The sequence below is a fragment of the Enterobacter sp. 5-4 genome, from assembly GCF_000612205.1.
Lineage (GTDB): Bacteria > Pseudomonadota > Gammaproteobacteria > Enterobacterales > Enterobacteriaceae > Enterobacter > Enterobacter roggenkampii.
On the sequence record NZ_JFHW01000022.1, the window covers coordinates 286,157 to 343,558 of the forward strand.

The following is a 57,402-nucleotide window of genomic DNA, read 5'->3' on the forward strand; positions in this document are numbered from 1 at the left end:
CCGGCAGGCAGTTTCGCAAACGCCGCATTGGTTGGGGCAAACACGGTGAAGGGCCCTTTGCTCTGGAGCGTATCCACCAGCCCGGCCGCTTTGACGGCGGCCACCAGCGTAGTGTGATCTTTCGAGTTCACGGCGTTTTCAACGATATTTTTGCTCGGGAACATCGCCGCTCCGCCCACCATCACGGTGTCTGACGTCATGGCTGCTGATGCGCCTGCACAGAAGAGTATCGCGCTGGATACGAATGCAACACTGAGTAGCTTTTTCATCATTTATCCTCGGATTAAGGAGCAAAGGCGTTGCTCACATACTCATATACGAGGGGCGGGGGGAAACTGGATGCAGGGAAATGAAAATAAATTTGTGGCGGGGAAGTGAATCCCCTCTCCCCGGTGGGGAGAGGGCAAATGACTTAGCGTCTCACCGGTGCCCCGTTCGCCACATAATACGCCGCCGTGCTCTTCGCCAGCGGCTCGCGACCGCGAATGGCATCGGCAATCTTCTCGCCAATCATAATGGTGGTGGCGTTCAGGTTGCCGGTGATGATCTGCGGCATAATCGACGCATCCACCACGCGCAGCCCTTCCAGCCCGTGAACGCGGCCTTCACCGTCAACCACCGCCATCTCGTCATAGCCCATCTTGCAGGTGCCGCACGGGTGGAAGGCGGTTTCCGCGTGGTTGCGCACGAACTCGTCCAGCTGCTCGTCGGTCTGGCAGTCAATACCCGGACTGATTTCACGGCCGCGGTACTTGTCCAGCGCGGGCTGGTGCATGATCTCGCGGGTGATGCGGATCGCGTCGCGAAACTCCTGCCAGTCCTGCTCGTGGGACATATAGTTGAACAGGATCGCCGGATGCTGGTGCGGATCGCGCGACTGGATGCGCACGTGTCCACGGCTCGGGGAGCGCATGGAGCCGACGTGGCACTGGAAGCCGTGTTCTTTCACCGCGTTCGAGCCGTTGTAGTTAATCGCCACCGGCAGGAAGTGGTACTGAATGTTTGGCCACTCAAACTCCTCGCGGCTGCGGATAAACCCGCCCGCTTCGAAGTGGTTGCTCGCGCCCACGCCGGTGCCGCCAAACAGCCACTCCGCGCCAATCTTCGGCTGGTTCCACCACTGCAGGGCAGGGTAGAGGGAGACCGGCTCTTTACATTCGTACTGGAGGTACATCTCCAGGTGATCCTGCAGGTTTTCCCCCACGCCGGGCAGATCGTGTACCAGCGGGATATCGAACTGCTTCAGCAGGTCAGCGTTGCCCACGCCGGAACGCTGGAGGATCTGCGGAGAGGCAATCGCCCCGGCGCTCAGCAGCACTTCTTTTTTTGCCGTCGCTTTGGATGGGATGGTGCTTTCACCCTCCAGCCACTCGACGCCCACCGCGCGTTTGCCCTCAAAGAGGATGCGATCGGTCATGGCGTGGGTGCGGATGGTCAGGTTCGGACGCGGTTTCGCCTGATCCAGATAGCCGCGCGCGGTGCTGGCGCGTCGGCCCTGCGGCGTGACCGTGCGGTCCATCGGGCCGAAGCCCTCCTGCTGATAGCCGTTAAGATCGTCGGTGCGCGGATAGCCCGCCTGTACGCCCGCCTCCACCATCGCCTCGAACAGCGGGTTCACGCCCGGTTTCGAGGTGGTAACGCTCACCGGGCCGTCGCCGCCGTGGTAGTCGTTCGGCCCCACGTCGCGCGTCTCTGCCTTGCGGTAGTAGGGCAGGCAGTTGAGGTAGCTCCAGTGCTCCAGGCCCGGCTCTTTCGCCCAGTGGTCGAGGTCCATCGCGTTACCGCGGATGTAGCACATGCCGTTGATCAATGACGAGCCGCCCAGCCCTTTGCCGCGTCCGCACTCCATGCGGCGGTTGTTCATGAAGGGTTCTGGCTCGGTTTCGTACGCCCAGTTGTAGCGCTTGCCCTGCAGCGGGAACGCCAGCGCGGCGGGCATCTGGGTGCGGAAGTCAAATCGGTAATCCGGTCCGCCTGCTTCAAGCAGCAGGACGGTGGTGTTCGGATCTTCAGTCAGTCGTGTAGCCAGCACGTTGCCGGCTGAGCCGGCCCCGATAATGATGTAGTCAAATTGCAAATAAACCTCCCGGTTAAAATATGGACTGGAATTTACCCATCTCAACCTGGATGGACTTCACCTGGGTGTAGCTCTGCAGCGTCATCACGCCATTCTCGCGGCCAATGCCGGAGTGCTTGTAGCCGCCGACCGGCATCTCTGCGGCGGATTCACCCCAGGTGTTGATCCAGCAGATGCCCGCTTCGAGCTGATGAATGGCGCCGTGGGCGCGGTTCAGGTCGGTCGTGACGATGCCTGCCGCCAGCCCGTAGTCGGTGTCGTTGGCGCGGCGAATCGCTTCCTCAATGGACTCATAGGTGAGGATGGACATCACCGGGCCGAAGATCTCTTCGCGCACGATGGTCATTTCGTCAGTGCAGTCGGTGAACACGGTTGGGGCCACCCACGCGCCGTTATCGAAGCCTTCGCCCTTCAGCACGTCGCCGCCGCACAGCACGCGCGCGCCTTCCTCTTTGCCTTTGGCGATGTAGCGCATCACGCTGTCGCGGTGCGGGAAGCTGACCATCGGACCAAAGTTGGTGCTTTCATCGAACAGATCGCCCGCGCGGATGCGGCCCACGCGCTCGACGATTTTCTGCTCAAACGCTGCTTTAAATTTCGCGGGCACGAACACGCGGGTGCCGTTGGTGCACACCTGGCCGGAGCTGAAGAAGTTGGCCATCATGGCGATGTCCGCCGCGAGATCCAGATCCGCATCGTCGAAAATAATCAGCGGCGATTTGCCGCCCAGCTCCATCGTCACCTCTTTCAGAGACGAGGCCGCCGAGTTGGCCATCACTTTTTTGCCGCTGGCGACGCCGCCGGTGAAAGAGACTTTCGCGATGCCCGGATGCTCGGTCAGGTACTGGCCGGTCTCTGCGCCCACGCCAGGCAGGACGTTAAACACGCCGTCCGGCAGGCCCGCTTCGGTGTAGATCTCGGCAAGCTTCAGGGCGGTAAGCGGCGTCACTTCGCTCGGCTTGAAGATCATCGCGTTGCCCGCCGCCAGCGCCGGGGCCGATTTCCACAGGGCGATCTGGATCGGGTAGTTCCACGCGCCGATGCCCGCCACCACGCCCAGCGGCTCGCGGCGAGTGTAGACGAATGAGGTCTCACGCAGCGGGATCTGGCTGCCTTCCAGCGCCGGGATCAGCCCCGCGTAGTACTCCAGCACGTCCGCACCGGTGACGATATCCACGGTTGAGGTTTCGGAATACGCTTTACCGGTGTCGAGGGTTTCCAGCTTTGCCAGCTCGTCGTTGCGCTCGCGCAGGATGTCGACGGCGCGACGCAGAACGCGGGAGCGCTCCATGGCGGTCATCGCCGCCCAGATTTTTTGCCCGCGTTTTGCGCTTTCCACGGCGCGGTCGACATCTTCACGCCCGGCGGCCTGTACGGTCGCCAGAACGTCACCGTTGGCCGGGTTGATGGTCTCGAAGGTGCGACCGCTGGTGGCCGATGTATAACCACCATTGATATAAAGCTGCTGTTCTGCCATTCGGGACATAAATTCTCCTCGGTTAGTCGGTCGGTAAATGCTGGCTGATAAAGTGGCTGGTGAGCGACTGCGCCAGGGTCTTATCCAGCGGCTTGCCGCTCAGCGCGGCGCGCAGCCACAGCCCGTCGATCAGCGCCGCCAGCCCGTAGCCCGCCTCCTGGGCCTGCTCGCGCGGAAGCTCGCGGCGGAACTCGTACACCAGGTTCGACAGCAGGCGGCGGCTACTCACCTGCTGCAGGCGGTAGAGCATGGGCTGATGCATGCTGCTTGCCCAGAAGGCCAGCCAGGCCTTCATCGCCGCGCTGCTTACCTGGGTCTCATCAAAGTTACCGCCGACAATCGCCTGCAGACGCTGCTCCGCGCTGCCGTTCGGCAGGGCGTGCAGGCGGCTTAATACCGCATCGCGCAGCTGGCCGGTGATGTCGCGCATGGTCGCTTCCAGCAGACCATTTTTGTCTTTGAAATAGTGACTGATGATCCCCGTGGAAACGCCTGCCCGACGGGCGATCTGCGCGATCGTCGCGTCATGCATTCCCACTTCATTTATTGCTTCCAGCGTGGCATCGATAAGCTGCCTGCGCCGGATCGGCTGCATCCCCACTTTGGGCATTATTGCCACTCCATTCATCAGCGTTGGTTAATCATTAAAGCGGTTTTTGATTGGACGTTCAATATAAAATGTGTCTTAATTGTTGCGGATTTGGATTTTAATAGTTACAAAAACAGTGAGGATACTGGATGACAGACCTTTCACAGGACAGAGAAAAAGACAAAATCAACCCGGTCGTTTTTTATACGTCCGCCGGGCTGATTTTGTTGTTTTCCCTGACAACGATCTTCTTTCGCGATTTTTCTGCCGAGTGGATTGGGCGCACCCTGAACTGGGTATCGAAGACCTTCGGCTGGTACTACCTGCTGGCGGCGACGCTCTACATCGTCTTTGTGGTCTGCATTGCCTGCTCGCGCTTCGGCTCCGTGAAGCTCGGGCCAGAGCAGTCCAAGCCCGAGTTCAGCCTGCTGAGCTGGGCCGCGATGCTGTTTGCCGCGGGCATCGGCATTGACCTGATGTTCTTCTCCGTGGCGGAACCGGTCACGCAGTATATGCAGCCGCCGGAAGGGGCAGGGCAGACGATGGAGGCCGCGCGCCAGGCGATGGTCTGGACGCTGTTCCACTACGGCCTGACCGGCTGGTCAATGTACGCCCTGATGGGCATGGCGCTGGGATACTTTAGCTATCGTTATAATTTGCCTCTCACTATTCGCTCCGCGCTGTACCCGATTTTCGGTAAAAAGATTAACGGCCCGATTGGCCACAGCGTGGATATCGCGGCGGTGATCGGCACCATCTTCGGTATTGCGACCACGCTCGGGATTGGCGTGGTGCAGCTCAACTACGGGCTGAGCGTGCTGTTTGATATTCCGGACTCGATGGCGGCGAAAGCGGCGCTGATTGCGCTCTCCGTCATTATTGCCACCATTTCGGTGACGTCGGGCGTCGATAAAGGCATCCGCGTGCTCTCCGAACTGAACGTGGCGCTGGCGCTGGGCCTAATCCTGTTCGTGCTGTTTATGGGCGATACCTCGTTCCTGCTCAATGCGTTAGTGCTCAACGTGGGCGACTACGTGAACCGCTTTATGGGCATGACGCTGAACAGCTTCGCCTTTGACCGCCCGGTGGAGTGGATGAACAGCTGGACCCTGTTCTTCTGGGCGTGGTGGGTCGCATGGTCGCCGTTTGTTGGCCTGTTCCTGGCGCGTATTTCGCGCGGGCGCACCATCCGCCAGTTTGTGATGGGGACGCTGATTATCCCGTTCACCTTTACCCTGCTGTGGCTGTCGGTGTTCGGCAACAGCGCGCTGCATGAGATTATCCACGGCAACGCGACCTTTGCACAGGAAGCGATGGCGCACCCGGAGCGCGGCTTCTACAGCCTGCTGGCGCAGTACCCGGCGTTTACCTTTAGCGCCTCCGTGGCGACCATTACCGGCCTGCTGTTTTACGTCACCTCGGCGGATTCCGGCGCGCTGGTGCTGGGCAACTTCACCTCGAAGCTGAAGGACATCAACAGCGATGCGCCGAACTGGCTGCGCATCTTCTGGTCCGTCGCCATCGGCCTTCTGACGCTCGGCATGCTGATGACCAACGGCATCTCGGCGCTACAGAACACCACGGTGATCATGGGGCTGCCGTTCAGCTTTGTGATCTTCTTTGTGATGGCCGGGCTGTATAAATCGCTCAAGGTGGAAGATTACCGCCGCGTCAGCGCCAGCCGCGATACCGCACCGCGTCCGATGGGGGCCCAGGACAGGCTGAGCTGGAAGAAACGCCTGTCGCGCCTGATGAACTACCCGGGCACGCGCTACACCAAACAGATGATGGAGACGGTCTGCTTCCCGGCAATGGAAGAGGTTGCGCAGGAACTGAAGCTGCGCGGTGCGTACGTGGAGCTGAAAAACCTGCCGCCGGAGGAGGGTGAAACCCTGGGTCACCTGGATCTGCTGGTGCACATGGGCGACGAGCAGAACTTTGTCTACCAGATCTGGCCGCAGCAGTACTCGGTCCCCGGCTTTACCTACCGGGCGCGCAGCGGGAAATCGACCTACTACCGGCTGGAAACCTTCTTGCTTGAAGGAAGCCAGGGGAATGATTTGATGGACTACAGCAAGGAGCAGGTGATTACGGATATTCTGGACCAGTATGAACGGCACCTGAACTTTATCCATCTGCACAGGGAAGCGCCGGGGAATAGCGTGATGTTCCCGGATACGTAAGTTACTTTTTACAAACGCGCAATATAAGGCAAGTGTCTATCGGCACTTGCCTTTTTTATCTCTTGAGTTTGCTGGCAGAACTCATCACGGGAAGGGAAGAAGGAATGTGCCGGAATAATGTTAATTTTCATCAAAAAAAATTGATCTGAGTGTGATTTCTCATGATGTAATTGATTTTTAATAGGTTTTTTATTATTCACACGAGAGGGTGTTAGAGTTTTGTAAAGAAAATTCAGGTTTTGTATTGGGCGTTTTACTAAAACTCAAAGTTTTGTCATGAATAATCTTAAATTAACCCTATTAAGAAAAGGTTTAATTCCTTTTCTTTACTCTACTAACTTATTGATTTGACTTATTGATTGTTTATTGTTTGGTTTTTTGTTCTGTTTTGTTAATTATAATGGATGAATATGCTTGTGTAATAATTTCGTTAAAAATTAGTGTTAGATTTATACATTTTTTTATCAAAAGGGTTTTTATACTTAATAATGTTAAGTTAGTGGTTGAATATTTCTAATAGAGTCGAAGTTGTGATTTTTTATCTTGATAAATCTGTCTCATTGTCACATTTTCTTCATTCAAATACCATCTTCTACAAATCAGGCGAACACTGATTACCCAGTGCGGAGGAGGAGATGTCAAAGAAATGAGAACGATAAGCCCCTAAGGAGTGGTTGTGCCTTTTGTCTCTGACGAACTTCTGTATGGATACACCATTTTCCAGCATCTGGAATACAGGCCAACAACGCGCACGCTAATTAATATCAAAAATGGCCGAATCAAAAGATTTGGTACAACGAAAGCCAGATTGTTTGAGTATTTATTGTCAGGAATGGATGAAGGAATTGTCTACGATAATGACATCATCGTACATGTTTTTGAAGATCATGGGTTGCGGTGCTCCAGATCTTATCTACTGTCCATGATTAAAAAAATTCAAAATGCGTTTAATACCGTCGGCTTTGAGCGGTATCCCTTTGCAAGGGTTGATGGAAAAGCTTATGTAATCGATAGGTCTTGCTTAGAGCGCATATATGTTGTCAAAACTTCATCTTAATCATGTTATGTGAATTAAAAAAAAGGAATGAACGTTGACGACGCTACTGGTGTTCACTCGGAATTTTGCAATGAGGCAGGCCATTCAGGGCTTATCCTCAGCGGACAAAGCGGTATTCTTTTTTGATAACCGCCTTGAGTTTATCGTCTGTGCAACGATCCTGGATAAGCCTTGCATTTTGATTGATGCAATTGATGAAACAACAGATAACATAAGGTGGTTGTATTCTCGGCTCGCGGCCAGAGGATTATCGCGACGAACCTATTTTATTTCACCAGAAGAAAACACAGGCAATAGCTATTTAAAACTCTTCTGGCTGGTTACGACGATCAAAGAGTTGAAGGCGCTTTGCGATCGCGCAGCGAAACTCCCCGCAACGGAAAAACCCTGGGAAGTAGCCGATGTTATTTACGACAGGTTATCGGTAAAGTTATCGCCAGAACATCTGGACTTTCTGATGACGCTATACGATGCGTCGACCGGGAAATATCGTTGCAATGACCGCGATGACATTAATAAAAACTACTATTTAAGAAAGCGACTTGCATTAGGAAGCAGTTCAGAGATGAAACAGCTCATCGTTATTTTATCCACTCAGGCTTATCACCATCCTTGTCTAAAATCAGCCTGACTGGGCAATAAATAATACATTAACTGGTTTAGCGGACTTATTCCGCTGTTCCTGCATTGACATGACGTCAATGCAGATAATGTTCAATCCTAAGGATAAAGCTATGCAAACTAAAGTTACCCGTGTAATTCGTAATGTACTGACGGCCGCTGCCGTGAGTGGAATCACCTTTGCCGCTCAGGCGGCCGATGGAAAAATTAATTTCACCGGCACAATCCTTGATTCGGCCTGTACGATTGAATCCAGTACGGCGAATCAGACCGTTAACCTTGGGAAAATCCCTAAAAGCTCGTTCAGCGCGGCCGGATCTGTTGCTGCTGCAACCCGCTTCAGCATTATGTTGAACAATTGCCCCGCGGCCGTTACCTCTGCATCTATTAAGTTTGATGGTACTGCGGACAGCTCTGACACCAGTATTCTTGCGCTGAACAGCGATCAAACGGCGAAAGGTGTAGGCGTTGCGTTTTATGAAGAGGATGGCATTACCGCGATCCCTCTGGCAACCCAGTCGAAGAGCATCACCCTTGACACCAGCGCAGGCGAAGATGCCGCAAACAGCAATAAGATGACCTTCGTGGCCAAATATAAGGCAACGCAGGCTGCCGTGGTGGCGGGTACGGCAAACGCGACGTCAGATTTTACCATTACCTATCAGTAATATCCCGGGCGTACCTAAGGTGCGCCCCGTTGTCTCTTGCTGAAATATTGGGAACGTATGATGAGTCAACTTATTCGAACGATTGCGTTATCAGGCGTTTGCCTGCTCTCTCTACCGGTTCAGGCCAGCATAACCGTCGGGGGGACACGCTTAATTTATAATGGAAATGAAAGCGAAGCCTCACTCCCGGTGAGTAACAGTCGGGATGCCGTTCCCTATTTAATTCAGTCATGGGTTGAGTTAGGTGAAAACTCGAAGGAGAAGGTTCCTTTTATCGTTACGCCGCCCCTGTTCCGCCTAGACGGAGGCCATGAAAATACGCTGCGGATCATTTATACCGGTGAAAAAACACTGCCTGATAATCGCGAATCTATCTTTTGGCTAAACGTTAAGTCTATTCCCTCAATGACCCGGTCAGATGAAAATCGGCTGCTTATTGCCGTTAAGACGCGTATGAAAATTTTCTATCGCCCTGCGGCGCTGGCGTCTGAAAAATCCGGTGAAGCATGGACGAAATTAAAGTTTGAGACGCGCGGTGAACACCTGGTGATTAATAACCCAACGCCGTTCTACGTTTCTCTTTATTCATTAACGATTGGCAATAAAACGATTGCGCAGCCGCCGATGATTTCACCCTTTAGTTCCGCAACGGTGGCCGGCAGTGGAACGCAGGTGGCCTGGAAAGCCATAAATGATTTTGGTGGCGTAACGACAGAAAAGCGCCAGATGCTGAAATAAAAAATATTAACAATACGCTATGTCACTCGCGCAGGTAAGCAAAGTGAATACTGTTCCTTTTTCTCGATATGGTTTTTTCTCTGGCTCGTGGCCTAACCGCGTAAGTCGACTCTCGACGATAGCGCTTTTTATTTCGGGCGTTTTTCCCGCAGCTGCGGGCGAACTCTATTTTATGGCCGATGCGCTTGAAAAAACACACTCGACTTCTCAGGGCATCGATCTGGGCCGCTTCGAGCGGGGAGAACAGTTACCCGGCACCTACAGGGTGGAAATATGGCTTAATGAAAATTATATCCGAACGGAAAATATCTCTTTTGTATCTGTTAACGGCGTCGGGCTGGCGCCGGAGCTTAACCGGAGCGTGCTGGAATCACTTGGTGTCAGGGTCAAGGCATTTCCTGAATTATCCATGCTGCCTGCCGAGGCAATAATTACCGATCCCGGCGCATTTATACCGGATGCCTCCACCCGGCTGGATTTTGACAGGCAGAGACTGGATATCTCTATCCCTCAATCGGCGCTTAACGCGCGGGCACGCGGCACCGTTGATCCGTCGCGCTGGAACCAGGGCATTTCTGCACTGCTGGTAAATTACAGCATCAACGGCTCGCGCAGCTGGAGCCGGGACGGTGAGGCGCAGGATCAGCTTTACACCAATCTGCAAAGCGGTATTAATGCGGGACCGTGGCGCCTGCGTAACTACAGCACCGTGACGAAGAACAACGGAAAGCAGTCGTTTTCGTCGTTGAATACGACCCTGAGCCGCGACGTCCAGTTTTTGAGAGGGCAGTTTCAGGTCGGGGAAACCAGCACCCCCGGCGACGTGTTTGACAGCGTGATGTTTCGCGGCGCCCAAATTTTTTCCGATGACACCATGTTGCCGGAAAGCATGCGCGGCTTCGCCCCCATCATTCGGGGGATCGCCCGCACCAACGCCACGGTTACCGTGAAGCAAAACGGCTACACGGTTTATCAAACCTACGTGGCGCCTGGCAGCTTTATCATTCGCGATCTTTATCCTACGTCAGCGAGCGGCGATCTGGATATTGTCGTCACCGAAGCCGACGGCAGCGTCCAGCATTTCGTGCAGCCTTTCTCCGCGGTTCCCGTCATGCTGCGGGAAGGCCGCGTGAAGTATGCGCTGAGCACAGGCGAGTTTCGAACGACGAAGCATGGGGCACATACGCCCACATTTGGCCTGGGCACGTTGGCTTATGGCCTCTCCAATAATCTCACGCTGTACGGTGGCATCCTGGGGGCAAGTAACTATGCGTCCGGCGTGCTTGGTTCCGGCCTCAGCTTTGGCGATATAGGCTCACTATCGGCGGACGTTACCCTTGCCGAAAGCCAGCTCGTTGAGGAGAAAAATCGCCGCAGCCGGGGACAGTCCTATCGGGTGCAGTATTCAAAAACGGTGGCCACGACCGATACCACCGTGACGCTCGCAAGCTATCGCTACTCCACGGAAGGCTTTTATACCTTCCAGGAGGTGAATGAATTCAGCAGCCAGCGCTACAACAAGCGAAGCCGACTGCAACTCAACCTCAGCCAGTCGCTGCAAAGCTGGGGAAATTTTTATATTTCGGCATACCAGCAGGACTACTGGGGCAGACAGGGCTATGAGCGCAACGTCAGCACCGGCTTTAACACCAGTATTCGCGATATCAATTACTCGCTCGGCTACACCTACAGCGAAACGCCGGGCAAAGACCGTAGGGACCAGATTGTAGCCTTTAACTTACAGGTGCCGCTGAGCAAATGGCTGCCGCAAAGCTGGGCCAGCTATAGCGTGAATATGCAAAAGAACGGTCCTGAGACGCACCTGGTGGGTCTGAGCGGCACCGCACTCTCTGATAATAACCTGAGCTACCTTGTTCAGCAGGGCTATACGTCGTCTGGCGGAGAATCGAGAAGTTCCCTAAGCGGAACCTATAAAGGCGGCTACGGTACCGTAAGCGCAGGCTACAACTACAGCCGACAGAACAGTCAGCTGAACTTCGGTCTGCAGGGGGGGATTGTCGGCCACGAGCATGGCGTGACGTTCTCTCAGCCGCTGGGGGATACCATTGTGCTGCTAGAAGCGCAGGGCGCATCAGGCGTGAGCGTGCGCAATAACCCTGGCGTTAAAACGGACTGGCGCGGATATGCGGTAGTGCCCTATGCCAGCGCTTATCAGGAAAACCGGATTGCGATAGACATCGGTTCGCTGGGGCCGGACGTGGATGTGGACGAATCCGTAGTCAACGTCGTACCTACGCGCGGTGCCGTAGTGCGAGCGACGTTCAAAGCGAGAACGGGGTTCCGGGCTCTGATAACGTTGCTGTATCAGAACTCGCCGGTGCCCTTTGGGGCCATGGTAAAGCTTAACGGAAGCGATGCGATGAGCATTGTTGGGAGCGACGGAGAGGTCTATATGAGCGGCCTGAACGACGGTGACAGCATAACGGTACAGTGGGGAGCGAAAACCTGTCGCGCCAAAATAAACTTGAACGCCTTACCGGGTAAAATTCAGCGTACCGCTGCGACGTGTCGTTAAATTTCTCATTGCGTTAATACGTATTATTACTTTTACGAGAGAAGGCCTACGCCTTGCCTGAAATGAAGGAACATATCATGTCCACCGTATTTAAAATCGCGACGGCAGCCGTGGGATGCGCTGTCTCTCTGAATGCCTTTGCGCTGTGTTCTGCAAACGACGTAGCGGTCAACTTCGATCACAATATTGTCGTTCAGCGGGATGCGCCGGTTGGAACGGTATTAGCAACGATAATTACCAGTAACCCCATAAAATGTGACCCTGAGGGTCAGCAAATCGGATACGATGGCTCGTGGTTTATTCAGCTCTCCGGGGCGAATACGGATTACGGCGCCTCGCCGCTGGCAAACGTGCGGGCGACAGAGGTTCCTGGCATTGGCATCCGGTGGAAGAACTTTTCCAGCACCACGCAAAGTAGCGAATTTGTCACCAGAATGGACCTCAATAACCCGAACTGGAGGCGAGGGATCCTCCAGGATGGTGTATCAACGTTCACGGATACTTTTGAGCTGATCAAAACCAGCACTACCCCGGAGACGGGCTCAATACCCGCTCTGGCGATAAATATGGAATACAGTACTCCGAGAAGTAATAACATTATGCGCCTGCCGCTTTTTAAATATATATTTTCGCCGATGAATATAAGCACTGCATCCTGTCAGATTGAAGATAAAAATTTGAATATTAATATGGGAATTGCGCTATTACCGAAGTTTAACGGCGTCGGCAGCACCCAGAATCAGGTGACATTTTCCATACCGCTTATCTGTAGTGCACAGACCGCAGTGAATGTGACGTTGGATAATGTCAGCCCGCTTGCCGATCCTGTTAACGGAGTTTTGGGGTTAAACAGCAGTTCGACGGCTACAGGTTTGGGCATTCAGCTAAAATATAACGATTCGCCCGTGCAGTTCGGCAAGCTGATTAAATACGGCACGACGACCTCGGCAGGAGAAATCGTCAATATTCCCTTTAAGGCCGCGTATTATATGACCTCTGCGAATGCTCGATCAGGCTCGGTGAGCGCCACGGCGTCGTTTACTATGACCTATCGTTAACGCATTATTTGAAATACCCTCGCATCCGGCCTGTTCTGCGCGGTTTCCACCGAATGCCTGAAAGATAACAGCCGAATCAAGCAGAATGGGTTATGGGGATCATTTTTTCAGGCATGTTTGGTGTCGGGTTGAGCCTCTGCATTCCCGTCGGCAGGAGAGCCTTACAGCAGAGTGATCGCCTGTTCGCCGTGCTGTCGCCAGTGAAGGGTGAAGGCGGTGGCTTTGGCGTATCCTGCGCGTTGAAGGGTTAATGCCAGGATAAGCGTTTTATCGTCGAGCTGTGTGACGCGAGTGCTGTCAAACCCCATCCAGGACTGTACCTTCGGAAAGAGGGCTTTGAACAGGCTCTCTTTGGCGCTAAACGCCAGCGTCAGGGCGAGGGGGAACGGAAAACCTGAGCAGGAAAGGACGAGCTCTTCCTGGGCATCAATTACGCCGTCTTTTATTTCCTGAGCTTCATTCTCGGAGAGGATCGTTTCGCAATCGATGCCGATAATCGCCGGATGGTCGCATGCCACAACCGCCATCGCCTGCGTGCCGCTGTGGGTGATGCTCCCTGAAACGCCTTCCGGCCAGAGCGGTTCACCGCTGGGGCCGATGCCGGGCACAGTGTGGTCAGGTAAGGCATGCGCGGCGGCGATGCGGCCTGCCAGATGCTCGGCTTTGCGTTTGCGCCCGGCGTTTGCAAGCTCAGCGTGGTGGGGGAGCCAGAGGAGATCGGCGTCGGTGAAGGTGGTTGGGTCGAAGGTGACGTGGTGTACGGTATGGCCGGCGAGAATGAACGTGCGGTGGGTGGTGTGCATGGTTTCCCCTCTATCAATAAATAGTGCGGCCTGATGCCCTCACCCAGCCCTCTCCCACAGGGAGAGGGCGGCGTTGTTGCCTTTATCAGAATCGCGTATTCACGCTCATATACCACGTGCGGCCTGGCTCATTATAGGTATAAGCCCCCGCGCCGTACATATACGCGCCGGTGGTGGCGTTCCCGGTCGTCTGGGCATTACCCGCACGCCACTGACGCTTGTCGAAGACGTTATCCACGCCGCCGGTCAGGCTGACGTTTTTGGTCATGTCCCAGGTCGCGCTCAGACCAACGATGCTGTACGGGCTGACTTCATCTTTCTCAGACCCGGTCACTGGCTGACCTTTGTAGTTGTACTTCTTCGGCTGCTGCTTGCCGTACCAGGTAAAGGTCGACTGGAGCGACACGTCCTGATGAACCTGCCAGCTCAGGGTCGAGTTCAGCGTGTACTCCGGAATGATCGACAGACGGTCGCCGGTCTCCTTGTTCTTGCTCTGCAGCATGTAGGTGATGTTGTTGGTCCAGTTAATGGTGTCGCTGACCGGCACGTTCAGGGAGCCTTCCAGCCCTTCAACCACCGCTTTCGGTACGTTTTCCCACTGGTAGATATCCGTCTGCACTTTACCGGACGAGGTGTGGCCGATCGGCGCGTAGCCCGCTTCGATCTTGTTGCGGTAGTCGTTGCGGAACCAGGTCACGCCCGCCAGCCAGCCGTCGCGCTTCCACTCCAGACCAATCTCTTTGTTGATGCTGGTTTCGGCCTTAAGATCGTCGTTACCCATCATGTAGCAGCCTACGCCGTCGGAGCTGGCGTAGCAGCCCTGACCTTTGCTGTAGAGCAGGTAGTTCGGGTTGGTCTGATACAGGCTTGGCGCTTTATAGGCGCGGGCGATGCCCATTTTCAGCGTGAAGTCATCCCCCAGACCCTGCGACAGGTTCAGGGACGGGCTCCAGTTGTTGCCGACGATGGTGTGGTGGTCGAAGCGCAGGGCAGGGGTCAGCATGGTGCTGTCGGTCAGCTCCATGTTGTTTTCGGCGAACAGGGAGAAAATCTCTGCCGACGTGTACGGGCTCCGATCGTTACTCATGCCCGGAATGGTGCCGCCCTGCAGGGTTTGCGTGAAGGAGGTGGAATCTTTCATGCGCTGCTGGTTCCACTCGGTACCCAGCGTCAGGTTCTGATTAACGAGGAAATCAATCGGCAGGTTGATTTCGCTGTGCAGCATCACGTCGGCCAGATCGGTGTCGGTGAATTTATTACTGTTGAACAGGCCTTCCAGACCGCCCGCCAGCCCTTCGCCAAGACGGGAGTTGCGGGTGTGCTCGTACTGCGCCCAGTTGCTGGTGGTAATGCCGTTATCCCAGCCGCCGTTCCAGGTCACCGCGAAGTTCTGGCGATAGATACGGTTGGTCTCTTTGCCGTAGTTCTTTTTCACCAGACCGCTGGAGCTATTGTCGTTGTTGGTGTTCTGGGTATCACCGGCGTAGAGGTTGTTCTGGCGGCTGTAGCCCGCCTCAAATTCCAGAGACTGCATCGGCGCAAAGTCCCAGCGCACCACGCCGTTGATGTCTTTATTTTCCACCCCTTCACGGCCCGCGGGCAGCGTGTCGGCGTAGGCACCGGTTCGGTCAGACTGATGGCCCTGGTTGATGTCCCACGCGTCGGCCTGGGTTTTGTCCAGGTTACCGAACATGCGGAAGCTGAAGTCACCGCCCAGCGGGCCGCTCAGGCTGAAGTTGGTGCGTTTGGTGGAACCTTCATCCTTGTGCTCAGGCGCATTCAGGTAGGTGTTCCAGGAGCCGTGCCACTGGTCGTCGAATTTTTTGGTGATGATGTTCACCACGCCGCCTGCCGCGCCGTTGCCGTAGCGCGCGGCGGCCGGACCGCGGATCACTTCGATGCGCTCGATCATCTCCGGCGGCACCCAGCCGGTATCGCCGCGCGTATCGCGCTCGCCGCGCCAGCCCAGACGGATAGAGTTACGGCTGGTCACCGGCTTGCCGTCGATCAGGATCAGGGTGTTTTCTGGCCCCATGCCGCGGATATCAATCTGACGGTTATTCCCGCGCTGGCCGCTGGTGGAGTTACCGGTCAGGTTAACGCCCGGCATGGTGCGGATGATTTCCGCCACGTCGCGCGCGGGCGGGTTTTTGCGGATCTCATCGGCGGTGATGGTCGATACCCCAGGCGCCTGCAGATTCTGCTCGGCGGCGGTGATCACCATCGTGTCTTCGTGCTGCGCAGAGGCGGTGTTGTCGTCTGCCAGAGTAGGCAGCGCGACGCCATAAATCCCTAAATTGACCAGCAAGGCCAGAGAGTGAATCTTCTTATTCATTGTACGTCCTGCTTTTGTGGTTGTTTTATGAGCGCTTCCCACAGCGCGGGCACTACGCTATTGCAAATGCAAATAGTTATCAATAATATTATCAATAAAATTTGCTCTGAAACAAAAAAGACTGTTAAACATGAGGTTATAAGGGTGACGGCGTTAACAACGGGAAGTGAAGCGTGGTGGCAGTCGAAAAACGGGCCTGAATGGACGCCGGAAAAGGGAAACTATCGCGTCACGTTCTGGTGGCGTGACCCGGCAGGAACGCAAAGAACGTCACCGATCAAACGCGTCTGGCTCTACGTCACCGGCGTGACCGATCACCATCAAAATGCCCGCCCGCAGTCCCTCGAACGCATTCCCGATACCGACGTCTGGCAGTGGCAGGGCGAGTTCAGCCCCGAGTGGCGCGGAAGCTACTGTTTTATCCCTTCCGTGAATGAAAACGATTTTGCCAGCGTCGTGTTTGAAGGCGAGCAGCCGGAGCGCATGGCGCTGCGCGAAGGGTGGCGCAAGCTGCTGCCGCACGCGGTTTCTGACCCGCTGAACCCGCAAAGCTGGCGCGGCGGGCGCGGTCATGCCGTCTCCGCGCTGGAGATGCCGCAAGCACCGGTTCAGCCGGGGTGGAATCATCCCGATACGCCGTATCAGCCGCCAGTCTGCATTGAGTGGGAAAGCGCGCGCCTGAAAAATCGCCGTCGCATCTGGATTTTCACCACCGGGGGCGACGACTCGGAACGCCCGCTGTCGGTGCTGCTCGACGGGCAGTTCTGGGCCGAAAGCATGCCGGTCTGGCCTGCGCTGGCGTCGCTCACCGCCGGGCGCAAATTACCGCCTGCGGTCTACGTCTTAATCGATGTTATCGACATGGCGCATCGCAACCGCGAGCTGCCGTGCAATCCCGACTTCTGGCTGGCGGTGCAGGAAGAACTTCTCCCCCTTGTTAAAAAACGCGTGCCGTTTAGCGACCGTGCTGACCGTACGGTGGTGGCTGGCCAGAGCTTTGGCGGTCTCGCGTCGCTTTATGCTGGCCTCCACTGGCCGCAGCGTTTTGGCTGCGTGCTTAGCCAGTCCGGCTCCTACTGGTGGCCACACCGCGGCGGCCAGCAGGACGGGCTGTTAATCGAACAACTAAAAACCGGCGAAATATCCCCTCGCGGGCTACGCATCCTTCTTGAGGCCGGGCGCAACGAGCCGCTCATCTTCCGCGCGAATCAGGCGATTTATGCCGAACTGCACACTCACCAACCGGTTATCTGGCGTCAGGTTGACGGCGGACACGATGCGCTTTGCTGGCGCGGTGGGCTGACGCAGGGGCTTATCACCCTTTGGCAGCCGCTTATTCACTAACGGAGTCTGTATGGAATTCAGCAATCCTTTCGATAATCCGCAGGGACAGTTCGCCATTTTGCAAAACGACCAGGGGCAGTACAGCCTGTGGCCACAGCAGTGCGAACTGCCGGCAGGGTGGGGCGTGGTGTGCGAAGCACAGTCTCAGGAGGCGTGCCAGCAGTGGCTGGCGGAACGCTGGCAGACGCTTGAGCCGTCTTATTTCGCGGGGGAGAACGCATGAACCGTCTTCCTCTCGTCGCCGCCCAGCCGGGGATCTGGATGGCGGAACAGCTGTCCACGCTGCCAAACGCCTGGAGCGTGGCGCACTACACCGAGCTGAAAGGCGATATCGATGCGCCGCTGCTGGCAAAAGCCGTTGCCGCGGGCATGATGCAGGCCGATACCCTGCGCATGCGCTTTGTGGAAGACAACGGTGAGGTGTGGCAGTGGGTGGATGACACCTTCATTCTGCCGGAACCGTCCATCGTTCGCGTTGATTCCCACGCCGCCGCCGTGGCGCTGATGAACGCCGATCTTAACCAGAACCTGCGCGTCGACAGCGGGCAGCTGCTGGCCTTTCATCAACTGATTCAGGTCGGTGAAAACCACTGGTACTGGTATCAGCGCTATCACCATCTGGTGGTGGATGGCTTCAGCTTCCCGGCCATAACCCGCCAGATCGCCGCGATTTATGCCGCGTGGAAAAAGGGCGAACCCACGCCGGAATCCCCGTTTACGCCATTCGCAGAGGTGGTGGACGAGTATCAGCGCTATCGCGACAGCGAGGCGTACCGGGGCGACGGCGCCTTCTGGGCCGGGCAGCGCAAAGTGCTGCCTTCTCCGGTCTCGCTCTCCTCCGCGCCCCTGCCGGGCCGCGCCGCCACGACCGACATTCTGCGTCTGAAAATTACCGCCGACGGCCGCGCCTTCAGCCAGCTTGCACAGGCGGCAGGGCAGGTACAGCGCACCGACCTGGCGCTTGCGCTGGTGGCGCTGTGGCTGGGGCGCCTTACCGGACGGCTGGACTACGCCGCCGGGTTTATCTTTATGCGCCGGATGGGATCCGCGGCGCTCACCGCGACCGGGCCGGTGCTTAACGTCCTGCCGCTGGCGGTCAATATCGATCCCCAGGAGAGCCTGCCCTCGCTGGCGCTGCGCCTGGCGAACCAGCTGAAAAAAATGCGCCGCCACCAGCGCTACGACGCCGAGCAGATCGTGCGCGACAGCGGGAAAGCGGCGGGGGATGAAGCGCTGTTTGGCCCGGTGCTGAACGTTAAAGTGTTCGACTACCAGCTGGATATCGACGGCGTGGAGGCCATCACCCACACGCTGGCGACCGGCCCGGTGAACGATCTGGAGCTGGCGCTGTTCCCGGACGAGCAGGGCGGGCTGAGCATGGAGATCCTCGCCAATAAGCAGCGCTACGATGAGGCGACGCTGACGCGTCACGTGGCGCGGCTGAACGCAATGCTGGTGCAGTTTGCGGCCAACCCGGACCTGCGCTGCGGCGAGGTGGAAACCGTTTCAGAGCAGGAATACGCAAAGCTCGCGCGCATCAACGATACCGGGCTGGCGCTGCCGTCCACCACGCTGGCGGATCTGGTCGCGGAGCAGGCGAGCAGAACGCCGGACGCCCCCGCGCTGGCGGATGCCCATACTGAACTGAACTACCGCCAGATGCGCGAGCAGGTGGTCGCGCTGGCAAACCTGCTGCGCGCGCGCGGCGTGAAGCCGGGCGACAGCGTGGCGGTGGCCCTGCCGCGCTCGGTATTCCTGACGTTAGCGCTGCACGGCATTGTGGAGGCGGGCGCCGCGTGGCTGCCGCTCGACACCGGCTACCCGGACGATCGCCTGCGGATGATGCTCGAGGACGCGAAACCGTCCCTGCTCATTACCACCGACGAACAGCTTCCGCGCTTTAGCGATCTGTCCGTCGAGACGTTTAGTTACAACACACTTTTACCGGCCACCGATGCTGAACCGCTGCGTCTGGCAAAGCCGGAGCAGACGGCGTACATCATCTTTACCTCCGGCTCGACAGGGCGTCCAAAAGGGGTCATGGTCGGCCATACTGCCATCGTTAACCGCCTGAAGTGGATGCAGGACCATTATCCGCTGGGCGCGAACGATGTGGTGGCGCAGAAAACGCCGTGCAGCTTTGACGTGTCGGTGTGGGAGTTCTGGTGGCCGTTTATCGCCGGGGCGAAGCTGGTGATGGCGGAGCCGGACGCGCACCGCGATCCGCAGGCGATGCAGAGCTTCTTCGCGCACTACGGCGTGACCACTACCCACTTCGTGCCGTCGATGCTGGCGGCGTTTGTTGCCTCGCTGACGGCGGAAAACGTCGACTGCTGCAAAACGCTTAAACAGGTGTTCTGCAGCGGCGAAGCGCTGCCGACCGCGCTGTGCCGCGAGTGGGAACAGCTGACGCACGTGCCGCTGCATAACCTCTATGGCCCGACGGAAGCGGCGGTGGACGTCAGCTGGTATCCGGCGTTTGGGCCCGAGCTGGCGGCGGTGGAAGGTAACAGCGTGCCGATCGGTTTCCCGGTGTGGAACACGGGGCTGCGCATTCTGGATGCGATGATGCGCCCGGTACCGTTCGGCGTGGCGGGGGATCTCTACCTCACCGGCATTCAGCTGGCGCAGGGGTATCTGGGACGCCCCGATCTCACCGCCAGCCGCTTTATCGCCGACCCGTTCGCTGCGGGCGAGCGCATGTACCGCACCGGGGACGTTGCCCGCTGGCTGGATAACGGCGCGGTGGAATATCTGGGCCGCAGCGACGACCAGCTGAAAATTCGCGGCCAGCGCATCGAGCTGGGTGAAATCGACCGGGCGATGCTGTCGCTGCCGGACGTGGCCCAGGCCGTGGCGCACGCCTGCGTCTTCAACCAGGCGGCGGCAACGGGCGGCGATGCCCGCCAGCTGGTGGGGTACGTGGTTTCTGAATCCGGCTTACCGCTGGACCGCGACGCGCTGCTGGAATCGCTCAAAACCCAGCTGCCACCGCATATGGTGCCGGTGGTGCTGCTGCAAATCAGCGCGCTGCCGCTGAGCGCCAACGGCAAACTGGATCGCAAGGCGCTGCCGCTGCCGGAACTGACCGGTAAAACCTCCGGTCGCGCGCCGGAAAGCGAAACCGAAATCGCCGTGGCGCAGGCGTTTGCCGCGCTGCTGGGCTGTGAGATCAGCGACATTGAGGCGGATTTCTTTGCCCTCGGCGGCCACTCGCTGCTGGCGATGCGTCTGGCGGCGCAACTCAGCCGCGCGTTCAACCGCAAGGTCACGCCGGGGCAAATTATGGTCGCCTCGACGGTGAGTAAGCTTAGCGCGCTGCTGGACTCGCAAATGAGCGACGAGCAGGCGCAGCGTCTGGGGTTTGAAACCCTTCTGCCGCTGCGTGAGGGCGACGGCCCGACGCTGTTCTGCTTCCATCCGGCGTCCGGCTTTGCCTGGCAGTTTAGCGTCCTGGCGCGCTACCTCAGCCCGCGCTGGTCAATTACCGGCATTCAGTCTCCTCGACCAGAGGGGCCGATGCAGCAGCGTGCGGATCTGGATGGGGTGATTGAGCATCACCTGAATACGTTGCGTAAGCAGCAGCCGCAGGGGCCGTATTATCTGTTCGGCTATTCTCTCGGCGGCACGCTGGCGCAGGGCATTGCTGCGCGTCTGCGCGAGCAGGGTGAAGAGGTGGCCTTCCTCGGCCTGCTGGACACCTGGCCGCCGGAAACCCAGAACTGGGCGGAAAAAGAGGCCAACGGCCTCGACCCGGCGGTGCTGGCGGAAATCGAGCGCGAGCGGCAGGCGTTTATCGCCGCCCAGCAGGGACAGGGCTCCAGCGAGCTGTTTAACGCTATCGAAGGCAACTACGCCGATGCGGTGCGGCTGCTCACCACGGCGCACAGTTCACGCTTTGATGGTAAAGCGACGCTGTTCGTTGCCGAACGCACGCGCATGATGGAGCCGCAGGCCGCCTGGGCACCGTGGGTGGGGGAACTGGAGGTGTACAGCCAGGACTGCGCCCACGTGGATATCATTTCACCGCAGGCGTTTGAGAAAATTGGGCCAGTGTTGATGGAGATTTTGGGGTAACGTCAAAAGCGCCGGGTGGCGGCTACGCCTTACCCGGCCTACGGGAGCCGAGTGTAGGCCGGGTAAGGCGTGCCGTCACCCGGCAATTACCGCCGACCTAACGGCACCACCAGCGGCGTTCCCGCCACCGGATCGTCAATAATCATGCAGCGCATACCGTAGATCCGCGCGATCAGCTCCGGCGTGACAATCTCCTTCGGCGCACCCTGGGCCACAATCTCCCCGTCGCGCAAGGCAATCAGGTGCGTGGCGTAACGGCACGCCTGGTTTAAATCGTGCAGCACCGCCGCCAGAGTATAGCCCTGCGTGCGGTTCAGCTCGCTCAGCAGCTCCAGCAGATCAATCTGATGGCTGATGTCCAGCCAGGTTGTCGGCTCGTCCAGCAGCATGATCGACGTTTCCTGCGCCAGCACCATCGCAATCCACGCCCGCTGACGCTGGCCGCCGGAGAGGGTGTCCACGCTCTGCTGGGCGAGATCGGTGATGCCCGTCGCCTCCATCGCGCGGTTCACCGCCTCGTCGTCCTCTTTACGCCAGCGGGTAAACAGCGGCTGGTGCGGGTAGCGCCCGCGCGAGACCAGCTCCTGCACCGTGATGTCCCCCGGCGTGGTGGCGTTTTGCGCCAGCAGCCCGATGCGCCTGGCCACTTCTTTGCTGGCGAAGCGCTGGATCTGCTCCCCGTCCAGTAAGACACTGCCCTCCACCGGCGTCATCAGGCGGCTCAGCGTGCGCAGCAGGGTCGATTTTCCGCAGCCGTTCGGGCCGATAATCGCCGTGAAGTGGCCGTCCGGAATGGCGACGGATAAATCGCGGGCAACGATTTTTTTGCCGTAGCCGAGGGTGAGATGTTCGCCGCGCAAGCGGGTGATTGAATCTGTCATTTCTTGCGTGACTCCTGAACGAGCAAGACGATAAGGTAAATGCCGCCGAGGCTGACGGTCACCACGCCCACCGGAAGCTGGTATGGCATAAACAGCCGCTGGGCGCAGAGATCGGCGGCCAGCAGTAACAGCGCGCCGCACAGCGCCGCCTGAGTTAATCCCCAGCGCGCCGTCCCGCTTAGACGTCGTGCGATATGCGGCGCAACAAGGGCGATAAACGAGATCGGCCCGGCGATGGCGGTAGACGCTGCGGTCAGCAAGACCGCCACCAGCATCAGCATCAGGCGCGAGCGCTCGACGCTCACGCCCAGCGCGCAGGCGCTGTCGTCGCCCATCTCCATCAGCCGCATGCGTCGCACCAGCAGCAGCGCGCCGATAAACATCAGCACAATCAGCGGCGCGGCGGGCCAGGTTTTGCCCCACGTCAGGCCGTTGAGAGAACCTGCGTACCACAGCCCGGCGGAAAGCGCCGTTTCCAGCGAGGCCTGCAGCAGCAGCCAGGTATTGAAGGCCATCAGCATCGCACGGATGCCGATACCGATAATGATCAGCCGGAAGGTGTCGATGCCGTTGCGCCAGGCCAACAGCCAGATAACCAGCGACGTCAGAATGCCGCCCGCCATCGCCGTGAAGGTAATGGCCGTCAGGTGCTGGCCGAACAGCACCATCGCCACCAGCACGCCGCTCCAGGCCCCGGTATTGAGGCCCATCACGTCCGGGCTGCCGAGCGGGTTGCGCATCAGCGACTGGAATATCGCGCCGCTGACGCCAAGCGCCGCGCCGACCAGGATTGCCATCGCCACGCGCGGCAGTCGCCACTCGGTGACCACCATGGTGATGTTACGTGGCGCGTTGCCGGTGAGAGCGTGAAAGACCTGCGCGAAATCAAGCGTTACGGCACCGCTTTGCAGGCTCCAGACCGCCAGCAGCAGACTGGCGACGACCAGCAGGGAGACGCTGGTGACTAAACGCCGGGACGGGGCCCTCATGCGCCACCTCCGCGTTTACGGCGCACCAGGAAAATCAGCACCGGCGCGCCGATAAAGGCGCTGACCACCGAGACGCGCAGTTCACCCGGCACCAGCAGGCGGCCCAGCACGTCGGCAAACAGCAGCAGGGCAGGCGTCGCCAGCAGCGTCACCGGCAGGGACCAGCGGTGATCCGCCCCCACCAGCCAGCGCGCCATGTGCGGCATCATCAGGCCGATAAAGGCGATCGGCCCGACCACGGCGGTCGCGCTGCCGCACAGCACGGTGATGGCCAACAGGCCAATCAGCTGCGTGCGCGCGACGCGGTTGCCGAGCGCGGAGGCGGTGTCGCTGCCGAGGCTCAGGCTGTTCAGCGCCCGGCTTAACGACAGCGCTACGGCGGCGGCAATCATCACCGGGATCGCCACCACTTTCAGCGTTTCAAGAGTGCGGATATCCAGCGAACCGGCCTGCCAGAAGCGCAGCTGGTCGTAAACGTCCGGGTTGAGCAGGGCGATGCCGTTGGACAAGCCTTCCAGCACCGCGGCAAGCGCCACGCCCGCCAGCGTCAGGCGTACCGGGCTCAGCTGTCCGCCGCCCTGGCTGCCGGTAAACGCGACCACCAGCGAGGCGGCCAGCGCGCCGCAGAAGGCCATTACCAGCTGCTCAGACGGAGAGGTGAAGCCGAACAGCGCCGCGCCGAGTACGATGGCAAAGCTGGCGCCGGCGTTCACGCCGAGAATGCCGGGGTCCGCCAGCGGGTTGCGGGTGAGGGTTTGCATCAGGGCACCGGCAAGGCCGAGCGCGCCGCCGGCCAGCAGCCCGGCAAGGGTGCGGGGCAGGCGGGCGTCGAGCACGATAGTGCAGTCAGCGCTTTGGCAGGTGCCAGTAAGCGCATCAACGATGACGGACGCGGGAAGCGGCTTCGCGCCGACCAGCAGGCTGAGTGCAATCGCCAGGATCAACAGCAGCAATAAAACGGGCACGGCAACGGCGCGCACCGAAGATGAGGAAAACGACATAGCAACATCCATGATTTGATAATGATAGTGATTATCGTTATCTATCTTATTTGGCTATGTTAGCATGTGCGCCCATGGAATGGGTAGAATTACACTCAAGGCTTTGTCATGAATCAAAAATCCTGGCTGCTCAACCTCAGCCTGCTTAAAACGCACCCGGCGTATCGCGCCGTGTTTATTGCCCGCTTTATCTCCATTTTATCCCTCGGCCTGCTCGGCGTGGCCGTGCCGGTACAGATCCAGACGATGACCCACTCCAGCTGGCTGGTAGGGCTATCCGTCACCTTAACCGGCGGGGCGATGTTTATCGGCCTGATGGTCGGCGGCGTGCTGGCGGACCGCTACGAGCGTAAAAAGCTGATCCTGCTGGCGCGCGGCACCTGCGGCGTGGGCTTTATCGGGCTGTGTCTGAACGCCATGCTCCCTGAGCCGTCGCTGATGGTCATTTATGCCCTCGGGCTGTGGGACGGCTTCTTCGCCTCGTTAGGCGTGACGGCGCTGCTGGCGGCGACGCCCGCGCTGGTCGGGCGCGAGAACCTGATGCAGGCGGGGGCGATCACCATGCTCACCGTGCGCCTCGGCTCGGTGATTTCGCCGATGGTGGGCGGCCTGCTGCTGGCAACCGGCAACGTGGCGTGGAACTACGGCCTGGCCGCGGCGGGGACGTTTATCACCACGCTGACGCTGCTGCGCCTGCCGCTGCTGCCACCTCCGCCGCAGCCGCGCGAGCATCCGCTGAAGTCCCTGATGGCCGCGATTCGTTTCCTGTTCAGCAACCCGCTGATTGGCGGGATTGCGCTGCTCGGCGGCCTGCTGACGATGGCGAGCGCGGTGCGCGTGCTCTACCCGGCGCTGGCGGGCGAGTGGCAGATGAGCGCCTCGGAAATAGGCATTCTCTACGCCGCCATTCCGCTCGGTGCGGCCTGCGGGGCGCTGGCCAGCGGCAACCTGGCACAGAGCGCGCGGCCGGGGTTGATTATGCTGCTTGCCACGCTGGCCTCGTTTATCGCCATTGGCTTCTTCAGCCTGATGCCGGTCTGGGCGCTGGGGGTGATGTGTCTGGTGATCTTCGGCTGGCTGAGCGCCATCAGCTCGCTGCTGCAGTACACCCTGATCCAGACCCAGACGCCGGAAGGAATGCTCGGGCGCATTAACGGCCTGTGGACCGCGCAAAACGTCACGGGCGATGCCATTGGCGCGGCGATCCTCGGCGGTCTGGGGGCGATAATGACCCCGGCGGCGTCCGCGAGCAGCAGCGGGTTTGTGTTAGCAATGGTTGGTGTGATCTTATTGGTGGCGCTGGTGGAATTGCGCCGGTTCAGGCAGGAGAGTGTGGTGACCTTGTAGGTCGGGTAAGGCGGAGCCGCCACCCGACAAAACGCCCGGTGGCGCTGCGCTTACCGGGCCTACGGGGATCGTGCCTGTTATTTAAACATCGCATTCAAACGCTGCAACACCAGCATCGCGCTGTAATAATCCAGGCGGAACGTCTCGGTTCCCAACGCCCATACGCGCTTGTTTTTTACCGACGGCAGGTGCGCCAGCAGCGGGTTAGCGTAAATCGCCGCCACGTCTTTCTCGTCACCGGCAAACACAAACAGCCCTTCGCCGTTCAGCCCCGTCGCCAGGTTTTCACCGCCCAGCTGGATAATGTCGTGGCGCTTGCCCTGGCTTGTTGAGGTCTGCAACCCGGCAGGCAGGTCCGCCAGCGTAAAGCCCAGCTGGTGCAGCAGCTTGCCCTGCGCCGATTCCGTGGTCCACAGGTTGGCGGAATGCGCGGCGGCGGTGTAGACGATGGCGTTCACCGGCTGCGGCGGCAGCGTCATCTGCTGTTTCACCTGCGCGAGCTGTTTATCAAACGCGGCAATGCGCTCTGCGGCCTGCTTTTCGTGTCCGGTGATCGCGCCCAGCTGGGTCAGCAGCGCCTGCCAGCTCTTGTCGTCGTAGTTGATGATAAGTGTCGGCGCAATGGCGGAAAGCTGATCGTACAGCGCCAGCGCGGAATCCCCGCCGGTAGCGCTGATCAAAATCAGGTCAGGCATTTGCGCGGCCACCGCTTCAGCGCTGGGCTCGCCGATATACAGCCGGGCAACCTTGCGCTGCTTCGCGATATCGCCCCACTGGCGCAGGAAACCCTGTCCATCCGCCACGCGGTTGTTCGGCGTGGTCGCGCCGCTGGCGACGACCGGTGCGTCAATGGCCAACAGGGAGCCGGTTAAGGTCACGCTGGTGGAGACAATGCGCGTCGGTTTGCTCTCAAGCGTGTGAACGCCGCGGCTGTCGGTCACCTGACGGGGCCAGTCGGCGGCAGCGGCTGAGGTAAGTCCTAAAACAAAAAGTGATAATAAAAGCAGGGGATTACGGAAAACGGCAGGGAATTTCACAGCGCGGGATCCTGTTTTTGTTGGAGATAATGCTTCTCATTTTCATGGTTGCCGCAACGGGATGCAAGCTTTTGTCGCACAAGTTATTTGCCCGACGGTTGACAGCGAAGCGATGTGGGATTAGGTTAGCCGACGAAAATATAAATGATAATCATTATTGCTTCTTTTATCATTTTGAGGAGGATGATATGGATACGTCCCTGGCTGAGGAAGTTCAGCACGCCGCAACCACGCTGGAATCAGACCGTTTTTTCTTTATGTCACCTTACCGCAGCTTTACCACGTCAGGCTGCTTTGCCCGCTTCAGTGAACCCGCCGTCGGCGGTGACGATCCGGCGGGTCGCTTCCAGCAAAAATTAGCCCAGGCCTTCCGCACGGCAAAAGCCAGCGGTATTGCTCACCCGGTGATGGTGGGGGCGATCCCGTTCGACACCCGCAAGCCCTCGTCGCTGTTTATTCCGCAACGCTGGGAGACCTTTTCCCGTCCCGCACGTCAGCAGTCCGCACGCTATTTTTCCGGCGCGCAGGCCCTGAAGGTGACACAACGCGCCGAGATCCCGCCGCAGCCCGTCTTCGAAGAGATGGTCGCTCGCGCCGCGTCGCTGACCGCCACGCCGCAGGTGAACAAGGTGGTCCTGTCGCGCCTGATTGATATCGCGACCGACAAACGCCCGGACAGCGGCGCCCTGATGGAGCGCCTGATCGCCCAGAACCCGGCGAGCTTCAACTTCCACGTGCCGCTGGAAGACGGCGGGGTGCTGCTGGGCGCCAGCCCGGAGCTGCTGCTGCGCAAAGAGGGGGCGCACTTTAGCTCGCTGCCGCTGGCGGGCTCCGCGCGCCGTCAGCCTGACGATGTGCTGGATCGCGAGGCGGGCAACAAGCTGCTGGCCTCCGAAAAGGACCGTCACGAGCACGACCTGGTCACCCAGGCGATGAAGGCCATTCTGGCACCGCGCAGCCACCATCTCAGCATGCCTGATTCTCCTCAGTTGATTACCACGCCGACGCTGTGGCATCTGGCGACGCCGGTTGAAGGCGAGGCGCGTGAAAACGAGAACGCCCTGACCCTGGCCTGCCTGCTGCACCCGACTCCGGCGCTGAGCGGCTTCCCGCATCAGGCGGCGAAAGAGCTGATTGCCGAACTGGAGCCGTTCGACCGCGAGCTGTTCGGTGGCATCGTTGGCTGGTGCGACAGCGAAGGCAACGGCGAGTGGGTGGTGACCATCCGCTGCGCGCGTCTTCGCGAAAATACCGTTCGCCTGTTTGCCGGCGCGGGCATTGTGCCTGCCTCCTCCCCGGTGGGCGAGTGGCGCGAGACGGACGTGAAGCTCTCCACCATGCTCAACGTTTTTGGTTTGCACTAAGGAAGACTCATGACCATTCCCTTTACCCGCTGGCCTGAGGATTTTGCCCGCCGCTACCGTGAAAAAGGCTACTGGCAGGATCTGCCGTTGACCCACATCCTGACGGATCGGGCGGACAGCGATGCGGTGGCGATTATCGATGGCGATCGCCGTATTACCTACCGCGCGCTGAATCAGGCCGTAAACAACCTGGCCTCAGCCCTTCAGGCGCGAGGATTGCAGCGCGGCGAGACGGCGCTGGTGCAGCTTGGCAACGTGGCCGAGTTCTACATGACCTTCTTCGCGCTGCTGCAAATCGGCGTCGCGCCGGTGAACGCGCTCTTTAGCCATCAGCGCAGCGAGCTGAACGCCTACGCGGCGCAGATCAAACCCGCCGTGCTGATCGCCGATCGCGACCACGCGCTGTTTGCGGGCGATGACTTCCTCAACGCTTTCGTGGGTGAACACCGTTCGGTACGCGTCGTCCTGCTTCGCGGTGACGGGGGCGAGCATGCGCTGGAGGCGGCGATTACCCGCCCGGCGGACAATTTTATTGCCAACCCGACGCCCGCCGACGAGGTGGCGTTTTTCCAGCTCTCCGGCGGCAGCACCGGCACGCCGAAGCTGATCCCGCGAACGCACAACGACTATGACTACAGCATTCGTCGCAGCAACGAGATCTGCGGCATTACCGCCGAAACGCGTTACCTGAACGCGCTGCCCGCGGCGCATAACTACGCCATGAGCTCGCCGGGGTCGTTAGGCGTTTTTACCGCGGGCGGCTGCGTGGTGCTGGCGAACGATCCGAGCGCCACGCTCTGCTTCCCGCTGATTGAACAGCATCAGATTAACGTCACCTCGCTGGTGCCGCCTGCCGTCAGCCTGTGGCTGCAGGCGATTGCCGACGGCGCGGACAGCGCGCAGCTGAAATCCCTCAAGCTGCTCCAGGTGGGGGGCGCACGCCTCTCCGCCACGCTCGCGGCGCGCATTCCGGCTGAAATTGGCTGCCAGCTTCAGCAGGTCTTCGGCATGGCGGAAGGGCTGGTGAACTACACCGCGCTCGACGATGCCCCGGAATGCATCATCAACACCCAGGGCCGCCCGATGTGCCCGGACGACGAAGTGTGGGTGGCGGACGAGCACGGCAACCCGCTGCCGCGTGGGGAGGTCGGACGCCTGATGACGCGCGGCCCGTACACCTTCCGCGGCTATTTCAACAGCCCGGAACACAACGCCAGCGCCTTCGACGCCGACGGCTTTTACTGCTCCGGGGATCTGATCGCCATTGACGAGCAGGGCTACATCACCGTGCAGGGGCGCGAGAAAGATCAGATCAACCGCGGCGGCGAAAAGATTGCCGCCGAAGAGATCGAAAACCTGCTGCTGCGCCACGAAGCGGTGATCCACGCCGCGCTGGTGAGCATGGAGGACAGCCTGCTGGGCGAGAAGAGCTGCGCGTATCTGGTGGTGAAACAGCCCCTGCGCGCGGTGGAGGTGCGCCGCTTCCTGCGCGAGCAGGGCGTCGCCGAATTCAAGCTGCCGGATCGCGTAGAGAGCGTGGATGCGCTTCCGCTGACGCCGGTCGGCAAAGTCGATAAGAAACAGTTGCGCCTGTGGCTTGCTGAACGCGCCCGGGGCTGAGGAAAAGAGTATGGCCATTCCAAAATTAACCGCTTACGCGCTGCCGACCGCCGCAGAGTTGCCGACCAGCAAGGTGAACTGGGCGTTTGAACCGGAGCGCGCCGCGCTGCTGATCCACGATATGCAGGAGTATTTCCTGAACTTCTGGGGCGAAAACAGCGCGATGATGCAGCAGGTAGTCGCGAACATCGCTAAACTGCGCGCGTACTGCAAAGAACACAATATCCCGGTGTACTACACCGCGCAGCCGAAAGAGCAGAGCGATGAAGACCGCGCCCTCCTGAACGACATGTGGGGGCCGGGCCTCACCCGCTCGCCGGAGCAGCAGCGCATCGTTGCCGAGCTGGCGCCGGACGAAGCGGACACGGTGCTGGTGAAGTGGCGCTACAGCGCGTTTCACCGCTCGCCGCTGGAGCAGATGCTGAAAGAGACCGGCCGCAACCAGCTGCTGATTACCGGCGTTTACGCCCACATCGGCTGCATGACCACCGCTACAGATGCCTTTATGCGCGACATCAAGCCGTTCTTTATTGCCGATGCGCTGGCGGACTTCACCCGCGACGAGCACCTGATGTCGCTGAACTACGTGGCAGGACGCTCGGGCCGCGTGGTGATGACCGACGAGCTGCTGCCGTCCGTTCCGGCCTCGAAGGCCGCGCTGCGCGAGCTGATCCTGCCGCTGCTGGACGAGTCCGACGAGCCGATGGATGACGAAAACCTGATCGACTACGGCCTGGATTCAGTGCGCATGATGGCGCTGGCCGCCCGCTGGCGCAAAGTACACGGCGATATCGATTTCGTGATGCTGGCAAAAAATCCGACCCTCGACGCCTGGTGGGCGCTGCTCTCCCGCGAGGTGAAGTGATGGTGTTTGATTTCACCGGCAAAACCGTCTGGGTCACGGGCGCGGGGAAGGGGATTGGCTACGCGACCGCACTGGCGTTTGCCGAAGCCGGCGCGCAGGTGACCGGGTTCGATCTGGCCTTCCCGCAGGATGATTATCCGTTTGCCACCGAAACGCTGGACGTGGCGGATGCCGGGCAGGTGCATGAGGTGTGCGGGCGCGTGCTGGCTTCGCTCGACCGCCTGGACGTGCTGGTCAACGCGGCGGGCATTCTGCGCATGGGGGCAACTGACCAGCTTTCGCAGGAGGACTGGCAGCAGACCTTCGCGGTCAACGTCGGCGGCGCATTCAATCTGTTCCAGCAGACCATGGGCCAGTTCCGCCGTCAGCAGGGCGGGGCGATTGTTACCGTGGCGTCCGACGCGGCGCACGCGCCGCGCATCGGCATGAGCGCCTACGGCGCATCGAAAGCGGCGCTGAAAAGCCTGGCCCTGACCGTCGGGCTGGAGCTGGCGGGCAGCGGCGTACGCTGCAATCTGGTGTCGCCGGGCTCAACGGATACCGATATGCAGCGCACCCTGTGGAAAAGCGACGATGCGGAGCAGCAGCGCATTCGCGGCTTCGGCGAGCAGTTTAAGCTCGGCATCCCGCTGGGCAAAATTGCCCGACCGCAGGAGATAGCTGCGACCGTGCTGTTCCTTGCCTCCGATGCCGCCAGCCATATCACCCTGCAGGATATCGTGGTGGACGGCGGCTCCACGCTGGGGGCGTAAATGATCTGGAAACGTCATTTATCGCTTGAGGAGCTGAACGCCACCAGCGTGAATACCCTGGTGGCGAACCTGGGCATCGTCTATACCCGCCTCGGGGATGACGCGCTGGAAGCGGAGATGCCGGTGGATGCGCGTACCCATCAGCCGTTTGGCCTGCTGCACGGCGGGGCCTCGGCGGCGCTGGCGGAAACGCTCGGCTCAATGGCCGGATTTCTGATGACCCGCGACGGGCAGAGCGTGGTGGGCACGGAGCTGAACGCCACGCATCATCGGGCCGTTTCCCACGGCAAGGTTCGCGGCGTGTGTCAGCCGCTGCATCTTGGGCGTTCGAGCCAGAGCTGGGAGATTGGGGTCTTCGACGAGCAGGGGCGGCGGTGCTGTACCTGCCGGTTGAGTACGATGGTGTTGGGCTAACTCAGATCAAAGTGATCGGCTTAACACTGTGGTGTAAATCTCTGGTTTGACCACGCATTATTGCGTTTCAAAGTTGTTAAATTTTTCCGGTTGTTCTAGAAACAAAATGTAACATCTCACTGTTTCACGACAACGGACAACAATTATGAACAACTCAGGGAAATACCTTACATGGGCAGGGCTCTCCGTTGTGGGAGCTTTTGCCCTGGGCTATATCGCCCTCAACCGGGGGGAGCAGATCAACGCGCTCTGGATCGTCGTTGCCTCGGTCTGCGTTTACCTGATCGCCTATCGTTTTTATGGCCGCTATATCGCCAAGAACGTCCTGGGCGTTGATGCAACGCGCATGACGCCTGCCGTCCGCCATAACGACGGTCTGGACTATGTGCCGACCGACAAGAAAGTGCTGTTCGGTCACCATTTTGCGGCGATTGCCGGGGCAGGCCCGCTGGTGGGGCCGGTGCTGGCGGCGCAAATGGGTTACCTGCCGGGTATGATCTGGATCCTCGCCGGGGTGGTGCTGGCGGGGGCGGTGCAGGACTTTATGGTGCTGTTCGTCTCTACCCGCCGCGACGGACGTTCGCTGGGTGAGCTGGTGAAAGAGGAGATGGGGGCCACTGCCGGGGTGATTGCGCTGGTGGCGACCTTTATGATCATGGTGATCATCCTCGCGGTGCTGGCGATGATCGTGGTGAAAGCGCTGACCCACAGCCCGTGGGGAACCTATACCGTTGCCTTTACCATTCCGCTGGCGCTGTTCATGGGGATCTACATCCGCTACCTGCGTCCGGGCCGCATTGGTGAAGTGTCGGTGATTGGCCTAGTATTCCTCGTGTTCGCCATTATCTCCGGCGGCTGGGTGGCGGAAAGCCCGACCTGGGCGCCGTTCTTCGACTTTACCGGCGTGCAGCTGACCTGGATGCTGGTGGGCTACGGCTTTGTGGCGGCGGTGCTGCCGGTATGGCTGCTGCTGGCCCCGCGTGACTACCTCTCTACCTTCCTGAAAATCGGCACCATTGTCGGGCTGGCAATCGGTATTCTGATTATGCGCCCAACGCTGACCATGCCGGCGTTAACCAAATTTATCGACGGTACCGGCCCGGTCTGGACCGGCAATCTGTTCCCGTTCCTGTTTATTACCATCGCCTGCGGTGCGGTGTCGGGCTTCCACGCGCTGATCTCCTCCGGGACGACGCCGAAGATGCTGGCGAATGAAAATCAGGCCTGCCTGATTGGCTACGGCGGCATGCTGATGGAGTCCTTCGTGGCGATTATGGCGCTGGTATCCGCCTGTATTATCGACCCGGGCGTGTATTTCGCGATGAACAGCCCGATGGCGGTCCTGGCCCCGGCCGGCACCGTTGACGTGGTAGCGTCTGCCGCGCAGGTGGTGAGCGGCTGGGGCTTTGCCATTACCCCGGAAACGCTGACGCATATCGCTAATGAGGTAGGCGAGCAGTCGATTATCTCCCGCGCAGGCGGGGCACCAACGCTGGCGGTGGGCATGGCCTACATCCTGCACGGCGCGCTGGGCGGGCTGATGGATGTCTCGTTCTGGTATCACTTCGCCATTCTGTTTGAAGCGCTGTTTATCCTGACGGCGGTGGATGCGGGAACCCGTGCGGCGCGCTTTATGCTGCAGGATCTGCTGGGGGTGATCTCCCCGAACCTGAAGCGGACCGATTCGCTCCCGGCTAACCTGCTGGCGACGGCGCTGTGCGTGCTGGCGTGGGGCTATTTCCTGCATCAGGGCGTGGTCGATCCGCTGGGCGGGATTAACACCCTGTGGCCGCTGTTCGGTATCGCCAACCAGATGCTGGCGGGCATGGCGCTGATGCTCTGTGCGGTGGTGCTGTTCAAGATGAAGCGCCAGCGTTACGCGTGGGTGGCGCTGGTGCCGACCGCGTGGCTGCTGGTCTGTACCCTGACGGCGGGCTGGCAGAAGGCCTTCAGCCCGGACAACAAGGTGGGCTTCCTGGCGATCGCCAACAAGTTCCAGGCGATGATCGACAGCGGCAAGATCCCGGCACAGTACACCGAATCGCAGCTGTCGCAGCTGGTGTTTAACAACCGTCTGGACGCCGGGCTGACCATCTTCTTTATGGTGGTGATCGTGGTGCTGGCGTTGTATTCTCTCAGGACCGCGCTGGCGGCATTGAAAGTCGACGCGCCAACGGCGAAAGAGACGCCGTATGAGCCAATGCCTGAAAACCTGGAAGAGATTGTGACCCAGGCCAAAGGGGCGCATTAACCTGTGTGCCGGGTGGCGGCTTCGCCTTACCCGGCCTACATTCCCTGTGAGATCAAAACTATGTTCGACACCCTTTCCAAAGCCGGTAAGTACCTGGGACAGGCCGCCAAAATGATGATTGGCGTGCCGGACTACGACAACTACGTCGAGCATATGCGCGTCAATCATCCAGACCAGACGCCCATGACCTACGAAGAATTTTTCCGTGACCGCCAGGACGCCCGCTACGGCGGCAAGGGCGGGGCGAAGTGCTGTTAACCCTCTTTCGGGAGATAGAGGCTGATCTGCTCCTGCTTACAGCCGTAGATCGCCGCCAGCTTTTCGCGGGTGCGCTTTTGCGGACGGGAGTCCAGCGCTTCCAGCTGTGACACGGCGGACTGGCTGATGCCGAGTTTCTCCGCCACCTCCTGCTGGGATAGCCCGCGCAGGATACGCCACGCGGCCTGCAGGCTGACGTTCTGCCAGGTCATGATGCTGCACACGTCTCCGGGCAATTCCACGTCATCCAGACTATCGTGTTCGACCTCAATATCCTCCAGATCGTCATCGGTTTCGTCGTCGATCTCTGCCATCTGTGAGCACATGCGGAAGTATTCGTGATAAGGAATAACCACATACTGCGTTTTACCGTTATCGTCCTTAATTAGCTGAACAGCCATAGGTGGCTTTCTCCTCATGCAGGTAAGTCGTTGAAGTTCTGCGCTTGACGGCTAAAACATAACAATGGTTATCGGGATCGTCCCGAAGCGTATAGATGATGCGGTAATCGCCAACGCGTAGCCGGAAATGATTTTCTGTCGCCGATATTTTTTTGATATCGGGCCGGGGTGCCGAGCGATCATCCAGTTCGGCAAGCTTTACCTCAATGCGGCGTTGATACCGCTCGTCAATTCTGGAAAAAGCCTTTTTTGCACCATTAGACCAGACAATCTTCATCCGTACCTCCACTGTACGCCCACACAAAATATAAGGAAATAATAAGACTATTAGATAAATTCCGAATTTCTTATGGGGTACTGTAGAGCGGACATAAAACGGAAGTAAGCGGTAAAAAGCGAAACATCGAGGCGGCTCGACAAGGCCTCTGCCGGGCGACAGAGGCTTGCAGAAAAGGTGCGATCAGGCGTTCAACCCGCCGTCGACATCCAGCCCTGTGCCGGAGATCTGCCCGGCGGCCGGGCTGGCAAGGAAGGTGACCGCCGCCGCGATATCTTCCGGCTGGCCGTAGTGGCCGACCGCAATCATCTGGCGCTGGGCTTCCGCCTGTTCGCCGTCTTCCGGGTTCATATCGCTGTTGGTGGGGCCGGGATGCACCAGGTTAACGGTAATGCCGCGCGGGCCCAGATCGCGCGCCAGGCCGCGGGTGAGGGAGTTAAGGGCAGACTTGGTCATCGAGTAAACGGCAATGCCCGGCATCGCCACGCGGTTCGCCAGACAGCTGCCGATGTTGATGATGCGCCCGCCGTCGGACATGTGCACCAGCGCTTCCTGAATGGCGATCACCACGCCGCGAATGTTGACGTTGATCAGCGCGTCGATGTCCGCCAGGGTCATGGACTCCAGCGGGCCGCCGCGCGCGATACCCGCGTTGTTGACCAGAATGTCCAGCCCGCCAAGGGAACGCGCTGCATGGGTGACGGCATCCTGAATCGCCTGCGCGCTGGCGCTGTCGGCCTGAATCGCTTCGCCGTGCCGCCCAAGCGCCTTAATTTCATCGGCGACCGCCTGGGCTTTATCGGCGGATTTTTCATACGTAATAACCACATCGGCACCGGCGCGTGCCAGCGACAGCGCGATAGCCCGACCCAATCCACGGCTGGCGCCGGTAACCAGCGCCTTTTTACCTGTTAAATCGATCTGCATGATGACCTCGTGACGAGAGTGGTGAGAATCATCATTAGGTATAGCCTGTCGGCGCGATTAACGGCTGAAGGATTCCACCTTCTCAAACGCGGCGCGCAGAACGTCGGGCGTTAACGTCACCGGCAGAGAGTGAATTGACTCCACCGGACGCAGGGTGTGGGCTATCACCTTATCCAGCTCGTCACGGTTGTGAATATCGACGTCCAGCGCGCGAAGCGTGGTCGGCAGGTTAAAGCGCCGGTACGCCGCCACCAGCTGCGCCAGCACGTCGTCCTGGCCGAGCAGGGCGCTCTGAACCAGAATGCCGTAGGCCACCTTGGTGCCGTGCAGGTATTTTTCCGTCTGCGGCAGCACGGTTAAGCCGTTGTGCACCGCATGCGCCGCCGCCACGCGGGTATAGCGCTCGCCCAGACCGCCGACCATCCCGCCGCCGGCGATAATCGCGTCCACCACGTCCCGGAACGCCTGCGTCTGTTCGCCGCGCTGCTGGTCGGCCAGCGCTTCCTCACTGTGCTCCAGCAGCACGTCGCGGATCGCCAGCGCGCCGTTAAGGCCAAGCCGCACGGTCAGTGGCAGGTTCTCCGGCTCAGGTGCCAACACCACCGCTTCGTACCATTTCGCCAGCGTATCGCCGATGCCCGCCAGCAGATACTCCGCCGGGGCGTTGAGAACGATCTGCGGCTCCACCAGCACCAGGAAGTTGGCGTCGTCGAAGATCTCAAACTGCAGCGCCTGACCAGCATCGTTGTACCAGACGGAGAGTGGCGTCCACGCCGCGCAGGTGGCGGCAATGGTGGGGATGCCCACGAACGGCACCCCCAGACGACGCGCTACGGCCTTGACGGCATCCTGTACCGCACCGCCGCCGACGCCAATCACCACGCTGGCGTCACTGCCGGATTCGTCCACCAGATGGGTGACGTCGCGCTCGCTGCAGTGGCCTTTAAAAAGCAGGTGTTTCGCTCCCGGCGCGTGAAAGCTCTCCGGCAGGAACGGGCGCGCACCGTCGATAGCGCGCTCGCCGTAAATCCACACCGCGCGGGAAAGCTGCTCCGGGGTAAAGAAGTCATTCAGACGCGCAAGGCTTCCGGAATGGGAGAAGTAGTTCGCCGGGCCAGGCACGACGCGGATATCGGTGTTGCTCATGGTGTTGTCCTTTTTTAGCAAGCGCTAACCCGATGTTATGTCTGGACATCCGGATGGCTAATAATATTTCGCTTTAACTTATGCCTTTTCCGTCGTTGTCAGTCAACCGGAGCTGTGAAAAATTCGATAAATCAGAAGAGTTATGAAGGATTTACGCGGATGGTTTCCAGTCGCCTTGAGATGCGCGGTATCAGCCTGGCCTTTTCCGGCTTTCAGGCGCTGTCGCGCGTGAACTTCACCTTAACCGGCGGATCGGTACATGCGCTGACCGGCGCCAACGGCGCGGGGAAATCGACGCTGATGGCGGTGCTGTGCGGGACGCACGACCACTATGAGGGCGAAATCTCCATCAATAACCAGCCGGTAAGCATCCGCGAGCCGCTCGATGCCAAACGGCTGGGGATCCACCTCGTGCAGCAGGAGGTGGACGTGGCCCTGATCCCGGGATTAAGCATCGCCGAGAACATCATGCTCGACCAGCTGGCGCAGCCGGGGCATCGCTTCAGCTGGCGCGCCGTCCGCCAGCAGGCGAGACAGGCGCTGGCGCAGCTGGATGTTTCTCTGGACGTTCGCCGCTCCATCGACAGCTGCACGCTTGCCGAAAAGCAGCAGATTTTGCTGGCGCGCGCCCTGTCACACCACTGCCGTTTTCTCATTCTTGATGAGCCCACCGCGCCGCTGGACGCGCACGAGAGCGAGCGCCTGTTTGCGGTGGTGAGACGGTTAAAGCAGCAGGGCATCGGCGTGGTGTTTATCTCACACCGCATTCACGAGCTGAAGGCCATCTGCGACACCCTGACGGTACTGCGCGACGGCAAGCTGATTGAGTCCGGCCCGATGGCCGATCTGAGCGGCGAAGCGATCGTCGAGAAGATGCTCGGCCACGTGCTCAGCGATATCTATCCGCCCGCGCGGCCGCCGCACGGCGACGAAACGCTGCTGCGGGTTGAAGGGCTGCACGACGACGCGCTGCTGAAAGATATCTCGCTGCACCTGCGCAAGGGCGAAATTCTCGGCATTGCCGGGCTGGCGGGCGCGGGCAAAACCGAACTCTGTAAGGCGCTGTTTGGCGCCAGCAAAAGCCGCGTCGCGCGCGGCGAGCTGAACCATCAGGACTGGAAACCGCGCGACCCGGCGGACTCGGTGCTGCGCGGCCTGGCGCTGGTGCCGGAAGAGCGGCGCAAAGAGGGCATTTTTATCGACGAGCCGGTGAGCATGAATCTTGCCGTGTGCGCCGATAACAGCTTTTCGCGCTGGAGCCTGTTCGGCCATCGTCAGGCGTGGCGCTGGGCGGAGGAGGTGATCGCCCGCGTCGGCGTGCGCGCCCGCGGACCCGGGCAGGTTTTGCGACGTCTCTCCGGCGGCAATCAGCAGAAGATCGCCATCGGCAAATGGCTGCGCAATGACGCGAGCGTGCTGATCTTCGACGAGCCGACCAAAGGCGTGGACGTGAAGGCCAAAACCGATCTGTTCCAGCTGATTGACGGCCTGGCGCGCGAGGGCAAAGGGGTGATTTACGCCTCGGGCGAATTTGCCGAACTGGTCGGGCTGTGCGACCGCATCTGCGTGCTGTGGGACGGGCGCATCGTGGCGGAGATCGCCGGGGCCGAGGCCCGTGAAGAGACACTACTTTATTATTCAACCGGAGGAACGGCGTCGTGAGTAAGGCCCTTTCAGTAAACGCGACGGCGTCTGGCCGTCAGCAGATTTTCGATTTTCTCTACAAGTGGGGCATGCTGTTAACCGTCGTCGCGCTGGTGGCCGTCTTTGGCCTGGCGTCGGACAGCTTCCTCGATCCGAACAACATCATCAATATTCTGCGTTCGATTGCCATCGTGACGGTGATTGCCATCGGCGTGTCGATCTCGCTGACCATCGGCGGGTTCGATCTCTCCGTGGGGTCTACCGCGTCGCTGGCGAACGCGCTGGTGATTTCGCTTTTCGTCTGGCACGGCTTCGGCACCACCGAGTCGATTCTGATCACCCTAGCGCTCTGCACGCTGGTCGGCCTGTTTAACGCCTTTCTGATCGTTATCCTGCGCATTCCGGACATGCTCGCGACGCTGGCCAGCCTGTTTGTCATTCAGGGCGTGGCGATGACCTACAGCTACGGCGGGTCGATTACCGAGAACATGGTGCTGCCGAGCGGCGACATGGCGGAAGGCACCATCCCTGCGACGTTCAGCCTGCTGGGACAGGTACCGACTATCGTGATCGTCATGCTGGTGGTGACCGTGCTGGCGCAGCTGGGCCTCTCATTGACCACTCACGGACGCCGGATGTACGCCATTGGCGGTAACCCGGAAGCGGCGCGTCTCTCGGGGATTCGCACCACGCGCTACAAGGTGGCGGCCTACGTGATTGCCTCCCTGCTGGCGGGCCTGGGCGGGATTTTGCTGGCCTCGCGCATTGGCTCGTCGCAGGTGAACGCGGGCGGCGGTTATCTGATGGATGCGGTGGCGGCGGCGTGGATCGGCTTCTCGCTGGCCGGGTCCGGCAAGCCGAATGCCCTGGGCACGCTGGTGGGGGCGGTGATTCTCGGCGTGCTGTCGAACGGGCTGGTGATGCTCTCCGTGCCGTATTACGCCATGGACATTATAAAAGGGCTGGTGCTCGCGGTAGCGCTGGCGATTACCTACATACAAAAACGCTGACAACACAACGGGATAAAAAATGAAAAAGATTGCACTCTCTTTGGTGGCATTAGGGTTATTCACCGCTCTGCCTGGCTTCGCGGCCACGCCCGCACCGCTCCCGGCGGCCATTGCCAACCACGACGGCCCCATTCGCATCGCGGTGATCCGTAACCTCGGCTCAGACGACAACACCACGCAGTTTATTGCCGGGGCCATTCAGGAAGGGAAGAAGCTTGGCTTTAAGGTCAGCACCTTTTTAAGCAACGGGGACGACGCCAAATTCCAGGACTTCGTGAACCAGGCCATCAGCCAGAAGTACGACGGGATTATCCTGTCTCAGGGCCGCGATCCGTACTCCACCGCGCTGGTGAAGAAGGCGGTGGACGCCGGGATTAAGGTCGCGGTATTTGATACCGCCGTCAACGGCGAGATCCCAGGCGTGACCGTTACCCAACAGGACGATGCCTCTCTGACGAATCTCTCCTTCGGCCAGCTGGCGAAAGATTTCAACGGCAAGGCCAATATCGTCAAGTTGTGGGTAGCGGGCTTCCCGCCGATGGAACGTCGTCAGGCGGCGTATAAAGAGTTGCAAAAACAGTACCCGGACATCAAAGAGCTGGAGTCTATCGGCGCGGTCTCCTCTGACGTGCAGGGCGACACTGCCAACAAGGTGGGCGCGATCCTCGCGAAATACCCGAAAGGCAAAATCGACGCCATCTGGGGCACCTGGGACGCCTTCAGCCAGGGCGCGTATAAGGCGCTGAAGGAGAACGGCCGTACCGAGATCAAACTCTACAGCATCGACATCTCCAACCAGGATCTGCAGCTGATGCGCGAGCCGGGCAGCCCGTGGAAGGTGAGCGTGGCGGTGGATCCGAAGCTGATTGGGGCGACCAACGTGCGCCTGATCGCCAATAAGATTGCCGGGGAAGCCACGCCTGCGACCTACGATTTTAAGGCGGCCGCTATTCCGCAGACGCTGCTGACCGCCCAGCCGGGCGCGGTGAACGTGGCGTCGCTGGGGAAAATCATTCCGGGCTGGGGACAGACGGAAGATTTCATTGCGCCGTGGTTTGCGACGCTGGAAGCCAGGTCAAAATAATGCCCGGTGGCGCTTCGCTTACCGGGCCTACGGTGTTGTAGGTCGGGTAAGGCGAAGCCGCCACCCGGCGAAAGGAGCTCAAGGTGACTCATTTACCCCCTCCCGAATACAGCCGCAATATGCGGCTGATTGGCCATAGCGATCAGGGCGGTCGCCCGGACGGCGTGCAGCTGATGGTGCACCGCGGTTTCGCTTATATCGGCCATATGGTGTCGCAGGGCTTTTCGATTGTCGACGTGCGCGATCCGAAAAACCCGAAAGCGGCGGGCTACGTGCCCGCGCCGCCCGGCACCTGGAACGTGCATCTGCAGGCGCATGATGACCTGCTGCTGGTCATCAACGCCCGGGATCTGTTTGCCGATGCCCGCTTTGCCGACGAGAAGGTCTACTACACCCGGCAGGTGGGCGAGACCGTCAGCGACGTGCAGGACAAAGGCTGGAGCGCTGGCCTTCGCGTTTTTGATATCTCCACGCCGGACGCGCCGCGCGAAATCGGCTTTCTGCCGCTGAGCGGCATTGGCATTCACCGCATCTGGTACGTCGGGGGCCGCTGGGCGTACGTGTCGGCGCTTATTGACGGCTTTACCGACTACATCTTTCTGACGATCGACCTGGCCGACCCGCGTAAGCCTGAGGTGGCAGGGCGCTGGTGGCTGCCGGGGATGAATCAGGCAGAAGGGGAGAAGCCTAACTGGCCGGAAGGGAAACGCTACGCGCTCCACCACGCGATTATTGCAGGCGATACCGCGTACGGCAGCTGGCGCGACGGCGGCCTGACGCTGCTGGACGTGAAGGATCGTACCCAGCCTAAGCTCATTAGCCACCGTAACTGGAGTCCGCCGTTTGGCGGCGGCACGCACACCGCGCTGCCGCTGCCGGACCGCGATCTGCTGGTGGTGCTGGACGAAGCGGTGCTCGATAACCAGGAAGACGGCGAAAAGCTGATCTGGCTGTTTGATATCCGCGAGCCGTCGAACCCGGTCAGCATCTCTACCTTCCCGCAGCCGGATGAAATCGACTACGTGGCGAAAGGGGCGCATTTTGGCCCGCACAACCTGCACGAGAACCGGCCGGGGAGCTTTGTCAGCTCCACGCTGATTTTTGCCACCTGGCAGAATGCGGGTGTGCGCGCGTATGACATCTCCAATCCGTATCGGCCGGTTGAAACGGGGGCGCTGGTGCCCGCCGCGCCGGCGAAAATGATGGATACCCGCCCGAATCGCCCGCAGGTGATCCAGTCGTGTGACGTGTTTGTGGATGCGCAGGGAATTATCTACAGCACGGACTATAACGGCGGGCTGTCGGTGATTGAGTATTTAGGATGAGTTTTTGCCGGGTGGCGGCTTTGCCTTACCCGGCCTACATTTTGCTCTCGTAGGCCCGGTAAGCGCAGCGCCACCGGGCAAACGTTCTCAACTGTACTGCCGCACCCGCGCCACCAGATCTTCCGCGCTGTCGATACGGTCGGCAATCACAATGAGCGCCTTGCCGAGCGTTATCGCGTGGCGCAGGCATTCGTGGCGCATCGCCTCGTCCTGAATGGTGTCGATATCCGCGACGTGGGAAAGCCCGACGCTGCGGCGAATGAGTTCGGTGCCGCAGAAGCCGATGGCGTCATGCCAGACCTTTTTCAGGAAGGCGGAGGCATAGCCCGGCGCGCTGAGCGCCGCGTCGCGCGTTTTCTCGTGCGCCAGCGCCTGGAAGCGTTCCGCGAAGGTGTTCCATAGCTCCTGAATATCGGTCAGGCGCTGCTCGCGCGCGGCGGCGGCATCGCGAATGCCCAGGTGCCCCGGCAGGCCGCAGAAGTTGAGCAGCAGGTTGCCGATGGCGGTGCCGATATCAAAGCCCATCGGGCCAAAATAGCCGAACTCGGCGTCGATGGCCTTCAGGCTGCCGTCGGCCACAAAAATCGAGCCGCTGTGAATGTCTCCGTGCAGCAGGGCTTCAGCCTGAGAAAAGAAGCGGTGCTTCAGGGAGGCCACGGCAATTTTCAGCTGGGCGTCGTCGCGTAGCGCGGCGACGTCATTTTCCAGCTCGGCAGGGTAGCTGTTGCGTTCGTGGATCTGGTACGGATCGTTGAAGAACAGATCTTCGGTGATCTCGCACATCTCCGGGTTGATGAATTTCGCCACCTGCGCTTTCTTCTCGTGCGGGTGCAGGTAGAAATCGCTGGTGTGGAACAGCGCGTGCGCGAGGTATTCACCCAGCTGACGCGCCGCCTGCGGGTAATAATTATTTTTGATCAGCTCGCCGCGCCAGATGCGATGGCTGGAGAGATCTTCCATCACCATTACCGCCAGTTCCGGGTCAAAGTGGTGGATTTTCACGGTGTGCTGCGGGCTGTGCCGGTAATGCTCGACCAGCGTTTGCGCCTCCAGACGGGCGCGGTCCAGCGTCAGCGGCCAGGACTCGCCGACGCAGCGCACGTAGGGCAGCGCCTGCTTGACGATGATGCGGCTCACGCCCGCGCTGTCGAAAATTTTAAACACCAGATTGAGGTTGCCGTCGCCTACCTCCTGCGCCTCCACCAGCGATGAAGGATCGTCAAGGCCGCCAAACTGCCTGGCATATTCCACGGCGTCCTGAGCGGTAAAGGTACGGTATTGCGACATGGCCTGCTCCTCACGGGTTTGCTAATAAAGACATGTAGACGTCTATACATCTGAATTTCATCCTGACACAATGTGCTACAACAACGCAACAGGGAATTAACGACATGCAGACATTACAGACGACCAGCCTGCGGGTAGCGGATAATCAGCTCTTTATTCTCGACCAGCAGGCCCTTCCGCAGGAGAAACGCTGGCTGGATGCCTCAACGGTAGAGGCGCTGGTGGGACATATTCACGCCCTGCGGGTGCGCGGCGCGCCGCTGATCGGTCTCTCTGCAAGCCTGCTGCTGGCGCTGCTGGCGGAAAACGGCAAAAGCCGCGACGAGCTGGCGGTTGCGCTGGAAACCCTGCGCGCGTCCCGGCCGACGGCGGTGAACCTGATGAACAACCTCGACCGCATGAAGCGGGCGCTGTGGCAGGAAGAGTATGTTCCGGCGCTGGTGGCCGAAGCGCTGCGCCTGATTGACGAAGACAAACGACTTTGCGATGCGATTGCCAGCGCGGGCAGCGCGCTGGTGAAGCCCGGCAGCCGTCTGCTGACCCACTGCAACACCGGTGGGCTGGCAACGGCGGGCGTCGGCACCGCGCTGGGGGTGATTGCTCGCGCGCATCAGGAAGGCAAGGTCAGCAACGTCTGGGTGGATGAAACCCGCCCCCTGCTGCAGGGGGGGAGATTGACCGCCTGGGAGCTGGGCGAGCTGGGCGTGCCGTATCAGCTGATTACCGACGCCATGGCCGCCAGCCTGATGGCGAAAGGGCAGGTAGACGCCGTGTGGGTGGGCGCAGACCGCATTGCGGCCAACGGCGACGTGGCGAACAAAATCGGCACCTACTCCCTGGCGGTGCTGGCAAAATTCCACGGCATTCCGTTCTACGTGGCCGCGCCGCAAACGACCCTCGACCCGGACTGTCCGAACGGCGACGCGATCCCGATTGAGCAGCGCGCCGCCAGCGAGGTGACGGGCGTCGCCGGAAGCTTTGGCGCGGTGCAGTGGGCGCCGGAAAACGCGAAGGTCTACAACCCGGCGTTTGACGTGACCCCAGCCTCGCTGATTAGCGGCTGGGTGCTGGATACGGGCGTGGTCACGCCGGAAGAGGTTGCAGAAGGGAAATTTGCCTGAGTCTGGCTATCCTTTAAGGGGCTCCCTTAAGAGGACAACATCGTGACGCTTGACCCTGAAACAGACTTAAAACTGGAGCGCGTGGTGGACGCACCGCGCGACCTCCTGTGGCTCTGCTGGACCACGCCCGAACACATCAAACACTTCTTCATCCCTGCACCGCATAAGGTGCTCGACTGCGATCTCGATCTGCGCGTGGGCGGGCGGTTCAACACCGTGTTTGAGGTGGACGGTCAGCGGATGGATAACCGGGGCGTGTTCCTTGAAATCGACCCGGGGAAAAAGCTGGTCTTTACCGACGGCTATACCGAAGGCTGGAAACCGGCCGAGAAACCGTTTATGACGGCAATTTTGTTGCTGGAAGACGTCGGGGAGGGCAAAACCCGCTATACGGCGATTGCGCGCCACCCCACGAAGGAGATCCGCGAGCAGCATGAACAGATGGGATTTCACGAAGGGTGGGGGATTGTGCTGGATCAGCTGGTGGGGTATGTGAAAAGGCTTAACGCGTAGTGCGCGCTGGTGCCCTCACCCCGACCCTCTCCCACAGGGAGAGGGAGAAAAGATCAGGCCAGGCGTGGATACGCATCCGCAATTGCGTCACCGGTAAACTGGGCCACCCAGCCTTCCGGGTTATCGAAAATACGAATCGCCGTAAAGTTCGGCTCTGAGCCCATATCAAACCAGTGCGGCGTGCCCGCGGGCACGGAGATCAGGTCGTTTTTCTCGCACAAGACCTGATATACCTCATCGCCGATGTGCAGGCAGAACAAGCCCGCGCCTTCCACGAAAAAGCGCACTTCGTCTTCGCCGTGGGTGTGTTCGTTCAGGAACTTCGCGCGCAGCGCGTCTTTCTGCGGATTGTCGGCGCGCAGGCTGATCACGTCCCAGCTCTGGTAACCCTTCTCTGCCACCAGTTTGTCGATCGCATGTTGATACGCCTCGATCACGGCTTCAGGCGCGGGATCGTGTCCTAAATCGCGATCCGCCGCCCAGCGTTCAAACCGCACGCCTTTCGCGTTGAGCTGTTGGGCAATCTCGGCGGCGTCGGTGCTGTGCCACTGGTGTTGACTGGCGTCTTTGTCGGAATAAATGGTCAATGCGCTCATGAAGGGATCTGCTCCGGGTTAATCTCGTCAAACTGGTGGACCTGATGGTGGTGGCTTGCGCCGTCATCATCGCCGCGAATCAGCTGCAGGGTACGAAAGCCTGCCTGTTCAGCCGCGTCCAGCTCCTGATGAATATCGGAGAGGAAGAGGATCTGCGACGGGGCTATGCCCGTTTGTGCCGCAATGTTCTGATAAGACTGCACCTCGCGCTTGGCGCCGATGTGGGTGTCGAAATAGCCGCTGAACAGATGAGTAATATCACCTTCGTCGCTGTAGCCAAATAACAGTTTCTGCGCGGCGACGGAGCCAGAGGAATAAACATAGAGATCAATCCCTTGCGCTTTCCATTTTTCCAGCGCCGGGAGCACGTCCGGGTAGAGATGGCCGGTAAAGTCGCCGTTAACGTAGCCGTCGTGCCAGATGATCCCCTGCAGCGCTTTAAGCGCCGTGGATTTACGGTCTTCATCCATAAAGGCAAACAGGGCGTCGATAAGTTCGCTGACGCTGGCGTGTGGGTTAGCGATTTCATCACGCAGGTTGTCCAGAATGGATTTCACCGGCTCGGCGTACTGCTGCGCGGTCACGAAGGCCGCCAGTCGCTCACGCGCGTAGGGGAACAAAACATCATGGACAAAACGAATATCGCTGGTGGTCCCTTCAATATCCGTCACAATCGCGCGAATCATACTCTCTCCAGTTGTCGTAAACGCATTTCGCATTCAAATAAGAACTCTAATCCTTCCAGATGACGTCGGGCTTCGGCCACGTCGCGTCCCCAGCAGGTTAAGCCATGACCGCGCAGAAGAAAACCATAATTAAGCGGCCGTTCCTGGGCGTAATGAGCGATGCGTGAGGCGAGGGCGTCGATATCCTGGTCGTTATCAAAGACCGGGATAGCCACCGTATCCAGATGCGTGGTTTGTCCGGTGAGGGATTTTTGCATCTCAAAGCCGCTGATGGTGAGCTCGGCCTCTTTGACCAGACGCGACAGCACCGTGGCGTTAACCGTGTGAACGTGCAGCACGGCGTTGGCTTCCGGGAACAGGCGATAAATCAGCGTGTGCAGACCGGTCTCCGCCGACGGTTTACGACCGGACGGCGCGCGGTTGGTGGCGATCTCCACCTGCAGAAAGTCATCGGTTGTGAGGCTACCTTTGTCTTTGCCGGATTCGCTGAGCCAGCAGAGATGTTCGTCCTGACGCACCGACATGTTACCGCCGGTAGCGGGCGCCCAGCCTTTGGCACCGATCCAGCGGCAGGCGTCGACCAGATGCGTGAGTTGCAGGTTGTCTGTCATTTTCCTTTTACCCTCTCGGCCAGGAATATTCATATGGTATAGACGTCTAAGCGTCTTGATTGCCAAAGACTAACATCGTGTTATAGTGGCAGCAACATAAGTATTACAAGCAGGCACAACACAATGAGCATTAATGCCTTGATTCCGCAAAGTAAACTTCCTAACCTCGGTACCACCATCTTTACGCAGATGAGCGCCCTGGCGCAGCAGCACAACGCCATTAACCTTTCTCAGGGGTTCCCGGATTTCGACGGCCCGGCTTATCTGCAGGCGCGTCTGGCGTATCACGTGGCGCAGGGGGCGAATCAGTATGCGCCGATGACGGGCGTGCAGGCGCTGCGGGAAGCGATTGCCGACAAAACGGCGGAGCTTTATGGCCATAAGCCCGATGCGAACACCGACATCACGGTGACGGCAGGGGCGACCGAAGCGCTGTACGCGGCCATCACCGCGCTGGTGCGCGCGGGGGATGAAGTCATCTGCTTTGATCCGAGCTACGACAGCTATGCGCCTGCGGTTGAACTCTCCGGCGGCGTGGTGAAACGCGTGGCGCTCCAGCCGCCGCATTTCCGCCCTGACTGGCAGGCGTTTGCTGCGCTGCTGAGTGACAAAACCCGTCTGGTGATCCTGAATACGCCGCATAACCCGTCGGCGACGGTGTGGCAAAAAGCCGATTTTGCCGCGCTGTGGCAGGCTATCGCCGAACGGGAAATTTACGTCCTGAGCGATGAAGTCTACGAGCACATCTGCTTTGCTGAGGAAGGGCATGCCAGCGTGCTGGCCCATCCGCAGCTTCGCGAGCGTGCTATCGCCGTCTCTTCGTTTGGTAAGACCTACCATATGACCGGCTGGAAGGTAGGGTACTGCGTGGCCCCGGCGGCCATCAGCGCTGAGCTGCGCAAAGTGCATCAGTACCTGACGTTTGCCGTGAACACGCCGGCTCAGCTGGCGCTGGCGGATATGCTGCGCGCGGAACCCGCGCATTACCGCGAGCTGCCGCACTTCTATCGTGAACGTCGGGATCTGTTTGTGGCGGCGCTGAGCCAAAGCCGCCTGGAAATTTTGCCGTCTGAAGGAACCTATTTCCTGCTCGCCGACTACAGCGCGATTTCCGAACTGGACGACGTCAGCTTTTGCCAGTGGCTGACGAAAGAGGTCGGCGTGGCCGCCATTCCATTGTCGGTGTTCTGCGCCGATCCCTTCCCGCACAAGCTGATCCGCCTGTGCTTTGCGAAGCAGGAATCGACGCTGCTGGCGGCGGCGGAGCGTTTGAACACGCTCTGATTATTTCACCGTCCACGCTTCTGAGTAACGGCGGTCTGCAAACAGCTCCAGCAGACCGTTGATTTGCTTGAGGCGCAGCACCTCATCGCTGTCCATGCCCAGCTCTTTGCCAATTCGCTCATCATTCCAGCCGAGCTGTGCCAGTTCGCGCACGATATCTGACATGGCGTTGATTTGATGCCGACCCCGCGCCCGATTGTGGCGAATCGTGGCGGCCATACGGTCATGTTTATCCTGCCGGTGCTGGCGCAGGCAGGTGACGGGGAGATATCCTCTGAGCTGACGCTTCAACGCCGCCCGATTTTTGCCGATTTCGTGGCGATGAAAGCCATCCACAATTTCGTAGTGATGGGCTTCACTTTCCGTCACAACAATAGGTTGGGTGAATCCATCGAGTTCGAGCGACTTGCTGAGCAGCCGTTTTTCCGGAGGGGCAACGTTATTGGGGTTGTAGTCGTTAGCGATAATCGCGTCCTGTTTGATCCAGAGAACGCAGTCTATCGGTTGCTCGCGAAAAGGGCTGTTTTTATGGATCGCTTCGCGAAAGGCATTGATGGCAGTAATCCGATCCTCCTCGGAAAGTGACTGAAGGTACGTTTCGATCTCGGTAATTATTCTTTGTCGCATAAAATGCCCCACTCCTTGCGCTTCGCCTTCACTCGTTCGCTGTAGCGCTGATAATGTTTAGGTTTATTCGGGCTGAATGACAGCGCCCTGCACCAGTAGTCATTATTAAGTAATACCTTACAAATACGGCGCCATGAGGGGATGTCTTTGGCGCCGATATCGCCGTCCTGCGTCTCGGGGATATCCGGCATGCCTCTCTTCTGATACCAGTGCAGATAGATCGCGATTTTATTGCGGTAATGCTCAGCCGTGTTTTGCGGCATGCTGTTCAGCAGGAGCATGGCGTAGTCGCGCCAGCCGAGGTGATCGGGTTTGAGGATTTTCCGGTGGCCATAAAAGTGGTTGTCCTGCCCGGCGTAGAAGCCGCCGCTGCGCACGCCGCTGACGCGCTCGCACATGGCGGCCCAGCGCTCGGGCTCGAGAACGTGATAGAGCCAGAGTCCCTGGCGCTGTTCCGGGCCGAAGGGCTCGCAGATGCGCATATAGCGCGGCGGGACACCCGCCTGAAACATGAGGTTGTAGAGCGGGTTATAGCTGCTTCCAGATTTTGCAAACCATGTCCAGATGTCTGCGGTTTTCCAGTCGTAAAGAGGATAGACGTACCACGCGTGCCCGCCGGGCGCGGTGGTTGTCCAGGGCTTATCGTCCGCGAAGCGATGCTTGCGGTTGTTGGCGATGGTCAAAAATCGGTTATAGGATTCATCGGCGCGAATGCCCACCAGCATGGCTGCCGGACGGTGCAGGGCAAACCAGTCGGAAAACGAGCGGACAAAGGCTTCAAAGGTCATTCCCGTCTGGTAAAAATCAAAATAATCCGCAGCGGTGATGGCGCCTTCCGGCGGCTGGCGCACCCAGCGCACGTCCGGCGCCCAGCATTGCCATTCAGGCTGATACTGTGAGAGGGAATTTTGCGTGGTTAGCGGAAGCGCCACCCAGTAAAAGTGCTCGATGACGTCCCGGTAGCCTTCGCGCAGCGCATTAACGTGCTCAATGGTGCAGGAGAACTGTGCTTCCCAGTCAATAAAAAGCACGCTGATTTTTCGTTTTTGCGCCCGGGCCATTTGCGCGGTGAGATGCAGCATGACGGTGGAGTCTTTGCCACCGGAGAAGGAGACGCAGATGCGGGAAAAGGTGGCGAACGTCCAGGCGATGCGCTCCTGCGCGGCCTCCAGCACGTTAAGCTGCAGGGGATATTTATACAGTGACATGTTCAATCTCTTCCTGAGTATGACTGTCGGGGGCTTTTATTTACGCTGATAAACCATGAATAGTAAAGATATTAAGGAGAAACCGGAAGAATAAGATCTTCCATTAAAGGATTTGTTGCCCGAATGTAATTAAAAAGTATTCAGGCGATATCGCAAGTTATTCCACTTCGATTTTTTCAATGAATTGCGTAAACACGCTGCTGTTTAACGCCGAGCGATTGTAAAGCATGTAAACATCTACTTGAGGAATCGCAAAAGGCAAGGAAATGCTCTTCAGGTTGAGATGGTCTTTATATCGTTCAAACAATATTGTTGGTACAAAGCCTATTAAATCACTCACGCCAATAATATTCATAATCGAAAGCAGTGAGTCACTGCGGAAACAGACGTTGCGTTCCGGAAGGAGAATGTTTGACTGCAGCTGGAACTCTTTTATGCCATTCTCCTGACTGCGCATCAGCGTGAATTTTTCCTGGCTGAGTTCCTCAATCGTTGCGCTATCGCCGAGGCGGGGGTGATCTTTGCTGCACGCCAACAGCATTGCTAACTTCATAAAGCGGGTACAGACGATAGAGCGACTGTTAACGGGAGCAAAGCTAAACACCAGGTCGGCCTTGCGGTAGGCGAGCAAATCCTCGGCTGACTCAGGAGATAAGAGCACATCATTATGTTCTATGTCGTAATTTTCGTCTGCAAGCAGAGAGCTTAGCAGGCTGCCGAAGCGCCCATGGGCCACAATCTGCGGGCAGTAGATGACAAAGCTCTTTTTGATCTGCGCGTTATTCAGGATATTAATGGTTTGCTCAATGCTATTAAGGTTTTCTTCCAGATGGTGATGCAAATTGATCCCCACCGTCGTCGGGGTAATGCCTTTACCCGAACGAATAAAAAGCGGGTCATTCAGTTGCGCGCGCAGGCGTTGCAGGGACTGGCTCACTGCTGAGGGCGTGATATAGAGTGTTTCCGCTGCCTTGCTAATGCTAAGGTGCTGATAAATGCACTCAAAAATGACTAACAGATTAAGATCGAATTTTTTAAGGTCGTAAAGATTTGCCATAAATCATCCTGAGTGTGTTGTTGTCATCACATTACTGATAACTATAGTTCGAAGTTAATCATTTACAATCCTTGTGATTAACCTACTTAATTTGTTTTAAATACGAGCTTAATATATCACGAGGCTGGATTATTGAAATAGAACTTCAGCCGTTATTAAGATATTTTTATCTTTAAAACTTGCGGCGTTGTTCTCAAATAACCATTATTGGTTATACATTCGCTGTGACTCATTATTGTCACTTTCGTTCTGGCCACCAGGCAGACCACTTATTGCAACTCATTCTCATTATTAAGCCTCTCGTTGAGTCAGGCAGACACGGAGGCTATTCGGTAAAACCTATCACAGCCATAGGGCGGAATGCCGGCGTGACGCATTGCCCAAACTGAAAACCGGTGCTGTAATCAAACCGCTGTTACGGCCTGAAATAAGGTATGTAGAGCGCAACGCAACGCCAGCCCAGGCTGGCACTGAAAGTTCCTGTGGAAAGTTCAGGTATCAGGGCCGCCCACCAGGGCGGCCTTTTTACGTTCAGGCTTTCCGTTAGTTCCGTTCACAAGGTTGTCTTGTTGGCGTTGTAAGGTTTGGCTGATTGATTTGATAAAGCATACGCATTAGCCCCGATGGATAAAGTTGGTTACCTTACATCTCAACGAAAACACGGAGGAAGTACAGATGTCTTTGATTAACACTAAAATTAAACCTTTCAAAAACCAGGCGTTCAAAAACGGTGAGTTCATCGAAGTAACCGAGAAAGATACCGAAGGTCGCTGGAGCGTCTTCTTCTTCTATCCGGCTGACTTCACCTTCGTTTGCCCGACCGAACTGGGCGACGTGGCTGACCATTACGACGAACTGCAGAAGCTGGGCGTAGACGTTTACTCTGTGTCTACCGATACCCACTTCACCCACAAAGCATGGCACAGCAGCTCTGAAACCATCGCCAAAATCAAATACGCGATGATCGGTGACCCGACTGGCGCCCTGACCCGTAACTTCGACAACATGCGTGAAGATGAAGGCCTGGCTGACCGTGCGACCTTCGTTGTTGATCCGCAGGGCATTATCCAGGCTATCGAAGTTACCGCTGAAGGTATCGGCCGTGATGCGTCTGACCTGCTGCGTAAAGTAAAAGCAGCGCAGTATGTTGCTTCTCACCCAGGCGAAGTGTGCCCGGCTAAATGGAAAGAAGGCGAAGCAACGCTGGCGCCATCTTTAGACCTGGTCGGCAAGATCTAAGTCTGTAAAGCCTGGCGGCGCTGCGTTTGCACGGGCCTACAGTATCGTAGGCCGGGTAAACGACGTGCCACCCGGCAATCAATGGGCGCACCCGCGCCCATTTCATTCCAGCACCATGATGCAAGTTGCATTCAGGCCGTCCGTATAAGGCAGCTTGCATGATGACGTTTTAAGAGAGGGAAGAACCATGCTCGACACCACGATGAAAACCCAGCTCAAGGCCTACCTTGAGAAACTGACCAAACCCGTTGAGCTGATTGCCACGCTGGACGACAGCGCGAAATCGGCAGAGATCAAGGAACTGCTGGCAGAGATCGCTGAACTGTCACCAAAAGTGACCTTCAAAGAGGATAACTCGCTTAACGTCCGTAAGCCGTCTTTCCTGATCACTAACCCAGGCTCTGAGCTGGGGCCGCGTTTTGCCGGCTCACCGCTGGGGCACGAGTTTACCTCGCTGGTGCTGGCGCTGCTGTGGACCGGCGGTCATCCGTCGAAAGAGGCGCAGGCGCTGCTGGAGCAGATCCGCGATATCGACGGTGATTTTGAGTTTGAAACCTATTACTCGCTCTCCTGCCACAACTGTCCTGACGTGGTGCAGGCGCTGAACCTGATGTCGGTCCTCAACCCGCGCATCAAACACACGGCAATTGATGGCGGTACCTTCCAGAATGAAATCACCGATCGCAACGTGATGGGCGTTCCGGCGGTGTATCTGAACGGTCAGGAATTCGGCCAGGGCCGTATGACGCTGACGGAAATCGTCGCCAAAGTGGATACCGGTGCCGAAAAACGTGCCGCAGAAGCGCTGAACAAACGCGATGCTTACGACGTGCTGATTGTCGGTTCCGGCCCTGCGGGGGCGGCGGCGGCAGTATACTCCGCACGTAAAGGTATCCGTACCGGCCTGATGGGTGAACGTTTTGGTGGCCAGGTACTGGATACCGTGGACATTGAAAACTATATCTCCGTGCCGAAAACCGAAGGCCAGAAGCTGGCCGGCGCGCTGAAGGCGCACGTCAGCGATTACGACGTGGATGTGATCGACAGCCAGAGCGCCAGCAGGCTGGTACCTGCTGCGGTTGAGGGTGGTTTACACCAGATTGAAACCGCCTCCGGCGCGGTGCTGAAAGCGCGCAGCATCATCATTGCCACCGGTGCGAAATGGCGCAACATGAACGTGCCGGGCGAAGATCAGTATCGCACCAAAGGCGTGACCTATTGCCCGCACTGCGACGGCCCGCTGTTTAAAGGTAAGCGCGTGGCGGTGATCGGCGGCGGAAACTCCGGCGTGGAAGCGGCGATCGACCTGGCGGGGATTGTTGAACACGTAACCCTGCTGGAGTTCGCGCCAGACATGAAGGCCGACCAGGTTCTGCAGGATAAAGTGCGCAGCCTGAAAAACGTCGACATCGTGCTGAACGCGCAGACCACGGAAGTGAAGGGCGACGGCAGCAAGGTCACCGGTCTGGAATACCGCGACCGCGTGAGCGGCGACGTGCACAGCGTGCAGCTTTCAGGGATCTTCGTGCAGATTGGTCTGCTGCCAAATACCACCTGGCTGGAAGGGGCGATTGAGCGCAACCGCATGGGCGAAATCATCATCGATGCCAAGTGTGAAACCAGCGTGAAAGGCGTGTTTGCGGCCGGCGACTGCACCACCGTGCCGTACAAACAGATTATTATCGCCACGGGCGAAGGGGCGAAGGCGTCTCTGAGTTCGTTCGACTACCTGATTCGCACCAAAACCGCATAAGAAAAGAAAGTAAGGCTACACCTGCAATAGCGAGAGGCCACCGAAAGGTGGCCTCTTTTTTTTATCTGACGACCATCACCGGTATATGGGTGTGGCGGATGACGCTGGAGGCGTTAGAGCCCAGCAGATGCGTGGTAATGGACGGGTTACGCGAACCGATAACCACCACGTCTGCCTTCAGTTCGGTCGCCAGTTCATTTACCGCATCGCGTACGCTGCCGAATCTGACGTGTGTTTTGATCCGTGAAGGGTCGATGCTGAAGTGGCTGACCATGGTTTGCAGGCGATTTTCCGCTTCGTGCTGCAAATGTTCCTCGAAGCGACGCACATCGGCGGCAAAGCGGTGCAGGCTCAGGCTGGCGGAGCCTGGCAGCACGTGTAGCAGATGGATGACACCGTCCTGCTGCGCCAGAAACTCCGCGTGGCGTACGGCCTTGTCGCTCAGCTCCATTTCAAAAACATCAACCGGCATAATGATTCTCTGATACATACCCGTTTCTCCTTGTTTATAACGCTGTACTCATTCAACCACAAAATAGTCATGGTTTCTGTAAGCGCTCCGTCAGTTTTCTTATCTTGCCAGGATAAATCTCAAAAGACCCGTATTCACAGGCAGACCTTCAGGGGTAGCTACCCTTATACACTTACCCGGAACCTTTCGGAGGTCGCATGAAAGCACTTACGTATCACGGTCCACACCATGTTCGCGTCGAGAATGTCCCCGACCCCATCATCGAACAGCCCGACGATATTATTCTGCGCGTCACGGCCACGGCTATCTGCGGCTCCGATTTGCATCTCTACCGCGGAAAGATACCGAAGGTGCAGCACGGCGATATTTTTGGCCATGAGTTTATGGGGGAAATCGTCGAGTGCGGCGCAGAGGTGAAGAATTTGCAAAAGGGCGATCGCGTGGTGATCCCCTTTGTTATCGCCTGCGGGGACTGTTTCTTCTGTCGCCTCCAGCAGTATGCGGCCTGTGAGAATACCAACGCCGGGCAGGGTGCCGCACTGAACAAAAAGCAAATTCCCGCACCTGCGGCGCTGTTTGGCTATAGCCACCTCTACGGCGGCGTGCCGGGCGGGCAGGCGGAATACGTTCGCGTGCCGAAGGGTAACGTCGGACCGTTTAAAGTCCCGCAGCTTCTTTCTGATGATAAAGCGCTGTTCCTGTCCGACATTTTGCCCACGGCCTGGCAGGCGGCAAAAAATGCGCAGATTGAAAAAGGCTCAAGCGTAGCCGTTTTCGGCGCCGGGCCGGTGGGGCTACTGACCATTGCCTGTGCGCGGCTGCTGGGGGCTGAGCAGATTTTTGTTATCGATCACCATCCCTACCGGTTGCGATTTGCCGAGGCGCGCTATGGCGCTATCCCCATCAACTTTGATGATGACAACGACGCGGCGGAAAAAATCATCGAACAGACCGCGGGCCAGCGCGGCGTTGACGCCGTGATTGATGCGGTCGGGTTTGAAGCGAAAGGCAGCACCACGGAAACGATCCTCAGCAATCTTAAAATCGAAGGCAGCAGCGGCAAAGCGTTGCGTCAGTGCATTGCTGCCGTGCGTCGCGGCGGGGTGGTCAGCGTACCCGGCGTATACGCAGGGTTTATCCATGGCTTCCTGTTTGGCGATGCCTTTGATAAGGGGCTGACGTTTAAGATGGGCCAGACGCACGTCCATGCCTGGCTGGGTGAACTGTTACCGCTGATCGAAAAAGGGCTGCTTACGCCGGAAGAGATCGTGACCCATTATCTCCCCCTTGCGGATGCGGAACGCGCCTATAAGATTTTCGAAAAACGGGAGGAGGAGTGCCGGAAGGTGATTCTGGTCCCGGGCGCAGAGACCCCCGAAGCCGCAGAGCAGACCGTTAAAGGGCTGGTGAATGCCTTCCCGGGCGGGGTTGCCTGAGAATATTCGCTTACCAGTGGCGTTCAAGATAGAGCACGGCCGTGACTATAATCGCCACAAAAATCAGAAAGATAAGTGTGATAACGCCTATCTCACTCATGACCGTCCCCGCGGCACCAAAACAGGTTAAGCGTGGATTAAGGCCATTTTGCGCGGTATAGGAAAATTGGGTGAATTTGCGGAAAGAGGATGCGGCTGCATCCTCTGTGCAAAGCGGGTAGGCGCTTATTCAGAAGAGATTAACGCAGGTAATCGCCCGCGGCTTCTGGCTGGTAGAGCAGCTCCAGCACTTCCAGATGGGTCGAGGCGCCACCCGGTAATTCCCAGTGGATCGTATCCCCCGTACGCAGTCCCAGCAGTGCGGCACCCACAGGGGCCAGAACAGAAAGCTGTGTGCTGCTGTCGGTCATCTGAGCCGGGTATACCAGCGTACGGGTCAACTCTTCACCGGTGGTCAGGTTGCGGAATTTCACCTGGCTGTTCATGGTGACCACGTCATGTGGCATTGTCTCAGGCGTGCACATCTGTGCCCGGTCGAGCTCCTCATTCAGGGCGTCGGCCACGGGGAGCGAGGCAAATTCCGCTTTTTCCAGCAGCCTGTCGATACGTTCTGCGTCGAGCTCATTGATGATAATGGTAGGTCTGGACATTTTTTACTCCATGTCGTTAATGCTGCGTCTAACGCAGAAACTGATCCAAAAGAAAACCCTCGCCGTCTGGCAGCGAGGGTTTAACTCTCCCGATGATACTGGCTGAGCGCGCAAGTTTGAAGTGATGAAAGTCACATTCATGGGCCATATGAATTTTCGCTGAAATTTATTCAGTCTTCATTCCTGACGGAATACGTTACGCTGAGTGTCCTGAACCCGGGCGTTGCCCACCAACGAGAGAGAACTATGTACTTCTATCAACCGTCTCAGGGGCACGGCCTGCCGCATGACCCGCTGAACGCCATTATTGGTCCACGTCCGATAGGCTGGATCTCCTCTTGCGACAAGGCCGGTCAGCTGAACCTTGCACCGTACAGTTTCTTCAACTGCTTTAACTACCGCCCGCCGATCATCGGCTTTTCCAGCAACGGCTGGAAGGACAGCGTGCGTAATATTACGGAAACCGGGGAGTTTGTCTGGAACCTGGCAACGCGCGATCTCGCACAGGCGATGAATCAAACCTCTGCGATGCTTCCCCACGATCGGGATGAATTTAGCTTTGCCGGGCTCACGCCAGCGGCCAGCCAGCTGGTTAACGCCCCCCGCGTTGCAGAAAGCCCGGTGAATTTTGAATGTCGACTGTCCCAGTGCATTCAGCTTACCGGAGCCGACGGTACGCCGGTGGACACGTGGCTGGTGCTGGGGG

The 57,402-nt window shown here is 58.7% G+C and carries 53 protein-coding genes and 1 pseudogene (2 of these 54 only partly in view); 30 read left to right on the top strand and 24 right to left on the bottom strand.

From position 1 onward, the window contains the following. From AA74_RS0114890 to betI, 4 genes are all read right to left on the bottom strand, one after another. Positions 1-269: the beginning of a fasciclin domain-containing protein gene (locus tag AA74_RS0114890; protein WP_023326865.1), read on the bottom strand. 295 nt of this gene lie to the left of the window's left edge; the window shows 269 of its 564 coding nt (coding positions 1-269); its start codon is at positions 267-269; its stop codon lies off the left edge, out of view. Positions 270-412: 143 nt separating this feature from the next. Continuing rightward, positions 413-2,077: a choline dehydrogenase gene (gene betA, locus AA74_RS0114895; RefSeq protein WP_008500974.1), complete on the bottom strand. Its 1,665-nt coding sequence runs from the start codon at positions 2,075-2,077 to the stop codon at positions 413-415. Positions 2,078-2,090: 13 nt separating this feature from the next. Beyond that, the gene (gene betB, locus AA74_RS0114900; protein WP_025912682.1) at positions 2,091-3,563 is read right to left on the bottom strand and encodes a betaine-aldehyde dehydrogenase; all 1,473 of its coding nucleotides are present in this window, start codon (positions 3,561-3,563) and stop codon (positions 2,091-2,093) included. Between the two features lie 13 nt (positions 3,564-3,576). Then, entirely contained in the window at positions 3,577-4,164 is a 588-nt protein-coding gene (gene betI, locus AA74_RS0114905) for a transcriptional regulator BetI (protein WP_008500977.1), read from the bottom strand. Between the two features lie 128 nt (positions 4,165-4,292). Between betI and betT the strand changes: the two genes are divergently transcribed. From betT to AA74_RS1000000123805, 8 genes and pseudogenes are all read left to right on the top strand, one after another. Next, the gene (gene betT / locus AA74_RS0114910; RefSeq protein ID WP_025912683.1) at positions 4,293-6,326 is read left to right on the top strand and encodes a choline BCCT transporter BetT; all 2,034 of its coding nucleotides are present in this window, start codon (positions 4,293-4,295) and stop codon (positions 6,324-6,326) included. 676 nt (positions 6,327-7,002) lie between these two features. Next, the gene (locus AA74_RS0114915) at positions 7,003-7,383 is read left to right on the top strand and encodes a hypothetical protein (protein WP_025912684.1); all 381 of its coding nucleotides are present in this window, start codon (positions 7,003-7,005) and stop codon (positions 7,381-7,383) included. A 34-nt stretch (positions 7,384-7,417) separates the two neighbouring features. Continuing rightward, on the top strand, positions 7,418-8,014 hold the full coding sequence (locus AA74_RS0114920; protein WP_025912685.1) for a hypothetical protein: 597 nt from the start codon (positions 7,418-7,420) through the stop codon (positions 8,012-8,014). A 103-nt stretch (positions 8,015-8,117) separates the two neighbouring features. Continuing rightward, entirely contained in the window at positions 8,118-8,672 is a 555-nt protein-coding gene (locus AA74_RS0114925; protein WP_025912686.1) for a fimbrial protein, read from the top strand. A 57-nt stretch (positions 8,673-8,729) separates the two neighbouring features. Then, a complete protein-coding gene (locus tag AA74_RS0114930) occupies positions 8,730-9,410 on the top strand; it encodes a molecular chaperone (protein WP_025912687.1) in 681 nt (226 codons plus the stop codon). A 172-nt stretch (positions 9,411-9,582) separates the two neighbouring features. Next, positions 9,583-11,946 carry a fimbria/pilus outer membrane usher protein gene (locus AA74_RS0114935; RefSeq protein ID WP_025912688.1) on the top strand — a complete coding sequence of 788 codons (2,364 nt, stop codon included), beginning with the start codon at positions 9,583-9,585 and terminating at the stop codon, positions 11,944-11,946. Between the two features lie 77 nt (positions 11,947-12,023). Continuing rightward, positions 12,024-13,004 (top strand): fimbrial protein, encoded by a 981-nt coding sequence (locus AA74_RS0114940; RefSeq protein WP_025912689.1) that lies wholly within the window; start codon positions 12,024-12,026, stop codon positions 13,002-13,004. Between the two features lie 24 nt (positions 13,005-13,028). Continuing rightward, positions 13,029-13,153, top strand: a pseudogene (locus AA74_RS1000000123805) (metal ABC transporter permease); the annotation flags it as partial. Positions 13,154-13,165: 12 nt separating this feature from the next. Here the strand turns inward: AA74_RS1000000123805 and entD are convergent. Further along, complete coding sequence (gene entD, locus AA74_RS01000000122225; RefSeq protein WP_032667564.1) at positions 13,166-13,807, bottom strand: enterobactin synthase subunit EntD; 642 nt, start codon at positions 13,805-13,807, stop codon at positions 13,166-13,168. An 85-nt stretch (positions 13,808-13,892) separates the two neighbouring features. Then, positions 13,893-16,142: a TonB-dependent siderophore receptor gene (locus AA74_RS0114950; RefSeq protein WP_025912690.1), complete on the bottom strand. Its 2,250-nt coding sequence runs from the start codon at positions 16,140-16,142 to the stop codon at positions 13,893-13,895. A 144-nt stretch (positions 16,143-16,286) separates the two neighbouring features. Between AA74_RS0114950 and fes the strand changes: the two genes are divergently transcribed. Genes fes through entF form a run of 3 tightly spaced genes read left to right on the top strand, consistent with a single transcriptional unit; the run spans position 16,287 to position 21,563 of the window. Further along, on the top strand, positions 16,287-17,486 hold the full coding sequence (gene fes, locus AA74_RS0114955; protein ID WP_025912691.1) for an enterochelin esterase: 1,200 nt from the start codon (positions 16,287-16,289) through the stop codon (positions 17,484-17,486). Positions 17,487-17,496: 10 nt separating this feature from the next. Continuing rightward, positions 17,497-17,709, top strand: coding sequence for an MbtH family NRPS accessory protein (locus AA74_RS0114960; protein WP_021242619.1), 213 nt, complete (start codon positions 17,497-17,499; stop codon positions 17,707-17,709). After that, positions 17,706-21,563: an enterobactin non-ribosomal peptide synthetase EntF gene (entF, locus tag AA74_RS0114965; protein WP_025912692.1), complete on the top strand. Its 3,858-nt coding sequence runs from the start codon at positions 17,706-17,708 to the stop codon at positions 21,561-21,563. Before AA74_RS0114960 ends, entF begins: the two co-directional genes overlap by 4 nt. An 86-nt stretch (positions 21,564-21,649) precedes the next feature. On the opposite strand, the gene fepC is transcribed toward entF, so the two are convergent. The 3 genes from fepC to fepD are packed head-to-tail and all read right to left on the bottom strand — an operon-like array spanning position 21,650 to position 24,434. Beyond that, positions 21,650-22,444 carry an iron-enterobactin ABC transporter ATP-binding protein gene (gene fepC, locus AA74_RS0114970; RefSeq protein ID WP_025912693.1) on the bottom strand — a complete coding sequence of 265 codons (795 nt, stop codon included), beginning with the start codon at positions 22,442-22,444 and terminating at the stop codon, positions 21,650-21,652. Then, positions 22,441-23,433 (bottom strand): iron-enterobactin ABC transporter permease, encoded by a 993-nt coding sequence (fepG, locus tag AA74_RS0114975; RefSeq protein ID WP_025912694.1) that lies wholly within the window; start codon positions 23,431-23,433, stop codon positions 22,441-22,443. Before fepG ends, fepC begins: the two co-directional genes overlap by 4 nt. Continuing rightward, positions 23,430-24,434: a Fe(3+)-siderophore ABC transporter permease gene (gene fepD, locus AA74_RS0114980; RefSeq protein ID WP_025912695.1), complete on the bottom strand. Its 1,005-nt coding sequence runs from the start codon at positions 24,432-24,434 to the stop codon at positions 23,430-23,432. The genes fepG and fepD overlap by 4 nt, the downstream gene beginning before the upstream one ends. A gap of 108 nt (positions 24,435-24,542) precedes the next feature. Here fepD and entS point away from each other — a divergent pair, with 108 nt between their 5' ends. Then, positions 24,543-25,781 (top strand): enterobactin transporter EntS, encoded by a 1,239-nt coding sequence (gene entS / locus AA74_RS0114985; protein ID WP_025912696.1) that lies wholly within the window; start codon positions 24,543-24,545, stop codon positions 25,779-25,781. A gap of 77 nt (positions 25,782-25,858) precedes the next feature. Here the strand turns inward: entS and fepB are convergent, their stop codons facing one another. Beyond that, positions 25,859-26,818 carry a Fe2+-enterobactin ABC transporter substrate-binding protein gene (gene fepB / locus AA74_RS0114990; RefSeq protein WP_025912697.1) on the bottom strand — a complete coding sequence of 320 codons (960 nt, stop codon included), beginning with the start codon at positions 26,816-26,818 and terminating at the stop codon, positions 25,859-25,861. Between the two features lie 188 nt (positions 26,819-27,006). On the opposite strand from fepB, the gene entC reads away from it, so the two are divergent. The 7 genes from entC (at position 27,007) to AA74_RS0115025 (ending at position 34,342) form a co-directional block, all read left to right on the top strand. Continuing rightward, complete coding sequence (gene entC, locus AA74_RS0114995) at positions 27,007-28,182, top strand: isochorismate synthase EntC (RefSeq protein ID WP_025912698.1); 1,176 nt, start codon at positions 27,007-27,009, stop codon at positions 28,180-28,182. Between the two features lie 9 nt (positions 28,183-28,191). Next, positions 28,192-29,802, top strand: a complete 1,611-nt coding sequence (gene entE / locus AA74_RS0115000; protein WP_025912699.1) for a (2,3-dihydroxybenzoyl)adenylate synthase EntE — start codon at positions 28,192-28,194, stop codon at positions 29,800-29,802. A gap of 10 nt (positions 29,803-29,812) precedes the next feature. Next, the gene (locus AA74_RS0115005; protein WP_025912700.1) at positions 29,813-30,667 is read left to right on the top strand and encodes an isochorismatase; all 855 of its coding nucleotides are present in this window, start codon (positions 29,813-29,815) and stop codon (positions 30,665-30,667) included. Next, positions 30,667-31,419, top strand: coding sequence for a 2,3-dihydro-2,3-dihydroxybenzoate dehydrogenase EntA (gene entA / locus AA74_RS0115010; protein WP_025912701.1), 753 nt, complete (start codon positions 30,667-30,669; stop codon positions 31,417-31,419). The genes AA74_RS0115005 and entA overlap by 1 nt, the downstream gene beginning before the upstream one ends. Continuing rightward, positions 31,420-31,833, top strand: a complete 414-nt coding sequence (gene entH / locus AA74_RS0115015) for a proofreading thioesterase EntH (RefSeq protein ID WP_008500995.1) — start codon at positions 31,420-31,422, stop codon at positions 31,831-31,833. It begins immediately after the preceding gene. Positions 31,834-31,978: 145 nt separating this feature from the next. After that, the gene (gene cstA, locus AA74_RS0115020) at positions 31,979-34,084 is read left to right on the top strand and encodes a pyruvate/proton symporter CstA (RefSeq protein ID WP_025912702.1); all 2,106 of its coding nucleotides are present in this window, start codon (positions 31,979-31,981) and stop codon (positions 34,082-34,084) included. Positions 34,085-34,144: 60 nt separating this feature from the next. Then, on the top strand, positions 34,145-34,342 hold the full coding sequence (locus AA74_RS0115025; protein ID WP_006809671.1) for a YbdD/YjiX family protein: 198 nt from the start codon (positions 34,145-34,147) through the stop codon (positions 34,340-34,342). On the opposite strand, the gene AA74_RS0115030 is transcribed toward AA74_RS0115025, so the two are convergent. From AA74_RS0115030 to AA74_RS0115045, 4 genes are all read right to left on the bottom strand, one after another. After that, a complete protein-coding gene (locus AA74_RS0115030; RefSeq protein ID WP_008500997.1) occupies positions 34,339-34,743 on the bottom strand; it encodes a helix-turn-helix domain-containing protein in 405 nt (134 codons plus the stop codon). The genes AA74_RS0115025 and AA74_RS0115030 overlap by 4 nt on opposite strands. Next, positions 34,724-35,020 (bottom strand): type II toxin-antitoxin system RelE/ParE family toxin, encoded by a 297-nt coding sequence (locus AA74_RS0115035; protein ID WP_023326881.1) that lies wholly within the window; start codon positions 35,018-35,020, stop codon positions 34,724-34,726. Before AA74_RS0115035 ends, AA74_RS0115030 begins: the two co-directional genes overlap by 20 nt. A 183-nt stretch (positions 35,021-35,203) precedes the next feature. Further along, a complete protein-coding gene (locus tag AA74_RS0115040; RefSeq protein WP_008500999.1) occupies positions 35,204-35,947 on the bottom strand; it encodes an SDR family NAD(P)-dependent oxidoreductase in 744 nt (247 codons plus the stop codon). A gap of 57 nt (positions 35,948-36,004) precedes the next feature. Further along, positions 36,005-37,093 (bottom strand): oxidoreductase, encoded by a 1,089-nt coding sequence (locus AA74_RS0115045; RefSeq protein ID WP_025912703.1) that lies wholly within the window; start codon positions 37,091-37,093, stop codon positions 36,005-36,007. A 159-nt stretch (positions 37,094-37,252) separates the two neighbouring features. Between AA74_RS0115045 and AA74_RS0115050 the strand changes: the two genes are divergently transcribed. From AA74_RS0115050 to AA74_RS0115065, 4 genes are all read left to right on the top strand, one after another. Further along, entirely contained in the window at positions 37,253-38,755 is a 1,503-nt protein-coding gene (locus AA74_RS0115050; RefSeq protein ID WP_025912704.1) for a sugar ABC transporter ATP-binding protein, read from the top strand. Continuing rightward, complete coding sequence (locus tag AA74_RS0115055) at positions 38,752-39,747, top strand: ABC transporter permease (protein ID WP_021242603.1); 996 nt, start codon at positions 38,752-38,754, stop codon at positions 39,745-39,747. The genes AA74_RS0115050 and AA74_RS0115055 overlap by 4 nt, the downstream gene beginning before the upstream one ends. A gap of 19 nt (positions 39,748-39,766) precedes the next feature. Next, positions 39,767-40,831: a sugar ABC transporter substrate-binding protein gene (locus AA74_RS0115060; protein ID WP_023343571.1), complete on the top strand. Its 1,065-nt coding sequence runs from the start codon at positions 39,767-39,769 to the stop codon at positions 40,829-40,831. Between the two features lie 83 nt (positions 40,832-40,914). Further along, on the top strand, positions 40,915-42,156 hold the full coding sequence (locus tag AA74_RS0115065; protein ID WP_025912705.1) for an LVIVD repeat-containing protein: 1,242 nt from the start codon (positions 40,915-40,917) through the stop codon (positions 42,154-42,156). Positions 42,157-42,243: 87 nt separating this feature from the next. Here AA74_RS0115065 and mtnK read toward each other — a convergent pair whose 3' ends face one another. After that, a complete protein-coding gene (mtnK, locus tag AA74_RS0115070; protein WP_025912706.1) occupies positions 42,244-43,443 on the bottom strand; it encodes an S-methyl-5-thioribose kinase in 1,200 nt (399 codons plus the stop codon). A gap of 104 nt (positions 43,444-43,547) precedes the next feature. Here mtnK and mtnA point away from each other — a divergent pair, with 104 nt between their 5' ends. Together mtnA and AA74_RS0115080 are read left to right on the top strand one after the other, a co-directional pair. Continuing rightward, positions 43,548-44,564, top strand: a complete 1,017-nt coding sequence (gene mtnA, locus AA74_RS0115075; protein WP_025912707.1) for an S-methyl-5-thioribose-1-phosphate isomerase — start codon at positions 43,548-43,550, stop codon at positions 44,562-44,564. 42 nt (positions 44,565-44,606) lie between these two features. Continuing rightward, positions 44,607-45,077, top strand: coding sequence for an SRPBCC family protein (locus tag AA74_RS0115080; RefSeq protein WP_025912708.1), 471 nt, complete (start codon positions 44,607-44,609; stop codon positions 45,075-45,077). A 53-nt stretch (positions 45,078-45,130) separates the two neighbouring features. Here AA74_RS0115080 and AA74_RS0115085 read toward each other — a convergent pair whose 3' ends face one another. From AA74_RS0115085 to AA74_RS0115095, 3 genes are read right to left on the bottom strand one after another with little or no spacing between them, the layout of a single operon-like run. Next, a complete protein-coding gene (locus AA74_RS0115085; RefSeq protein ID WP_023293046.1) occupies positions 45,131-45,673 on the bottom strand; it encodes an acireductone dioxygenase in 543 nt (180 codons plus the stop codon). After that, entirely contained in the window at positions 45,670-46,359 is a 690-nt protein-coding gene (mtnC, locus tag AA74_RS0115090) for an acireductone synthase (protein WP_008501009.1), read from the bottom strand. The genes AA74_RS0115085 and mtnC overlap by 4 nt, the downstream gene beginning before the upstream one ends. Next, positions 46,356-46,970 carry a methylthioribulose 1-phosphate dehydratase gene (locus AA74_RS0115095; RefSeq protein WP_008501010.1) on the bottom strand — a complete coding sequence of 205 codons (615 nt, stop codon included), beginning with the start codon at positions 46,968-46,970 and terminating at the stop codon, positions 46,356-46,358. The genes mtnC and AA74_RS0115095 overlap by 4 nt, the downstream gene beginning before the upstream one ends. A gap of 123 nt (positions 46,971-47,093) precedes the next feature. Here AA74_RS0115095 and AA74_RS0115100 point away from each other — a divergent pair, with 123 nt between their 5' ends. Further along, positions 47,094-48,254: a pyridoxal phosphate-dependent aminotransferase gene (locus AA74_RS0115100; RefSeq protein WP_025912709.1), complete on the top strand. Its 1,161-nt coding sequence runs from the start codon at positions 47,094-47,096 to the stop codon at positions 48,252-48,254. Here the strand turns inward: AA74_RS0115100 and AA74_RS0115105 are convergent, their stop codons facing one another. From AA74_RS0115105 to AA74_RS0115115, 3 genes are all read right to left on the bottom strand, one after another. Continuing rightward, entirely contained in the window at positions 48,255-48,881 is a 627-nt protein-coding gene (locus AA74_RS0115105; protein WP_025912710.1) for a ParB/RepB/Spo0J family partition protein, read from the bottom strand. Then, positions 48,866-50,089, bottom strand: a complete 1,224-nt coding sequence (locus AA74_RS0115110; RefSeq protein ID WP_023326893.1) for a phosphoadenosine phosphosulfate reductase — start codon at positions 50,087-50,089, stop codon at positions 48,866-48,868. Before AA74_RS0115110 ends, AA74_RS0115105 begins: the two co-directional genes overlap by 16 nt. A gap of 157 nt (positions 50,090-50,246) precedes the next feature. Continuing rightward, positions 50,247-51,146: a LysR family transcriptional regulator gene (locus AA74_RS0115115; RefSeq protein ID WP_008501014.1), complete on the bottom strand. Its 900-nt coding sequence runs from the start codon at positions 51,144-51,146 to the stop codon at positions 50,247-50,249. A 675-nt stretch (positions 51,147-51,821) separates the two neighbouring features. On the opposite strand from AA74_RS0115115, the gene ahpC reads away from it, so the two are divergent. Continuing rightward, positions 51,822-52,385: an alkyl hydroperoxide reductase subunit C gene (ahpC, locus tag AA74_RS0115120; protein ID WP_008501015.1), complete on the top strand. Its 564-nt coding sequence runs from the start codon at positions 51,822-51,824 to the stop codon at positions 52,383-52,385. Between the two features lie 187 nt (positions 52,386-52,572). Beyond that, entirely contained in the window at positions 52,573-54,138 is a 1,566-nt protein-coding gene (ahpF, locus tag AA74_RS0115125; protein ID WP_008501016.1) for an alkyl hydroperoxide reductase subunit F, read from the top strand. A 61-nt stretch (positions 54,139-54,199) separates the two neighbouring features. Here the strand turns inward: ahpF and uspG are convergent, their stop codons facing one another. Further along, entirely contained in the window at positions 54,200-54,628 is a 429-nt protein-coding gene (gene uspG / locus AA74_RS0115130; protein ID WP_008501017.1) for a universal stress protein UspG, read from the bottom strand. A gap of 179 nt (positions 54,629-54,807) precedes the next feature. Here uspG and AA74_RS0115135 point away from each other — a divergent pair, with 179 nt between their 5' ends. After that, positions 54,808-56,046, top strand: coding sequence for a zinc-dependent alcohol dehydrogenase (locus AA74_RS0115135; protein ID WP_008501018.1), 1,239 nt, complete (start codon positions 54,808-54,810; stop codon positions 56,044-56,046). A 10-nt stretch (positions 56,047-56,056) separates the two neighbouring features. Here the strand turns inward: AA74_RS0115135 and yldA are convergent, their stop codons facing one another. After that, on the bottom strand, positions 56,057-56,146 hold the full coding sequence (gene yldA, locus AA74_RS1000000123810; RefSeq protein WP_008501020.1) for a small membrane protein YldA: 90 nt from the start codon (positions 56,144-56,146) through the stop codon (positions 56,057-56,059). 139 nt (positions 56,147-56,285) lie between these two features. Continuing rightward, a complete protein-coding gene (gene rnk, locus AA74_RS0115140) occupies positions 56,286-56,696 on the bottom strand; it encodes a nucleoside diphosphate kinase regulator (protein ID WP_008501021.1) in 411 nt (136 codons plus the stop codon). Positions 56,697-56,942: 246 nt separating this feature from the next. Here rnk and AA74_RS0115145 point away from each other — a divergent pair, with 246 nt between their 5' ends. Then, on the top strand, positions 56,943-57,402 hold the 5' portion of the coding sequence (locus AA74_RS0115145; protein ID WP_008501022.1) for a flavin reductase family protein. 158 nt of this gene lie beyond the right edge of the window; 460 of the gene's 618 nt are visible here — the first part of the coding sequence; it begins with the start codon at positions 56,943-56,945; its stop codon lies off the right edge, out of view.

Coding starts and splice junctions, on each gene's coding strand:
- mtnC (WP_008501009.1), bottom strand. CDS start 46,359: ATGATTCGCGCGATTGTGACGGATATTGAAGGGACCACCAGCGATATT.
- AA74_RS0115035 (WP_023326881.1), bottom strand. CDS start 35,020: ATGAAGATTGTCTGGTCTAATGGTGCAAAAAAGGCTTTTTCCAGAATT.
- AA74_RS0115025 (WP_006809671.1), top strand. CDS start 34,145: ATGTTCGACACCCTTTCCAAAGCCGGTAAGTACCTGGGACAGGCCGCC.
- ahpF (WP_008501016.1), top strand. CDS start 52,573: ATGCTCGACACCACGATGAAAACCCAGCTCAAGGCCTACCTTGAGAAA.
- AA74_RS0114935 (WP_025912688.1), top strand. CDS start 9,583: ATGGCCGATGCGCTTGAAAAAACACACTCGACTTCTCAGGGCATCGAT.
- AA74_RS0115135 (WP_008501018.1), top strand. CDS start 54,808: ATGAAAGCACTTACGTATCACGGTCCACACCATGTTCGCGTCGAGAAT.
- AA74_RS0115030 (WP_008500997.1), bottom strand. CDS start 34,743: ATGGCTGTTCAGCTAATTAAGGACGATAACGGTAAAACGCAGTATGTG.
- betB (WP_025912682.1), bottom strand. CDS start 3,563: ATGTCCCGAATGGCAGAACAGCAGCTTTATATCAATGGTGGTTATACA.
- AA74_RS0115100 (WP_025912709.1), top strand. CDS start 47,094: ATGAGCATTAATGCCTTGATTCCGCAAAGTAAACTTCCTAACCTCGGT.
- AA74_RS0115045 (WP_025912703.1), bottom strand. CDS start 37,093: ATGAGCAACACCGATATCCGCGTCGTGCCTGGCCCGGCGAACTACTTC.
- fepC (WP_025912693.1), bottom strand. CDS start 22,444: ATGACAGATTCAATCACCCGCTTGCGCGGCGAACATCTCACCCTCGGC.
- AA74_RS0114960 (WP_021242619.1), top strand. CDS start 17,497: ATGGAATTCAGCAATCCTTTCGATAATCCGCAGGGACAGTTCGCCATT.
- cstA (WP_025912702.1), top strand. CDS start 31,979: ATGAACAACTCAGGGAAATACCTTACATGGGCAGGGCTCTCCGTTGTG.
- fepD (WP_025912695.1), bottom strand. CDS start 24,434: ATGTCGTTTTCCTCATCTTCGGTGCGCGCCGTTGCCGTGCCCGTTTTA.
- entC (WP_025912698.1), top strand. CDS start 27,007: ATGGATACGTCCCTGGCTGAGGAAGTTCAGCACGCCGCAACCACGCTG.
- AA74_RS0115095 (WP_008501010.1), bottom strand. CDS start 46,970: ATGACAGACAACCTGCAACTCACGCATCTGGTCGACGCCTGCCGCTGG.
- entD (WP_032667564.1), bottom strand. CDS start 13,807: ATGCACACCACCCACCGCACGTTCATTCTCGCCGGCCATACCGTACAC.
- mtnA (WP_025912707.1), top strand. CDS start 43,548: ATGCAGACATTACAGACGACCAGCCTGCGGGTAGCGGATAATCAGCTC.
- entH (WP_008500995.1), top strand. CDS start 31,420: ATGATCTGGAAACGTCATTTATCGCTTGAGGAGCTGAACGCCACCAGC.
- fepG (WP_025912694.1), bottom strand. CDS start 23,433: ATGAGGGCCCCGTCCCGGCGTTTAGTCACCAGCGTCTCCCTGCTGGTC.
- ahpC (WP_008501015.1), top strand. CDS start 51,822: ATGTCTTTGATTAACACTAAAATTAAACCTTTCAAAAACCAGGCGTTC.
- AA74_RS0114930 (WP_025912687.1), top strand. CDS start 8,730: ATGATGAGTCAACTTATTCGAACGATTGCGTTATCAGGCGTTTGCCTG.
- betI (WP_008500977.1), bottom strand. CDS start 4,164: ATGCCCAAAGTGGGGATGCAGCCGATCCGGCGCAGGCAGCTTATCGAT.
- entF (WP_025912692.1), top strand. CDS start 17,706: ATGAACCGTCTTCCTCTCGTCGCCGCCCAGCCGGGGATCTGGATGGCG.
- yldA (WP_008501020.1), bottom strand. CDS start 56,146: ATGAGTGAGATAGGCGTTATCACACTTATCTTTCTGATTTTTGTGGCG.
- mtnK (WP_025912706.1), bottom strand. CDS start 43,443: ATGTCGCAATACCGTACCTTTACCGCTCAGGACGCCGTGGAATATGCC.
- entA (WP_025912701.1), top strand. CDS start 30,667: ATGGTGTTTGATTTCACCGGCAAAACCGTCTGGGTCACGGGCGCGGGG.
- rnk (WP_008501021.1), bottom strand. CDS start 56,696: ATGTCCAGACCTACCATTATCATCAATGAGCTCGACGCAGAACGTATC.
- AA74_RS0115085 (WP_023293046.1), bottom strand. CDS start 45,673: ATGAGCGCATTGACCATTTATTCCGACAAAGACGCCAGTCAACACCAG.
- AA74_RS0114925 (WP_025912686.1), top strand. CDS start 8,118: ATGCAAACTAAAGTTACCCGTGTAATTCGTAATGTACTGACGGCCGCT.
- AA74_RS0115060 (WP_023343571.1), top strand. CDS start 39,767: ATGAAAAAGATTGCACTCTCTTTGGTGGCATTAGGGTTATTCACCGCT.
- AA74_RS0115050 (WP_025912704.1), top strand. CDS start 37,253: ATGGTTTCCAGTCGCCTTGAGATGCGCGGTATCAGCCTGGCCTTTTCC.
- uspG (WP_008501017.1), bottom strand. CDS start 54,628: ATGTATCAGAGAATCATTATGCCGGTTGATGTTTTTGAAATGGAGCTG.
- AA74_RS0114940 (WP_025912689.1), top strand. CDS start 12,024: ATGTCCACCGTATTTAAAATCGCGACGGCAGCCGTGGGATGCGCTGTC.
- AA74_RS0115105 (WP_025912710.1), bottom strand. CDS start 48,881: ATGCGACAAAGAATAATTACCGAGATCGAAACGTACCTTCAGTCACTT.
- AA74_RS0115005 (WP_025912700.1), top strand. CDS start 29,813: ATGGCCATTCCAAAATTAACCGCTTACGCGCTGCCGACCGCCGCAGAG.
- entS (WP_025912696.1), top strand. CDS start 24,543: ATGAATCAAAAATCCTGGCTGCTCAACCTCAGCCTGCTTAAAACGCAC.
- betT (WP_025912683.1), top strand. CDS start 4,293: ATGACAGACCTTTCACAGGACAGAGAAAAAGACAAAATCAACCCGGTC.
- entE (WP_025912699.1), top strand. CDS start 28,192: ATGACCATTCCCTTTACCCGCTGGCCTGAGGATTTTGCCCGCCGCTAC.
- AA74_RS0115110 (WP_023326893.1), bottom strand. CDS start 50,089: ATGTCACTGTATAAATATCCCCTGCAGCTTAACGTGCTGGAGGCCGCG.
- AA74_RS0115115 (WP_008501014.1), bottom strand. CDS start 51,146: ATGGCAAATCTTTACGACCTTAAAAAATTCGATCTTAATCTGTTAGTC.
- AA74_RS0114950 (WP_025912690.1), bottom strand. CDS start 16,142: ATGAATAAGAAGATTCACTCTCTGGCCTTGCTGGTCAATTTAGGGATT.
- AA74_RS0115040 (WP_008500999.1), bottom strand. CDS start 35,947: ATGCAGATCGATTTAACAGGTAAAAAGGCGCTGGTTACCGGCGCCAGC.